Annotated in this window: 56 protein-coding genes (1 of these 56 only partly in view); 29 read left to right on the top strand and 27 right to left on the bottom strand. The window is 32.1% G+C overall.

Annotated features, from left to right (window positions below; genetic code table 11):
• The 8 genes from rplB to rpsL all read right to left on the bottom strand — a co-directional run.
• Positions 1-647, bottom strand: partial view of a 50S ribosomal protein L2 gene (rplB, locus tag ACU4C5_RS08970; protein ID WP_446843866.1) — the 5' portion only. It extends 181 nt beyond the left edge of the window; 647 of the gene's 828 nt are visible here — the first part of the coding sequence; its start codon is at positions 645-647; its stop codon lies off the left edge, out of view.
• Between the two features lie 11 nt (positions 648-658).
• Complete coding sequence (rplW, locus tag ACU4C5_RS08965; RefSeq protein ID WP_446843865.1) at positions 659-949, bottom strand: 50S ribosomal protein L23; 291 nt, start codon at positions 947-949, stop codon at positions 659-661.
• 6 nt (positions 950-955) lie between these two features.
• Entirely contained in the window at positions 956-1585 is a 630-nt protein-coding gene (gene rplD, locus ACU4C5_RS08960) for a 50S ribosomal protein L4 (protein ID WP_446843864.1), read from the bottom strand.
• Positions 1585-2202 (bottom strand): 50S ribosomal protein L3, encoded by a 618-nt coding sequence (rplC, locus tag ACU4C5_RS08955; protein WP_446843862.1) that lies wholly within the window; start codon positions 2200-2202, stop codon positions 1585-1587. The genes rplD and rplC overlap by 1 nt, the downstream gene beginning before the upstream one ends.
• Positions 2203-2354: 152 nt before the next feature.
• On the bottom strand, positions 2355-2660 hold the full coding sequence (gene rpsJ / locus ACU4C5_RS08950; RefSeq protein ID WP_007650482.1) for a 30S ribosomal protein S10: 306 nt from the start codon (positions 2658-2660) through the stop codon (positions 2355-2357).
• Between the two features lie 10 nt (positions 2661-2670).
• Positions 2671-4797 (bottom strand): elongation factor G, encoded by a 2127-nt coding sequence (gene fusA, locus ACU4C5_RS08945; protein WP_446843861.1) that lies wholly within the window; start codon positions 4795-4797, stop codon positions 2671-2673.
• 3 nt (positions 4798-4800) lie between these two features.
• Positions 4801-5277 (bottom strand): 30S ribosomal protein S7, encoded by a 477-nt coding sequence (rpsG, locus tag ACU4C5_RS08940; RefSeq protein WP_446843860.1) that lies wholly within the window; start codon positions 5275-5277, stop codon positions 4801-4803.
• A gap of 22 nt (positions 5278-5299) precedes the next feature.
• Positions 5300-5674 (bottom strand): 30S ribosomal protein S12, encoded by a 375-nt coding sequence (rpsL, locus tag ACU4C5_RS08935; RefSeq protein ID WP_019386263.1) that lies wholly within the window; start codon positions 5672-5674, stop codon positions 5300-5302.
• Positions 5675-5847: 173 nt separating this feature from the next.
• Here rpsL and ACU4C5_RS08930 point away from each other — a divergent pair, with 173 nt between their 5' ends.
• The 5 genes from ACU4C5_RS08930 (at position 5848) to rlmB (ending at position 9581) form a co-directional block, all read left to right on the top strand.
• Entirely contained in the window at positions 5848-7536 is a 1689-nt protein-coding gene (locus ACU4C5_RS08930) for a POTRA domain-containing protein (protein ID WP_446843859.1), read from the top strand.
• Positions 7537-7631: 95 nt separating this feature from the next.
• Positions 7632-7865, top strand: coding sequence for a carboxypeptidase-like regulatory domain-containing protein (locus tag ACU4C5_RS08925; RefSeq protein WP_446843858.1), 234 nt, complete (start codon positions 7632-7634; stop codon positions 7863-7865).
• A gap of 218 nt (positions 7866-8083) precedes the next feature.
• The gene (locus ACU4C5_RS08920) at positions 8084-8365 is read left to right on the top strand and encodes a TonB-dependent receptor plug domain-containing protein (RefSeq protein WP_446846443.1); all 282 of its coding nucleotides are present in this window, start codon (positions 8084-8086) and stop codon (positions 8363-8365) included.
• 122 nt (positions 8366-8487) lie between these two features.
• Positions 8488-8781 carry a SusD/RagB family nutrient-binding outer membrane lipoprotein gene (locus ACU4C5_RS08915; RefSeq protein ID WP_446843857.1) on the top strand — a complete coding sequence of 98 codons (294 nt, stop codon included), beginning with the start codon at positions 8488-8490 and terminating at the stop codon, positions 8779-8781.
• A gap of 65 nt (positions 8782-8846) precedes the next feature.
• Positions 8847-9581, top strand: a complete 735-nt coding sequence (gene rlmB, locus ACU4C5_RS08910; RefSeq protein WP_446843856.1) for a 23S rRNA (guanosine(2251)-2'-O)-methyltransferase RlmB — start codon at positions 8847-8849, stop codon at positions 9579-9581.
• On the opposite strand, the gene ACU4C5_RS08905 is transcribed toward rlmB, so the two are convergent.
• Entirely contained in the window at positions 9578-10345 is a 768-nt protein-coding gene (locus ACU4C5_RS08905) for a rhomboid family intramembrane serine protease (RefSeq protein ID WP_446843854.1), read from the bottom strand. The two genes, rlmB and ACU4C5_RS08905, sit on opposite strands and share 4 nt — an antisense overlap.
• A gap of 87 nt (positions 10346-10432) precedes the next feature.
• On the opposite strand from ACU4C5_RS08905, the gene ACU4C5_RS08900 reads away from it, so the two are divergent.
• Positions 10433-11713, top strand: a complete 1281-nt coding sequence (locus ACU4C5_RS08900) for a replication-associated recombination protein A (RefSeq protein WP_446843853.1) — start codon at positions 10433-10435, stop codon at positions 11711-11713.
• On the opposite strand, the gene ACU4C5_RS08895 is transcribed toward ACU4C5_RS08900, so the two are convergent.
• The 4 genes from ACU4C5_RS08895 to radC form a co-directional block, all read right to left on the bottom strand.
• Positions 11710-12573: a hypothetical protein gene (locus ACU4C5_RS08895; RefSeq protein WP_446843852.1), complete on the bottom strand. Its 864-nt coding sequence runs from the start codon at positions 12571-12573 to the stop codon at positions 11710-11712. The two genes, ACU4C5_RS08900 and ACU4C5_RS08895, sit on opposite strands and share 4 nt — an antisense overlap.
• 32 nt (positions 12574-12605) lie before the next feature.
• A complete protein-coding gene (locus ACU4C5_RS08890) occupies positions 12606-13295 on the bottom strand; it encodes a YjjG family noncanonical pyrimidine nucleotidase (RefSeq protein ID WP_446843851.1) in 690 nt (229 codons plus the stop codon).
• Positions 13285-14586 carry a polysaccharide deacetylase family protein gene (locus tag ACU4C5_RS08885; protein WP_446843850.1) on the bottom strand — a complete coding sequence of 434 codons (1302 nt, stop codon included), beginning with the start codon at positions 14584-14586 and terminating at the stop codon, positions 13285-13287. Before ACU4C5_RS08885 ends, ACU4C5_RS08890 begins: the two co-directional genes overlap by 11 nt.
• A gap of 80 nt (positions 14587-14666) precedes the next feature.
• On the bottom strand, positions 14667-15365 hold the full coding sequence (gene radC / locus ACU4C5_RS08880; RefSeq protein WP_446843849.1) for a RadC family protein: 699 nt from the start codon (positions 15363-15365) through the stop codon (positions 14667-14669).
• 52 nt (positions 15366-15417) lie between these two features.
• On the opposite strand from radC, the gene ACU4C5_RS08875 reads away from it, so the two are divergent.
• A complete protein-coding gene (locus ACU4C5_RS08875; protein WP_446843848.1) occupies positions 15418-16008 on the top strand; it encodes an FMN-binding negative transcriptional regulator in 591 nt (196 codons plus the stop codon).
• Here ACU4C5_RS08875 and ACU4C5_RS08870 read toward each other — a convergent pair whose 3' ends face one another.
• From ACU4C5_RS08870 to ACU4C5_RS08860, 3 genes are all read right to left on the bottom strand, one after another.
• Positions 16009-16644, bottom strand: a complete 636-nt coding sequence (locus tag ACU4C5_RS08870) for a hypothetical protein (RefSeq protein WP_446843847.1) — start codon at positions 16642-16644, stop codon at positions 16009-16011. It lies immediately after the preceding gene.
• A 144-nt stretch (positions 16645-16788) separates the two neighbouring features.
• A complete protein-coding gene (locus ACU4C5_RS08865; RefSeq protein ID WP_446843846.1) occupies positions 16789-18144 on the bottom strand; it encodes a UDP-N-acetylmuramate--L-alanine ligase in 1356 nt (451 codons plus the stop codon).
• Positions 18145-18240: 96 nt separating this feature from the next.
• On the bottom strand, positions 18241-18969 hold the full coding sequence (locus ACU4C5_RS08860; RefSeq protein ID WP_446843845.1) for a tetratricopeptide repeat protein: 729 nt from the start codon (positions 18967-18969) through the stop codon (positions 18241-18243).
• A 164-nt stretch (positions 18970-19133) separates the two neighbouring features.
• Here ACU4C5_RS08860 and ACU4C5_RS08855 point away from each other — a divergent pair, with 164 nt between their 5' ends.
• The 3 genes from ACU4C5_RS08855 (at position 19134) to ACU4C5_RS08845 (ending at position 27328) form a co-directional block, all read left to right on the top strand.
• A complete protein-coding gene (locus ACU4C5_RS08855) occupies positions 19134-25325 on the top strand; it encodes an alpha-2-macroglobulin family protein (protein ID WP_446843844.1) in 6192 nt (2063 codons plus the stop codon).
• Between the two features lie 135 nt (positions 25326-25460).
• Positions 25461-25940, top strand: coding sequence for a hypothetical protein (locus tag ACU4C5_RS08850; protein WP_446843843.1), 480 nt, complete (start codon positions 25461-25463; stop codon positions 25938-25940).
• A gap of 2 nt (positions 25941-25942) precedes the next feature.
• Positions 25943-27328: a T9SS type A sorting domain-containing protein gene (locus ACU4C5_RS08845; RefSeq protein WP_446843842.1), complete on the top strand. Its 1386-nt coding sequence runs from the start codon at positions 25943-25945 to the stop codon at positions 27326-27328.
• A gap of 20 nt (positions 27329-27348) precedes the next feature.
• On the opposite strand, the gene ACU4C5_RS08840 is transcribed toward ACU4C5_RS08845, so the two are convergent.
• The 3 genes from ACU4C5_RS08840 to ACU4C5_RS08830 form a co-directional block, all read right to left on the bottom strand.
• Entirely contained in the window at positions 27349-28401 is a 1053-nt protein-coding gene (locus tag ACU4C5_RS08840) for a glycosyltransferase family 9 protein (protein ID WP_446843841.1), read from the bottom strand.
• 219 nt (positions 28402-28620) lie between these two features.
• The gene (obgE, locus tag ACU4C5_RS08835; RefSeq protein WP_446843840.1) at positions 28621-29616 is read right to left on the bottom strand and encodes a GTPase ObgE; all 996 of its coding nucleotides are present in this window, start codon (positions 29614-29616) and stop codon (positions 28621-28623) included.
• 54 nt (positions 29617-29670) lie between these two features.
• Positions 29671-30780 (bottom strand): adenylate kinase, encoded by a 1110-nt coding sequence (locus ACU4C5_RS08830; protein ID WP_446843839.1) that lies wholly within the window; start codon positions 30778-30780, stop codon positions 29671-29673.
• Between the two features lie 126 nt (positions 30781-30906).
• Between ACU4C5_RS08830 and ACU4C5_RS08825 the strand changes: the two genes are divergently transcribed.
• The 10 genes from ACU4C5_RS08825 (at position 30907) to ACU4C5_RS08780 (ending at position 38638) form a co-directional block, all read left to right on the top strand.
• Positions 30907-32061: a 5-(carboxyamino)imidazole ribonucleotide synthase gene (locus tag ACU4C5_RS08825; protein WP_446843838.1), complete on the top strand. Its 1155-nt coding sequence runs from the start codon at positions 30907-30909 to the stop codon at positions 32059-32061.
• A gap of 23 nt (positions 32062-32084) precedes the next feature.
• The gene (gene purE / locus ACU4C5_RS08820) at positions 32085-32567 is read left to right on the top strand and encodes a 5-(carboxyamino)imidazole ribonucleotide mutase (RefSeq protein WP_446843837.1); all 483 of its coding nucleotides are present in this window, start codon (positions 32085-32087) and stop codon (positions 32565-32567) included.
• 189 nt (positions 32568-32756) lie between these two features.
• A complete protein-coding gene (locus tag ACU4C5_RS08815) occupies positions 32757-34787 on the top strand; it encodes a M3 family metallopeptidase (protein ID WP_446843836.1) in 2031 nt (676 codons plus the stop codon).
• A gap of 143 nt (positions 34788-34930) precedes the next feature.
• Entirely contained in the window at positions 34931-35434 is a 504-nt protein-coding gene (locus ACU4C5_RS08810; protein WP_446843835.1) for a GbsR/MarR family transcriptional regulator, read from the top strand.
• 53 nt (positions 35435-35487) lie between these two features.
• Positions 35488-35877, top strand: coding sequence for a DoxX-like family protein (locus tag ACU4C5_RS08805; protein ID WP_446843834.1), 390 nt, complete (start codon positions 35488-35490; stop codon positions 35875-35877).
• Complete coding sequence (locus tag ACU4C5_RS08800) at positions 35861-36601, top strand: DUF2071 domain-containing protein (RefSeq protein ID WP_446843833.1); 741 nt, start codon at positions 35861-35863, stop codon at positions 36599-36601. The genes ACU4C5_RS08805 and ACU4C5_RS08800 overlap by 17 nt, the downstream gene beginning before the upstream one ends.
• Positions 36592-37344, top strand: coding sequence for a class I SAM-dependent methyltransferase (locus ACU4C5_RS08795; protein ID WP_446843832.1), 753 nt, complete (start codon positions 36592-36594; stop codon positions 37342-37344). Before ACU4C5_RS08800 ends, ACU4C5_RS08795 begins: the two co-directional genes overlap by 10 nt.
• An 11-nt stretch (positions 37345-37355) precedes the next feature.
• Positions 37356-37751: a hypothetical protein gene (locus tag ACU4C5_RS08790; protein WP_446843831.1), complete on the top strand. Its 396-nt coding sequence runs from the start codon at positions 37356-37358 to the stop codon at positions 37749-37751.
• 68 nt (positions 37752-37819) lie between these two features.
• Positions 37820-38371, top strand: a complete 552-nt coding sequence (locus ACU4C5_RS08785) for a sigma-70 family RNA polymerase sigma factor (RefSeq protein ID WP_446843830.1) — start codon at positions 37820-37822, stop codon at positions 38369-38371.
• A gap of 9 nt (positions 38372-38380) precedes the next feature.
• Positions 38381-38638 carry a hypothetical protein gene (locus tag ACU4C5_RS08780; RefSeq protein ID WP_446843829.1) on the top strand — a complete coding sequence of 86 codons (258 nt, stop codon included), beginning with the start codon at positions 38381-38383 and terminating at the stop codon, positions 38636-38638.
• Here the strand turns inward: ACU4C5_RS08780 and ACU4C5_RS08775 are convergent.
• On the bottom strand, positions 38621-39451 hold the full coding sequence (locus ACU4C5_RS08775) for a UbiA prenyltransferase family protein (RefSeq protein WP_446843828.1): 831 nt from the start codon (positions 39449-39451) through the stop codon (positions 38621-38623). The genes ACU4C5_RS08780 and ACU4C5_RS08775 overlap by 18 nt on opposite strands.
• Positions 39452-39573: 122 nt before the next feature.
• Here ACU4C5_RS08775 and gcvP point away from each other — a divergent pair, with 122 nt between their 5' ends.
• From gcvP to ACU4C5_RS08755, 4 genes are all read left to right on the top strand, one after another.
• Positions 39574-42417, top strand: a complete 2844-nt coding sequence (gcvP, locus tag ACU4C5_RS08770) for an aminomethyl-transferring glycine dehydrogenase (protein WP_446843827.1) — start codon at positions 39574-39576, stop codon at positions 42415-42417.
• Positions 42418-42530: 113 nt separating this feature from the next.
• Complete coding sequence (locus ACU4C5_RS08765; protein ID WP_446843826.1) at positions 42531-43589, top strand: 3-oxoacyl-ACP synthase III family protein; 1059 nt, start codon at positions 42531-42533, stop codon at positions 43587-43589.
• A 225-nt stretch (positions 43590-43814) separates the two neighbouring features.
• Complete coding sequence (locus ACU4C5_RS08760) at positions 43815-44726, top strand: FkbM family methyltransferase (protein ID WP_446843824.1); 912 nt, start codon at positions 43815-43817, stop codon at positions 44724-44726.
• 4 nt (positions 44727-44730) lie between these two features.
• Positions 44731-45579 carry a glycosyltransferase family 2 protein gene (locus tag ACU4C5_RS08755; protein ID WP_446843823.1) on the top strand — a complete coding sequence of 283 codons (849 nt, stop codon included), beginning with the start codon at positions 44731-44733 and terminating at the stop codon, positions 45577-45579.
• Here ACU4C5_RS08755 and ACU4C5_RS08750 read toward each other — a convergent pair.
• Together ACU4C5_RS08750 and pafA are read right to left on the bottom strand one after the other, a co-directional pair.
• Positions 45572-46381, bottom strand: a complete 810-nt coding sequence (locus ACU4C5_RS08750) for a DNA/RNA non-specific endonuclease (protein ID WP_446843822.1) — start codon at positions 46379-46381, stop codon at positions 45572-45574. The two genes, ACU4C5_RS08755 and ACU4C5_RS08750, sit on opposite strands and share 8 nt — an antisense overlap.
• Entirely contained in the window at positions 46374-48044 is a 1671-nt protein-coding gene (gene pafA, locus ACU4C5_RS08745; protein WP_446843821.1) for an alkaline phosphatase PafA, read from the bottom strand. Before pafA ends, ACU4C5_RS08750 begins: the two co-directional genes overlap by 8 nt.
• A gap of 111 nt (positions 48045-48155) precedes the next feature.
• Between pafA and ACU4C5_RS08740 the strand changes: the two genes are divergently transcribed.
• Both ACU4C5_RS08740 and ACU4C5_RS08735 read left to right on the top strand, forming a co-directional pair.
• The gene (locus ACU4C5_RS08740; protein ID WP_446843820.1) at positions 48156-48896 is read left to right on the top strand and encodes an MlaE family ABC transporter permease; all 741 of its coding nucleotides are present in this window, start codon (positions 48156-48158) and stop codon (positions 48894-48896) included.
• Positions 48893-49660, top strand: coding sequence for an ABC transporter ATP-binding protein (locus ACU4C5_RS08735; protein ID WP_446843819.1), 768 nt, complete (start codon positions 48893-48895; stop codon positions 49658-49660). Before ACU4C5_RS08740 ends, ACU4C5_RS08735 begins: the two co-directional genes overlap by 4 nt.
• 106 nt (positions 49661-49766) lie before the next feature.
• Here the strand turns inward: ACU4C5_RS08735 and ACU4C5_RS08730 are convergent, their stop codons facing one another.
• The 4 genes from ACU4C5_RS08730 to ACU4C5_RS08715 all read right to left on the bottom strand — a co-directional run bounded on the left by ACU4C5_RS08730 (position 49767) and on the right by ACU4C5_RS08715 (position 53470).
• On the bottom strand, positions 49767-51236 hold the full coding sequence (locus ACU4C5_RS08730) for a DUF389 domain-containing protein (protein WP_446843818.1): 1470 nt from the start codon (positions 51234-51236) through the stop codon (positions 49767-49769).
• A 65-nt stretch (positions 51237-51301) separates the two neighbouring features.
• Positions 51302-52381: a mannose-1-phosphate guanylyltransferase gene (locus ACU4C5_RS08725; protein WP_446843817.1), complete on the bottom strand. Its 1080-nt coding sequence runs from the start codon at positions 52379-52381 to the stop codon at positions 51302-51304.
• Between the two features lie 2 nt (positions 52382-52383).
• The gene (locus tag ACU4C5_RS08720; protein WP_446843816.1) at positions 52384-52983 is read right to left on the bottom strand and encodes a SprT-like domain-containing protein; all 600 of its coding nucleotides are present in this window, start codon (positions 52981-52983) and stop codon (positions 52384-52386) included.
• A 100-nt stretch (positions 52984-53083) separates the two neighbouring features.
• Positions 53084-53470 (bottom strand): hypothetical protein, encoded by a 387-nt coding sequence (locus tag ACU4C5_RS08715; protein ID WP_446843814.1) that lies wholly within the window; start codon positions 53468-53470, stop codon positions 53084-53086.
• Positions 53471-53680: 210 nt separating this feature from the next.
• Here ACU4C5_RS08715 and ACU4C5_RS08710 point away from each other — a divergent pair, with 210 nt between their 5' ends.
• The 3 genes from ACU4C5_RS08710 (at position 53681) to ACU4C5_RS08700 (ending at position 56391) form a co-directional block, all read left to right on the top strand.
• Positions 53681-54364, top strand: coding sequence for a hypothetical protein (locus ACU4C5_RS08710; protein WP_446843813.1), 684 nt, complete (start codon positions 53681-53683; stop codon positions 54362-54364).
• Between the two features lie 328 nt (positions 54365-54692).
• Entirely contained in the window at positions 54693-55775 is a 1083-nt protein-coding gene (locus ACU4C5_RS08705; RefSeq protein ID WP_446843812.1) for a YHYH protein, read from the top strand.
• Positions 55765-56391 (top strand): hypothetical protein, encoded by a 627-nt coding sequence (locus ACU4C5_RS08700; protein WP_446843811.1) that lies wholly within the window; start codon positions 55765-55767, stop codon positions 56389-56391. The genes ACU4C5_RS08705 and ACU4C5_RS08700 overlap by 11 nt, the downstream gene beginning before the upstream one ends.
• Before the next feature lie 158 nt (positions 56392-56549).
• Here ACU4C5_RS08700 and ACU4C5_RS08695 read toward each other — a convergent pair whose 3' ends face one another.
• A complete protein-coding gene (locus ACU4C5_RS08695) occupies positions 56550-57620 on the bottom strand; it encodes a methyltransferase (protein WP_446843810.1) in 1071 nt (356 codons plus the stop codon).
• Positions 57621-57671 lie beyond the last annotated feature (51 nt).

The following is a 57671-nucleotide window of genomic DNA, read 5'->3' as shown; positions in this document are numbered from 1 at the left end:
CCTAACCATCTACTTCTACCTGCTTTACCAGATACTAGTAATTGATGATCAGAATTAGAAACTACACCAATTGTAGCCATACATTCTACAAGTATAAGTCTTGTTTCTCCAGACGGTAATTTCACTGTTGCGAACTTACCATCTCTTGCCATTAATTGAGCAAATGCTCCAGCACTTCTTGCCATTACCGCTCCTTGTCCAGGACGTAATTCAATACAAGAAATTATTGTTCCTAAAGGAATTTGGCTTAAAGGCATTGCATTACCAATTTCTGGGGCAACATCTGATGCTCCTGAAACTAATGATTGCCCTACTTGTAAACCATTCTGTGCAATAATGTATCTTTTTTCGCCATCTTGATAATTCAATAATGCAATAAAAGCTGTTCTGTTTGGATCATACTCGATAGACTTAACTTCTGCAGGAACTCCTACTTTGTTACGCTTGAAATCGATAATACGATACTTTCTTTTGTGACCTCCACCAATATGGCGCATGGTCATCTTTCCTTGACTGTTTCTACCACCAGATCTTTTGTTCGGAACGAGTAAACTCTTTTCCGGCTTATCAGTAGTTATGGCGTCAAATCCATTTACTACTCTAAATCGCTGAGCTGATGTGATTGGTTTTAATTTTCTTACTGACATTTTTTGTCTAATTACATGTTAGTGTATAAATCAATTACTTCACCTTCCGCCAGTTGTACTAATGCCTTCTTAACAGCATTAGTTTTACCATGTTGAATACCAGTTTTTGTAAACTTAGTACTACGATCTGGACGGACATTTATAGTACGAACTTTTTCAACAGAAACTCCATAAGCAGCTTCCACTGCTTTTTTGATTTCTACCTTGTTCGCCTTTTTGTTCACTTGAAAGCTAAAGCAGTTGTTTAACTCGCTATTTGTTGTTGCTTTTTCAGTGATTATCGGTTTAATTAAGATATTCATGGCTTCCTATTTACTTAAATTCGTTTCAATTCCTTCTAAAGAACTCTCTAAAAGAATTAATTTATTTGCGTTTAAAATCTTATAAGTATTTAATTCTGAAGTAGTTATTACATCAGACCCTTTAAAATTACGTGAAGACAAATATACATTTTTATTTGAATTACCCAAGACAAATAATGATTTTTTATCCTGAATATCAAGTGCTTTCAAAATTGCAGTGAAATTCTTTGTCTTTGGAGATTCAAAATTAAAGTCTTCCAGTACAACGATAGATTGTTCACCTGCTTTAATACTTAATGCAGATTTACGCGCTAAACGCTTAAGGTTTTTATTTAATTTTATGCTATAATTTCTTGGTCTTGGTCCGAACATACGTCCTCCACCTCTAAATACACCAGATTTGATACTTCCTGCACGTGCAGTACCTGTACCTTTTTGTTTTTTAATCTTACGTGTACTACCAGAAATCTCTGCTCTTTCTTTAGCCTTATGCGTTCCTTGACGTTGGTTAGCAAGATATTGCTTAACGTCTAGGTATACTGCATGATTATTTGGCTCAATAGCGAACACACCTTGAGAAAGCTCTGCTTGTCTACCTGTGTCTTTTCCGTTTATATCTAAAACTGCTACTTTCATTATTTCTGAATAATTACATAAGAGTTTTTGTGTCCTGGAACACATCCTTTAACTACGATTAAGTTCTTTTCTGGAACTACTTTGTAGACTCTTAAATTTTCAACATTCACTCTTTCGCCACCCATTCTTCCGGCCATTTTCATTCCTTTGAATACTCTCGCTGGATATGAAGCTGCACCAATTGAACCTGGAGCTCTTAATCGGTTGTGTTGACCGTGGGTCGCTTGACCTACACCAGCAAAACCATGACGTTTTACAACTCCTTGGAAACCTTTTCCTTTTGAAGTTCCTGCAATATCAACGTATTCACCTTCTAAAAAGTGTTCTACGGTGATTGCATCACCTAATTTGTAACCTTCTTCAAATCCTTGGAATTCTACGACTTTTCTCTTAACAGAAGTACCAGCTTTTTTGGCGTGACCCATTTCAGCTTTTGTAGCACTTTTCTCTGTCTTGTCATCGAAACCAAGTTGAAGAGCACTGTACCCGTCTACCTCTTCGGTTCTGACTTGGGTAACGATACATGGTCCAGCTTCGATTACTGTACATGGAATATTTTTTCCATTTTCATCGAAAATGCTGGTCATACCGATCTTCTTTCCTATTAACCCAGACATAATTTTAATTATTAATTATTAATATTTGTTTTCAAAAAAAATTCAGGGTCAAAATACGTTTCAACCCTGAATTGTATTTTTAACCGTTTTTCCTTCGCTCGCAGCTTAGGACATGTTACACATTAACTTAGTTAATGTGATGTTTGTTGTAATTATACTTTAATTTCAACTTCAACTCCACTTGGTAATTCAAGTTTCATTAAGGCATCAATTGTTTTTGATGAAGAAGAGTATATATCTAATAAACGCTTATAAGAGCTTAATTGAAATTGTTCTCTTGACTTCTTGTTTACGTGTGGTGAACGTAATACAGTGAAAATCTTTTTGTGAGTTGGTAAAGGAATTGGTCCTGTTACTACTGCACCTGTACTTTTTACTGTTTTTACAATCTTATCAGCAGACTTGTCTACTAAGTTATGATCGTAAGATTTTAATTTAATTCTGATTTTTTGACTCATATTCTTAGTTTTAAGCGTCTGTTCCTTTAGCTGCTTTGATAACCTCTTCAGATATATTTGAAGGTGTTTCAGCATAATGTGAAAATTCCATTGTTGACGTTGCACGACCTGAAGATAATGTTCTTAATGTTGTTACATATCCAAACATTTCTGATAATGGTACGGTTGCTTTTACAGTTTTTGCTCCTGCTCTATCACCCATATCACTAACTTGACCTCTTCTTCTGTTTAAATCTCCAACAATATCACCCATGTTTTCTTCAGGAGTAATTACCTCAAGTTTCATGATTGGTTCCATTATTACAGCTTTTGCAGCTTTAGCACAGTTTTTGAATCCTAATTTAGCAGCTAATTCAAAAGATAGTTGATCTGAATCCACATCGTGGTAAGAACCATCTCTTAATGTTACTTTCATAGCATCTACTTCAAAACCTGCTAAAGGTCCGTTTACCATTGCTTGTTTAAATCCTTTTTCAATAGAAGGTATAAATTCTTTAGGAACGTTACCACCTTTAATTACAGATTCAAACTGAAGACCTACAACACCTTCGTCTGCTGGTTCAACCGTAAATACGATATCAGCAAATTTTCCACGACCACCTGATTGTTTTTTGTAAACTTCTCTATGATCTGCAGATTGTGTAATAGCTTCTTTATACTCTACTTGTGGTTGTCCTTGGTTTACTTCAACCTTAAACTCACGTTTTAAACGGTCAACAATTACATCTAAGTGTAATTCTCCCATTCCAGAGATAATAGTTTGTCCTGAAGCTTCATCAGAACGCACTGTAAATGTAGGATCTTCTTCAGCTAATTTAGCTAAACCTAAACCTAATTTATCAACATCTGCTTTAGTTTTTGGTTCAACCGCGATTCCAATTACTGGGTCTGGGAAGTCCATTGATTCTAAAACAATAGGATGATCTTGAGATGATAATGTATCTCCTGTTTTGATAGATTTAAATCCAACAGCAGCTCCAATATCTCCTGCTTCGATATAATCAATTGCATTTTGCTTGTTAGCATGCATTTGATAGATACGAGAGATACGTTCTTTTTTACCTGAACGGTTATTTAACACATAAGAACCTGCATCTAAACGACCAGAGTAAGCTCTAAAGAATGCTAAACGTCCTACGAAAGGATCTGTAGCAATTTTAAATGCTAATGCTGCGAAAGGTTCGTCAACACTAGGCTTACGTAATTCTTCTAATTCTGTATCAGGATTCATTCCTCTAATTCCTTCCTTATCCATTGGAGAAGGCAGGTAACGACATACAGCATCTAATAAGAACTGAACACCTTTATTTTTGAAGGCTGAACCACAAATCATTGGAATAATTGCCATATCCATTACAGCTGCTCTAAGTGCTTTGTGCACTTCTTCTTCTGTAATTGAATCTTCATCTTCCATGAATTTCTCTAAAAGATTCTCATCATATCCTGCTACTTCTTCAATTAAAAGCGCACGATATTTACGAGCTTCTTCCTTCATATCCTCAGGGATTTCGATAACATCGAAAGTTGCTCCTTGAGTTTCATCGTGCCATACTATAGCACGGTTTTTTACTAAATCGATAATACCTTTAAAATCTTCTTCGTCACCAATGTTTAAAACGATTGGCACCGCGTTTGATTTTAACATATCTTTTACTTGTTGACAAACTCCTAAAAAGTCAGATCCTTGACGGTCCATTTTATTAACGAAACCTATTCTTGGCACTTTATAGTTATCTGCTAATCTCCAGTTAGTTTCAGATTGTGGCTCAACACCATCAACTGCACTAAATAAAAATACTAATCCATCTAATACACGTAAAGATCTATTTACTTCTACAGTAAAATCAACGTGACCAGGAGTATCAATGATATTGAAATGATAATCCATTGTATCTGGAGTAGGCTCAGCATTTTCTAATGGAAACTTCCATGTACAAGTTGTAGCTGCAGACGTAATAGTAATACCACGTTCTTGCTCTTGCTCCATCCAGTCCATTGTTGCAGCACCATCATGTACTTCACCAATTTTGTGTGAAACTCCTGTATAATAAAGAACACGCTCAGTTGTTGTTGTTTTACCAGCATCAATATGAGCTGCGATTCCAATATTTCTTGTGAATTTTAAATCTCTTGCCATGTCTTAAAATCTAAAGTGAGAGAATGCTTTATTAGCTTCTGCCATTTTGTGAGTATCAACTCTTTTCTTAACAGCTGCTCCTTCTTCTTTAGCTGCTGCTAAGATTTCTGAAGCTAATTTTTGTGCCATTGATTTTTCGTTTCTCTTACGAGAGTAACCGATAAGCCATTTCATTGCTGTTGAAACTTTACGGTCTGGACGAATTTGCATTGGAATTTGAAATGTTGCTCCACCTACTCTACGACTACGCACTTCTACGTGAGGCATAACGTTAGATAAGGCATCTTTCCATGTTTCTAATCCTGTTTTTTCTTCATCAGTTTTCTTAGACTCTACAATATCAATTGCGTCATAGAATACTTTAAAAGCTACTGACTTCTTACCGTCCCACATCATCATGTTAACAAAACGAGTTACTAACTGGTCGTTAAAACGTGGATCTGGTAAAAGCGGTCTCTTTTTTGCTGCTCTTTTTCTCATGTCTTCTTCTTAAAGTTGTTAATTACTTTTTAGGGCGTTTTGCACCGTATTTAGATCTACGTTGTGTTCTTCCTGATACACCTGCTGTATCTAAAGCACCACGAACGATGTGATATCTAACTCCTGGCAAATCTTTTACCCTTCCACCTCTAACCAATACTATCGAGTGCTCTTGTAAATTGTGTCCTTCACCACCGATGTATGCATTAACCTCGTTACCGTTTGTTAAACGAACCCTTGCTACCTTACGCATTGCTGAGTTTGGTTTCTTAGGTGTAGTTGTATAAACACGAGTACACACACCACGTCTTTGTGGACACGAATCTAAAGCAGCCGATTTACTCTTCTTGGTTATTTTGGCTCTTCCTTTTCGTACTAATTGTGAAATTGTTGGCATATATTCCTATATAAATTTATTAATTCCTCTCTTTAGAGGGGGTGCAAATGTACTAATAAAAATTAATTTTTCAAATCTTAATTGATTAATTTTAAAAAGTTTGCTGTTTTTTTTTAGTACTACATATTTTTAATTCATAATTTCCGTTAGTTTTGAAAAATATATTCTTTTTAATGCGCAAACTTATTTTTTGGTCTTTTTTAGCATTTGGATTGCTGTTTTCGGCAAGCCTATTTTCGCAATCTCTAGTTTTAAATATTATTGGAACTTCGGATGAGGACACTAAAATTATAGACTCTTTTAACCCGCAGAAAGAATTTAAAGATTATCAATCCTTAAAAAAAGAAGTCGATTTTATTTCATCTAAACTTCAAAAATCAGGATATTTAGAAAGCGAACTTCTATCTATATATAAGGAGAATGATTCTACACACGTGGCACAATTCAATTTAAATTCTAAATATGCAACTATTCGTATTTCTTATGGTACATTTTTCTCTCCAAAAATTTTAGAATCTATTTCTGATAAAATAAACAAAGATACGTTTGAGATTACTTTTGAAACATTAGAAGAAACGCTTACTTACTTAAATACACAGTTATCAAATGAAGGTGATCCTTTTTCTTCTCTTCAATTAAAAAATATAATAAAAAAAAACACCACAACTCTTACAGCTGAATTAGAAATAGTAAGCAACACTCCTAGAACTATTGATAAGATAATTGTGAAAGGTTATGAAAAATTTCCGAAGTCATACTTAAAACGATTTTTAAAACTAAAAACCAACTCCCCATTTAATTTAAACAGTATAAAGGAAAAAACAGCTATATTAAATGATTTACAATTTGCTAGCCAAATAAAAGATCCTGAAGTTTTATTCACCAAAGATTCTACAACACTATATATATATGTAGAAAAAACAAAAAGTAATGCTTTTGATGGTTTTTTAGGTTTTGGAACTAGTGAAGAGAGTAACAAATTAGAATTTGATGGGTATTTAAATTTAAACCTTGTTAACAACCTTAATTATGGTGAATCACTAAAACTATATTATAAAAGCGATGAAAGTGAACAGAAAACTTTTGATGTAAACGTAAAGCTTCCTTATTTGTTTAGCTCTCCGATAGGAATGGATTTGTCCTTAAATATTTTTAAGAAAGACTCGTCATTTATAACAGCAACACAAACGGCAAAATTATTTTATCAAATTAATTCAAAAAATCAAGTTTCCTTAGGAACCAGTTCTACAACTTCTAGTAATTTATTAGATGCCGAGACCACTACAATTACAGATTACACATCAAACTATTACAGCTTAAATTTTACACACAACACCCAACAATTATACGATATACTTTTTCCTACAAATTTTTTATTCAATCTTTCTGGAGGTATTGGAAATAGAGAAACTTCACTAGAATCTCTACAGCAGAAAAAACTAGAACTTGACACGTATAAAATTTTTAATTTCAATCCTTACAATAGTATTTATTTAAGATTGAATGGTGCCTACCTACAATCTAACGATTATCTTGAAAATGAATTATTCCGTTTTGGAGGAATTAATTCTATAAGAGGATTTGAAGAAAACACTTTAACCGCCAATTTATACAGTGTTTTTAATACCGAATATCGTTACCGCGTAAACAACTCACTATACGTACACACCGTATTTGATGCTGCTTATTTTGAGAATCAATTTAATAATACAAAAGGCAAATTACTTGGGTTTGGGTTTGGGTTTGGATTACTCACCAAAAGCGGTTTATTCAAACTAAATTATTCGAGTGGGAAAACCGAAAACCAAAACTTCAAGCTATCAAACTCTAAACTACATATTAGTTTATCTACAGTTTTTTAACTCTTTTTACAAGAATTACATAAAGCTTTCAACTAAATCATTGTTTTTTTTAAAAAAAACTTTTTATTAGCATTTTGAGATAGGCTAATTTAAATATGAAAACAAAGTTTAGTGGAATTCTTACGCTACTACTAGCGTTTGTTGTGCAATTAAGTTATGCGCAAGAAAAGAAAGTTTCAAGAACAGTGACAGACCAATCTGGTATACTCATTCCTGGAGTAAATATTGTCATAAAAGGAACAAGTAATGGAACCCAAACGGATTTTGATGGAAATTACGCTATCAAATCCAATACCGGTGATATTATAATTTTAGTTATGTCGGTTTAAAATCCCAAGAGATTACAATTGCAGCTTCTAACGAAATAAACATTGTAATGAAAGAAGATGCAGCTGTATTAGACGAGGTTGTTGTAACCGCATTGGGAATAAAAAGAGACAAAAAAAGCTTAGGATATGCCACTCAAAAAGTTGATGGTGAATCGGTTTAAAAAGTAAAAAATTCTAATTTTGTAAACTCCTTATCAGGTAAAGTTGCTGGTTTAGACATTAAATCATCAAGAACACTTGGAGGATCAACTAATGTGGTTATTAGAGGTAGTAACTCTATCTCAGGAAACAATCAAGCCCTTTTTGTAATTGATGGCGTTCCAATAAGTAACGAAAACACAAATACTAGCAATCAAACTCTAGATCGTGGTGGTTATGATTACGGAAACGCATCATCAGATATTAATCCTGATGACATTGGAATCTATAAACATTTTAAAAGACGCTGCTGCAACTGCGCTTTATGGATCTGGAGGAATTCGCGGAGCGGTAATTATTAACTAAAAAAGGAATTGGGGTTACATTAAGCTCAAGTCTTATGGTTGGAACTGCCGACACATTTTACACTAATGGAATTACAGCTTCTATTGAATACTAGGGAAGAACACCTACAGAAATCTCAATGTATTTAGCAGATTCTGAAGTTATTTATAGTACTGCCACAGGAACATGTAGACAAAAAATTGGAACACAATTTTGGTTAGCAATGTACAACAGAGGATTTGAAGGTTGGACCGTATGGAGAAAATACGATTTCCCTGCAATGAATATTGCCTTTGACACAGGAGATCCTGTACCGTACAGATACACTTACCTTGTTGATGAACAAAACTTAAATGTAACCAATTGGGATGCCGCTGCAACTGCCATTGGTGGTGATGAACAGGCAACAAAAATATTTTGGGATACCATGTAAATAGTTTTTAAATAATTAAAAGCCTCATAAGTTAACTTATGAGGCTTTTTTTATACCTTTGCAGCATGGAAAAAGAAACCACTATTTTTGGAATAAGAGCAATAATTGAAGCTATAAAATCTGGAGAGAATATTGATAAAATATTTCTTCAAAAAGGATTAAAAGGTGAATTATTTACAGAGCTAGAACAACTCTTAAAAAAAGAGCGTCTAAACTCATCTTATGTACCTGTTGAAAAATTAAACAGATTAACCAAAAAGAACCATCAAGGTGCGGTAGCACAAATTGCGCCTATCACCTTTCATGATATTGAAGATTTAGTCTTAAATGCTATTGAATCTGGTAAACCACCGTTATTTCTTTTATTAGATCAATTAAGTGATGTAAGAAATTTTGGTGCAATTATTAGAACTGCAGAATGTACAGGTGTTTCTGGAATTATAATTCAGAAAAAAGGTGGAGCTCCAGTAAATGGTGATGCTATAAAAACTAGTGCTGGTGCAATTTTTAAAATTCCAATATGTAAGGTAGATCACATTAAAGATGCCGTATTCCATATGCAAGCATCAGGAATTAAAGTGATTGCTGCTACAGAAAAAACAGACAATACAGTATACGATGTTTCTTTTAAAGAACCATGTGCTATCATTATGGGATCTGAAGGAAGAGGAATTAACCCTTCGGTACTTTCTATTGCAGATGAAAAAGCAAAACTACCAATTCTTGGAGAGATAGAATCCCTTAATGTATCTGTAGCTTGTGGTGCTTTCTTATACGAAGCCGTAAGACAACGTCGTTAATTTTCAGAATTTTCTTCCGAAGAACTCTTTTTAAACACATAAGTAAATTTTTGTTCCGTAGGAGGAACAACATCTAAACTAGGTGTAATTTCCTCCTCTGGTTCAATCTCTATAAAATTTCCGTCGGTATCAAAATGCTTTAAAAACGGATCATTTTCTTCGTCATACTCAGGTTGTTCCCACACATATTTTTTTGGTTTCGCTATGGTTTTTCTAAAAATTAAAGCAAAAACTAAACCTGTAATTAGTCCGCCTAAATGCCCTTCCCAAGACATACCTTCTTTTACAGGAAACACATACCAAATCATACTTCCGTATAAAAATATTACTAAAAGCGATAATGCAATAAGTCTAAAATGTTTTGCAAACACGCCTTTAAAAAATATAAAACTCACTAACACATAAATTAGTCCACTTGCTCCAATATGGTTTGCAGGCCTACCAATTGCCCAGGTAATTAACCCTGAACATATAATCCCAAAGAATAAGATTTTCCAGGATATTTTTCGATAGAAATAAAATAAAGCTACAGAAAGCACGAAAAGCGGAATGGTATTATGATACAGATGTTCTATATCCGAATGAATAAAAGGACTAAAAATAACACCTCTTAAACCCTTAAAAGTTTGAGGATATACACCAAAAGTTTTTATTACTGAAAAAAAACGAACTTGCATCCAAAACACCACCCAAATTACGAGTACAAAAAACACAGGGTATGCGATCACACCCGTTGAATATTTAAAATGCTGTTGCTGATTCATAGTTCCATTTTTAAAAATATAGTCAAAATCTTTACCATTTATTTGTTTTATGAAATATTGTCACGCACAATTTTGTAATTTTACATTATGAATGAACCGTTAGCAGAACGTTTAAGACCAAAACACTTAAAAGATTATTTAAGTCAGACTCATTTAATTGGACCAAAAGGTGTGTTGACACAACACATAAAACGTGGTATAATTCCGTCGATAATTTTTTGGGGACCTCCAGGAACCGGAAAAACAACTTTGGCAAATATTATTGCTAACGAGTCTGACCGTCCGTTTTACACATTAAGTGCCATAAATTCTGGCGTAAAAGATATTAGAGAAGTTATTGATAAGGCAAAACAAAGCGGTGGTCTATTCACTACAAAAAACCCTATTTTATTTATTGATGAAATACACCGATTTAGCAAATCGCAACAAGACTCTTTACTCCAAGCTGTTGAAAAAGGCTGGGTAACTCTTATTGGTGCAACTACAGAAAACCCAAGTTTTGAAGTGATTCCTGCATTAATTTCGCGGTCACAAGTTTATGTTTTAAAGTCGTTTAGCAAAAGTGATTTAGAAGCCTTACTTAATCGTGCAATTACTGATGACGAAATTTTATCTAAACGCAATATCATCATTAAAGAAACTGAATTTTTAATTCGGTTATCCGGTGGAGACGCTAGAAAACTTCTAAATATTTTTGAACTAATTGTCACATCTTTTGGCCCGGAAGAAGACATTATTATTACCAACGATATTGTATCAGAAAAAGTACAGAATAACACAGTACGTTATGACAAAACTGGTGAACAACATTACGATATTATTTCGGCGTTTATAAAATCGATAAGAGGAAGCGATCCAAATGCTGCCGTTTATTGGTTAGCACGAATGATCGAAGGTGGCGAAGATGTAAAATTTATTGCGCGACGTTTACTCATTTTAGCAAGTGAAGATATTGGTAATGCAAATCCTACAGCTTTAGTGATTGCAAATAATGCATTTCAGGCGGTATCTGTAATTGGTTTTCCTGAATCTCGTATCATTTTAAGTCAGTGCACCACATATTTAGCAACATCACCAAAAAGCAACGCGGCTTACGAAGCCATTGGTAGAGCTCAACAAGTAGTTAGAGAAACTGGGGATTTATCGGTACCACTTTCGGTTAGAAATGCACCAACAAAATTAATGAAAGAGTTAGGTTATGGTGACAATTACCAATACGCACATAACTACGAAAACAATTTTGCTACGCATGAATTTTTACCTGATGAAATAAAAAACACCACATTTTATCAACCCGGAAATAACGCTAGAGAAAATGCACAACGTGAATTTTTAAAACAACGTTGGAAAGATAAGTACAATTATTAAAATTTAATATTCAGTACGTTTACAGAAACTGTTGCACCATCATTTTTTGAGTAATACCAAACACCTGCTTCATTATATATAATAGCCGTATCATTTTTTACAACATATACATTGGTTTTTGCTGTTTTTAAAATCACATAAACAACTTTTGGAGAACGATCAACAAGCTGAAAACCATTAACAATAGCTTGTGCATATAATACATTTTCAGTTTGTTTCGTTACAACTTTAGCAACTACATTTTCAGTATTATGAGGAGTTTTATGTTCTGAAACAACAGCTTTAGTAATTGCTTTAGTCTTTTCAACTTTTAAAGCTTCAAGTTCTTTTTTAAGTGCAATTATTTCACTGTTAGAACTTTCTTTAATATCATCTGTTTTTGAATTCTCAATGGATAAAGCTAAAATATGAGCATTTGGTTTATACACATAATTTAATTGTTGATAACTCTCAAAAGCATCACGTATCGCTTCTTTATAAGCTTTATCAAAAGATTTATCTCGAGACTCACCTACTTTTGAGGTATACACTAATGTGCCTTTACAGTCTTTTAAACTCATTGTCAATTTGGTTTTAAAAACACCACCTCTTTCATCTTTTACATCTACGTAAAGTGCTAAACATTTATTAAGTGCTAAATCTTCAGGAACATCTTCGTCTTCTAAAAAAGCAACATATCCGTATTTATTGAATAAAAATTCGGTTAAAGAATTTAATTGATATTTGTCTTTTTCCTTTAAAAATTCATATTGATTTGGCACCACAATGTATTTATAATCATTAACACTTTCTTGCGAAAACATTTGAGTTGGTGCTGCTAATAAAAAGGTGATAACGGTAAGTATATATTGAAATTTCATAATGTAAAATGAATTTTTATAATTGATAAAAGTTAAAGGTGATTTTTTAATTCAATTAAATCATCAACAACTGTAATATGCGGATCGAAATCATGCTTATGGTAATTAAAAAAGACAGCATCAATCCCATAATCTAAAGCACCAATAATATCTGCTTCATAATTGTCGCCAATCATAATACTTTCTTCTACTGAAGCATTAGCAGCGTTTAAAGCATATTCAAAAATTAAAGGATTTGGTTTTTTTACACCAGCCATTTCAGAATTAGTTACGGTTTCAAAATAATTAGAAATATTTGAACGTTCCAACTTCTTTTGCTGCGCTTCTTTAAAGCCGTTAGTAATAATATGTAATTTATATTTAGGTTTTAAATATTCCAAAACAGCCATTGTATTTTCAAACACATGATTAAAAGTGGTAAGATATGTAATATAATCATCGGCTATTTCAAAAATCACAGTATCTAAAACCTTACAGTTTACGGCATCAAAACTTTCTTTTAATCTACCATAGCGTAATTGTTCTTTATCTACTTTTTCATCTCTATAAAGTTTCCAGTATTTTAAATTTATAGGTTGATAAGCTGCTAAAAAATCATTTATAGTAATATCAATATGATGCATTTTAAAAATTTTCTGAAATGTTAATTCTGAATTCTTATCAAAATCCCAAAGTGTGTGATCCAAATCGAAAAACACATGTTTTATAACCTTACTCTTCATTTACTGAGTCTAAAATAATATTGAATAATTCTCTAAATCCTGTCCAACGGACATCATAACTAAACGTATAATTATGAAAAACAGGCGTAAACGTCCCGTTTACATTTTTCACTTGACGAATGAGTCGTAGTAACTCTTCTTTCTTATCTAAAAGTGAGTGTTTTTTTAATAATGCATAATCAATACAATGAAACCCATTAACTTGTAATGGAGTTTGTATTTCGTAATCTAAATCATAAAACTGAAAAGGCGTGCAAGTTCCTGCTCTAAAACCTAAGGCATCAATATATCCCATGGTAAAATCTTGAGCAATTTCTAATTCTATTAAATTTCTGTAAGATTCTGGTAATTGTAATTTTGAAAATGAATATCTAGAAGCTACTAAATTATAGTTCACTACAGATTCCATTTTAAGTTTTTCTTTTTTTAGAATACGAATGTCTTCTAAAGCAAAATAAGAAGCTTTAAGTCCTACTCTACAATAATCAGACACCGATTTTATAAGTGACACAAACGCTTTCTTATTGATATTAATATTTTTATCATACGTAGAATAATCACCAATTAAAAAGAGAACAAGTATTTTATGTTTGGTTTGTTTCTGTTTGGTAATAATCCATTTAAACGTATCATAAGGATCGCGTTTAAAACCCGAAATCACTAAATAACGTTCATAAACTTGCTTTAAACGCAATCTATAAATATCAGTTAATGTTCCTCCAACAGTACGCATTAATCCTTTGTGTTTATAAAAATAGGCCATTGGCACATCTATAACTGGTTGGATATTGTATTTTTTTTCGGGAAACTGAAAATCTGGAAATTGTGCTTCAAGAAGACTTTTAAATTTATACGCCCAAATATCTACAACTGGCTGTTGTAAAAAATCATTATTAAAAGCTAGACTTTCTTTAGCAGGAAACCGGCCATATTCATCTTTTACATGTGGTAAATATTCTTCGTATCGACTTAATAAATAAAAAGCAGCCGCAAAAATATCAAATGGCAGACTACTCTTTTCTCCTGCTGTAAAAAAACACTTGGTATTTTCCCATTTCTGAACAAAAATTTCAACATCCGAGAAACCTTGTTCATATAACAAACTATGAGAACGCACAAAAACCTCATTACTTAAAGGCTGTTTGGCATAAGACATTTTTAAGCTATCATGCGCTATAAAATCTTCAATAGTTGTGGTAAAACTTACCGGAATACCAAGTATGCGTGTACAAATATGTTTGAACACGTAAGATAATCTTGGCGTAATTTTATGAGTGAAAACTAATAGCATAAATAGCGTCTTACAAAGGGTTAAATTTACAAATTACAAATTAGTCAACAGATAATTTAGCTGGTGATTTTTATAATATTTTACAAGATACTTTCGTCTGCAAAACTAAAATAACTGGTTTCTGTTACAATAAGATGATCTAACACTTTTATATCTAAACTTTGTGCTGCTAATTTTAATTTCTGAGTAATTTGTTTATCGGCTTCACTAGGAATTAATGTTCCTGAGGGATGATTATGAGCTAAAATTAACCCAATAGCACCAACTTGCAAAGCCGTTTTTAATACCAAACGCACATCAACCAAAGTCCCAGTGATACCTCCTTTGCTTAATTGGTTTTTCTGAATCACTTTATTGGAGTTATTTAAATAGATAATCCAAAATTCTTCGTGAGGTAATTCGCCAATAATGGGTTGCATAATTTCGTACACAGATTTACTAGATGTAATTTTATTAAGCTTTAGCGCTTCTTCTCCTCGCCTTCTTCGTCCTAACTCTAAAGCTGCAGTAATGGTAATTGCTTTAGCCTCTCCAATCCCTTTAAATTGCATTAATTCTTTTAAAGACAACTTTCCAAGCGCATTAAGATTATGGTTCACACTTGCCATAATACGCTTACTTAAATCTACTGCACTTTCTTCTCTATTTCCTGAGCCAATTAATATCGCAACTAATTCAGCATCACTTAATACTGCTTTTCCTTTGTCGCGAAGTTTCTCACGAGGTTGATCATCTTGCGACCAATTTTTTATAGAAAATGAATCTGGTTTCTGTTCCATATGTAGTAAATATAATTATTGTAAATTTCAGACGCAAAAAATACATCATATTTTGAACTACCCACCAAAACATCATCAAAATGAGAACGTTAACCAAATGATTAGCGTTATTGAAACTTATCCACTAGCTATGGTGATTTCAGTGAAAGATAACGTGCCATATATTTCTCATTTACCTTTAATTTATAAAGACGGAAAACTTATTGGACATTTAGATAAAAATAATCCACAAGCTAATTTACTTAATAATAATGCTGAAGTTACTGTGATTTTTAACGGTCCGCAAAGCTATATTTCGCCTAGTATTTTTGACAAAGGACATTTACCAACATGGAATTATATTGCAGTTCACTTAAAAGGAAAGGTTTCAGAAATTAAAAATACTGAACATATAAAAGCCAGTTTAGTTCACATGACGCAACACCTTGAAGCTCCAGATCACAAATATCAACTAGATATAAACGATCCAAAATTAGAACAATTTGTAAGCTATGTAAAAGGTTTTGAAATTACGATTACCGATTGGGAAGGTAAATTTAAACTCTCAAAAGATAAGACTCCAGAAGATATTGAAAACGCTCGAAATGAATTATTACGTGCGAATAAAGAAAGTATTAAAAAGTTTTTAAATAGTGTCTTTTAATTATTGAATCGAATAAGAATTAAGCACTGTTTTATATAAAATCTGACCTCCAGATACTAAAGATACAGAACTAGAAACTAAACCTATCCCTTCTGCGTAATAATAATTGTCTAAACCTAATAATTGTTCTCCTTCTGGAGTTTTTGCATATACTAACATTTGGTTACAAGTAAACTCTCCTGCTTCAACTGTTACTGTAGCTAACTCTTCTAAATTTTGATTATAAATACTCCCCCAACTTTCTTCAGACATTAACCGTTCGGAAAAATCATTATTTACAAAAAGCGCTCTATTATATTCATCAAATAAAGTTCCATCTTCTATTCTTCGGTATTGAAATGTTTCACCATTGCCAGGTAAAAAACTATTATTCTCTACTCCAGAAGTAACAATTTTTAGCTTGTAAAAGCTATTACCTTCAATAGTCTCCATACTTACCACAAAAACATCTTGATCTGCTCCATAGTATTCTAATGTTTGAGTTTGAGAATTATGTTGATAAATATTGTAACTCCAAGAGTTACCTACTTGTAATCCATAAAAATTAGATTGCGGTTCTGGTGTACTTTCTTCGTCGTCTGAAGTACAAGAAAAAGCGAAAGCAATAATGCATAATGAGAGAATAATACGTTTCATTTTGATGTAAGTTTAATTAGTTTGTGAAATTCAAAAACGTAGTTGTGTTGTATACGTTTGGTTTATAACAATTATAACGAAGAAATATATTCTTTATTATTGTAATCAATAAAATAATTAAAGCTCCTTTTTTCAAGGAATTTATTACCCAACTAAATCTTTTACAGCTTCAAAATCTAGTCCGCCATAATTACCAGAACTCATTAACAACAATGCTTTATCAGTGAAGTTTTGAGCAAAAAGATAGTTTTTAAATGCTTCTGGATTGGTGTAAATAATTAAGTCATCACGCTCAAAAGCCGTAGCTATTTGTTGATGAGACACTTCATCTAATTTTTTAATTTCAACAGCACTTGGCGAATAAAATACCACTGCAACATCTGCTGCATCAAGTGCACCTTTATATTCTTTTAAAAATTCGGCATTTAAACTACTGTAAGTATGCAATTCTAAACAAGCTACCAAAGTGCGGTTTTCGTATTGTTCTTTCACTGCTTTTGTAGTAGCTTCCACCTTACTTGGCGAGTGTGCAAAATCTTTATAAGCGACACTATTTTTACTTTCAGCTATTTTTTCTAAACGTTTACTTGCGCCTTTAAAAGTAGCAATAGCTTCATAAAAATCATCTTCGTCAATTCCCATATGTTGACAAATCCATTTTGCACCCGAAAGATTATTAAGATTATGTTTTCCAAAGATTTCAATAGGTAACGGACCTTCTGGTGTTTCTAAAAATGTTTCGCCATTCTCCACCGTATATTCAGCAGTTTGATAAGGTAATTTTCTAATTGGATTTTCGCTAGCTTCAACAACACGTTTCACTTCAGCATCTTCTTCATTGTAAGTAATACTTCCACCATTTACAATAGAATCTACAAAAATACTGAACTGCTCTACATAGTTTTCATACGTTGGAAACACGTTAATATGATCCCAAGCAATACCGCTTAATAAAGCAATATTTGGTTTGTATAAATGAAATTTTGGACGTCTATCAATTGGAGAACTCAAGTATTCGTCACCTTCCAAAACAATAAAATCATTATCATCAGTAAGTTTCACCATCACATCAAAACCTTCCAACTGCGCACCAACCATATAATCTACATCGCGATCATGGTAATGCATTACATGCAAAATCATTGATGTTATTGTGGTTTTCCCATGGCTTCCTCCAATAACAACGCGTGTTTTATTTTTAGATTGTTCGTACAAAAACTCAGGATAGCTGTATATTTTAACACCTAACTCTTGAGCTTTTAACAACTCTGGATTATCTGCTTTAGCGTGCATACCTAAAACAACAGCATCTAAATTATTACTGATTTTTTCGGGAAACCAACCAAACGTTTCTGGTAATAATCCTTTAGCTTCTAATCTTGATTTTGAAGGATCAAAAATAGTATCATCACTTCCTGTTACTTGATATCCTTTGTTGTGTAGTGCTATGGCAAGATTGTGCATTGCTGCGCCACCAATAGCTATAAAATGTACGTTCATAAAGTTAATTTGTAGACTTCAAATATAATTATTTTCACGCTTAATTACAGTGTCTTTTTACAATAAGGTGAATTGAGATTTAGTAAACCTCCCCTATTACTCTTTTAAAGTTTTTATTTGTTGAAGAAACGCCTCGTTTTTATGAGTATCATAACCTTCTGTAAGCGTTTTAATGGCTTTGTCTGTGTTATTTTGAGCGATATAAAATGTAGATAATTCTTTATAACAAGTTACTGAACCTCCAACTTCTACTGCTTTTCTATAATAATTTTCGGCATCATCAAAATCTTCCTCATAATTATACACATAACCCTTGGCGAGGTAACCGTCAACTTCAGATAACACTACTAATTCTTCAGCATATTTTAAAGCTTTATTTGTGCTACCTCCAATAATTCCTGGCAATTCTGTATATAATTTCACTAAAGCCCAACGCGCATCAATATGTTTAGTATCTAATTCCGCTGCAGCATGAAACTCTTTTTTTATATCGCTAATCAGTACTAATGCTTTCATTTTACTAACTGATAAAGCTTTCATACCTAAAACACCACCATATTTATAATGAGAATTTGCGTTTTGTGGAGTTAAACTTACTAGTTTTTTATAGTGAACAATAGCATTATCCCATAATTTCTGAGCACCATAAACATCGCCTAAAAGCTCAATAACTTCTGCATTATTTGGTGTTTTCTCTACCTCAATAAGTAATATTTTTTCGGCCTTATCATAAGCCTTATTTTTAACTAATTGTTGTGCATTCTCAAACTCTGTTTGTCCAAAAAACAACGCGGGGAATAAAAATAAAAGTAAGATTTTATACATAAGAATTATAAAAATTAAGCGTGGTATTATTTTTGATTATTTACAGAGTATTAACCTGTTTACTTAAAATTTGGTTACTTTCACTCAATCAAACAACAGGTTAACATATTGGTTATTTTATAACACAAATTTGAAGTTTATATTGCTTAAAAATACTATAATAGATGAAACAATTTGCTACTATACTCATAATGATTTTATTTTCTAATAGCACAAACGCGCAATCTAACGATTATAATACGCTTTGGAAAAAAGTAGAAGCATATGATACTGAACAACTCCCAAAATCTGCCATTAAAGTTCTTAAAATCATTGCAAAAAAAGCAAAAAACGAACAAAATACGCCACAATATATAAAAACACTTTTTTACAAAAGTAAATACTCTCAAATTCTTGAAGAAGATGCACTATCACTTATTGTAGCTGATTTTAAGTCTGAAATTGAAACCAGCCAAACACCTGTAAAAAACGTGCTTCAAAACACGCTAGCCACTATGTATTGGCAATATTACCAAAGTAATCGTTATAAATTTAGAAATAGAAGCCATACTGAAAACAACGTTGATAGTACAGATTTTAGAACTTGGGATTTACAAACTTTATTCAGCGAAATTGACCTACACTATAAAAACTCTTTACAGAATGGTTTAATTCTTCAACAAGAAAAACTAGAAGACTATAAAGTAATTTTAACTTCCATAGAAAACTCTAAAAACTATCGTCCTACGCTATTTGATTTACTAAATCATAACGCATTATCTTTTTATCAAACTTCAGAAAACAGTATTCATAAACCAGCTTATAAATTTGAACTTGATAATCCTGAATTATTAAGTGATGCCAAAACTTTTGCCTCTTTAAATATCACATCAAAAGACAGTACGTCTTTGCAATTACAGGCTTTAAAAATTTATCAAGATTTAATTCAGTTTCATTTAAAAGATGACAATCCTGAAGCGTTGGTAGATTTAGATATTATAAGATTGAAATATGTAAAACAGAATGCCACTTTTAGTAATAAAAATGAAATTTATAAAAATACTTTAGCAATTTCAAAAACGTATTATAAAAACACCGTTTTCGCTAGTTTATATAATTATGAAATAGCTGAACTTTTACAACAAGAAGGCGATTATAAAGCTGCAAATCAAATTTGCGAAGACATTATAGCACAATTTCCTAAAAGTAGTGCAGCACAAAAAAGTAGTGTTTTATCTGAACAAATTACAAAACCAAACATTTATATTGAAGCCGAACGTAATTATCTAATTGACAGTTACGGACTCTTAAAAATCAACTATAAAAATATAAATCAATTAGAATTTGAAGTTTATAAATTATCACATTCTAAAGCTGAAGAATTTAATAAAACATATGATAATTCTGAACAATTAAAGTTTATAAAGACGTTAAATACTCCAGTAGAAACATGGGTTTCAGAATTAAAAAATGAAAAGGATTTTAAAAATCATACCACCGAAATAATAGTCCCAAAATTAGATAATGGAGAATATCTTATTGTTGCTAAAACTAAAGATAAAAATACGTTAACTTCTGCGCAAACACTACAAGTTACCAATATTGCTATTATTGAAAAAGAAGGTCTTAGCGGACTTAATTACCAAATAATAAACAGGTATAATGGCGCGCCTTTATCTAACGTTACGGCAACTGTAACGTATCGTCATGATTACAATTCAAAATACAAAACCATCATGCTACTTTCTAATAAAAACGGAGAAATTAGTCGTGATGACCACACGCGTTATTACAGAGATATTTCAATTAAAATAAAGCATAACCAAGACATTGCACACTTTAGGAAATACAACTCTTATAATTACAATAGAACTAATCTTGAAAATAAAAAAAACACATACAAAGGCTTTTTGTTTACCGACAGAAGTATTTACAGACCCGGACAAACGGTATATTTTAAAGGAATTGCCACAGAAATAAGTCCGGATAATACAACTAAAGTTTTTGCAAATCAAACTGCAAAAATCAAACTTAAAAATGCAAACCATGAAGTAATAAGTGAGCTGACTTTAAAAACTAACGAATTTGGCTCGGTACAAGGCGAATTCATTTTACCAAAAGGCGGATTAACCGGAAATTTTCAAATTGAAATGGTGTGCGGATCTAACACGCTCCATACTTTTTCGGTAGAAGAATATAAGCGACCTAAGTTTGAAACCCAAATGCTTCCTGTTACAAAAACGTACAAAGTAAACGATTCGGTTACCGTAAAAGGAACTGCTTTAGCTTACGCTGGAAGTAAAATTACAAACGGAAAAGTGGTTTATAAAGTAACACGAGAAGTACAATACCCAAGTTGGTATTGGCGTTATCATCCATCATTTTATAGTGAATCGCAAGAAATTACACACGGCGAAACTACTACAAATGAAAACGGCGAATTTAACATCACTTTTAAAGCGCAACCAGACACGAGCGTAGATGAAAAAACATTGCCAATTTTCACTTATAAAATTGAAGCAGATGTTACCGATATTAATGGAGAAACCAGAAGCGCATCATCAATAGTAAAAGTAGGATACCATGCCTTAACGGCGGAAATTATAGTCGCTAATTACATTGATAAAACTAAAAAAAACCAAGAGATTATTCTTGAAACAAAAAACCTAAATGGTGAATTTGTTTCTGCAGAAGGTGTGCTTAAAATATATAAGCTAAAAGCCCCACAAAACACATTAAGATCAAGACCTTGGGAAGCTCCAGATTATCAAATGATATCTAAAGAAGCGTTTAAAAATAAATTTCCTAACGAAGCTTATACTAATGAACATTTAGCTGAAAACTGGACAAAAGGAGAATTAGTTTTTGAGACAAAATTTAACACTGAAAACTCAAAAACGATAACATTAAAATCTATTAAAAAATGGCTTTCAGGACAGTATATTATTACGCTAGAAAGTAAAGATAAATTTGGGCAATTAGTAAAAAGTGAAGCAAATACCACTTTATTTAGTACGAAAGACAAAAATTTAGCAGATCATCAATTATTTAATATTTCGTTAGATAAAAACAATTATAAAACAGGTAATTCTGCTATGGTGACCTTAGCAACTTCTGCCAAAAATTTAACGGTAACAATTAACGTTGAGAAAAATCACAAGATTGTAAACACCTATATTATTCCGTTACAAAACGAGAAAAAAACCATAAGTATTCCCGTTACAAAAGAGGATATAGGCGGTTTTGCAATTCATTATAGTTATGCATATTATAATAGTTTTGAAAGCTCAAAAATCACGGTAAATGTACCGTATCCAAAAAGTGATTTAGAGATTGAAACCCTAACATTTAGAGATAAATTACAACCAGGAACTAACGAAACTTGGAGTTTTAAAATAAAAGGACCGAAAGGCGATAAAGTTACTGCCGAAATTTTAGCGAGTATGTATGATACCTCGTTAGATCAATTTAAATCTCACCAATGGCAGTTTTCTCCTGTTGCAACACCCCAATATTATTCGTCTTTTTACAGCTCTACTAATGGCGATTTTTCTACAACTCATTTTGAAAACCTACACAGAATAAATTACACAAACACTTACAAAACGCAACGCTACGACCACATTAATTGGTTTGGTTTTAATTTTGGAAATAGACATTTAAATAGAAGATATGATGCAATATCAACTTCGCATATGGTTTCTGATGATGCAGAAATTGTTTCTTTTAAAGAAGTCCTAGCTGAAAGCCCTCCTGGTTTACAAGTTATAAGTGGATCAGGACAACCTGGAGCTGCGGCTAAAGTAAAAATCCGTGGGGCAAATTCTACAACAGGAGACGGAAATCCGTTATATCTTTTAGATGGAAAAATTATTTCAGCAGAAGAGTTTGCAACGTTAAACCCAAATACATTTGCCTCCGTTTCTGTATTAAAAGACGCAGCTTCACTTTCCATCTACGGAAGTAGAGGTCAAAACGGTGTTATTTTAATTACCTCAAATGGCGTTGAAGATTTTACGGAAGTTAGTATTCGTAAAAATCTTCAAGAAACTGCTTTTTTCTTTCCTCAATTACAAACAGATGCTGATGGAAATGTGAGTTTTAATTTTACAAGTCCGGAAGCCTTAACCTCATGGAAGCTACAATTATTAGCACATACCAAAACTTTAGAAAGCGGTGTAAAATCATTACAAACCGTAACACAAAAAGAACTTATGGTAGTGCCTAACTTTCCGCGTTTTTTCCGCGAAAGCGATACTATTACGGTGAGTAGTAAAATTTCAAATTTATCTTCTCAAACCTTAACAGGAGATGCCATTTTACAATTATTTGATGCTGTTTCGGGAGTTATTATTGATGCCGAATTACAAAATAATAACGCAAGACTACCTTTTACAGTAGATGCAAAAGGAAATACGCAAGTATCTTGGACCTTACAAATCCCTAAACACATACAAGCGGTAGAATATAAAGTGATTGCAAAATCAGGGAATTTTAGCGACGGTGAGCAAAATGCATTACCGGTATTATCTAACCGCATGTTGGTGACCGAAACTTTACCAATGTGGGTAAAAAGTAACGAAACAAGAACGTTTACCTTAGATAAGCTGAAAAACAATACATCAAGCACATTAACGCATCATAAATTGAGTTTAGAAATCACTTCAAACCCTGCGTGGTATGCGATACAAGCGCTTCCGTATTTAATGGAATATCCTTACGAATGTAACGAACAAACTTTTTCTCGCTATTATGCTAATGCTTTAGCGAGCCATATTGCAAATAGTAATCCTAGAATTAAAGCCGTTTTTGAGCAGTGGAAATCTAGTGATGCGCTACTTTCTAACTTAGAAAAAAATGAAGAATTAAAGTCTATTCTTATTCAAGAAACACCTTGGTTACGAGATGCACAAAGTGAAACAGAACAGAAAAAACGTATTGCTTTATTATTTGATTTGAATAAAATGACATCGGAATTACAATCTGCAAAACGAAAATTATCGGAAAATCAGATGGATAATGGTGCGTGGTCTTGGTTTGCTGGCGGAAGAGAAAATCGTTTTATCACACAACATATTGTGAGTGGTTTTGGACATTTAAAACAATTGAATGTTGTGATTTCCGAAGATGAAATGGATATGATTGAAGACGCCGTAAATTATCTAGATGAAGCGTTTATTGAGGAGTACAAAAACTTAAAAAAATATAATTCTGAAATCGATTTAACTAAAGATCATTTAAGTTATTCTCAATTACAATATCTATACATGAGAAGCTTTTTTAGTGACATTGATAAATCTAAAGAAACACAAAAAGTAACCGATTACTATAACAATCAAATTAAAAAATATTGGACATCACGTTCGCTTTATGCTAAAGGATTAATGACATTAATTTCTAGCCGAAATGGAGATACTAAAACATCTAAAAAAATATTAACATCGCTAAAAGAAAACAGTATTACAAACAATGAATTAGGGATGTATTGGAAAGCAAATACGAGTTCTTGGTATTGGTACCAAGCGCCTATTGAAACCCAAGCATTATTAATTGAAGCTTTTGCAGAAGCTGGAACTTTAATTGAAAATAAAGACAAAAACACAGCTACAATTGACAACCTAAAAACGTGGTTATTAAAACACAAACAAACCAACAAATGGGAAACTACAAAAGCAACTTCGGAAGCTGTGTACGCCTTACTTTTACAAGGAAGTGATTGGTTGAGTGTTACTGAAATGGTAGATGTAACTATTGGAGGAAAAACTATTGATCCTAAAAAATTAGAAAACGTAAAAACTGAAGCTGGAACAGGGTATTATAAAACGTCTTGGAATGCAAGTGAAATTACACCTGAAATGGCAGAAGTTACACTAAGCAAAAAAGGGAACGGTATTGCTTGGGGTGGTTTATACTGGCAATATTTTGAGGATTTAGATAAAATTACTTCGGCAGAAACACCATTAAAACTAAGTAAAAAACTGTTCTTAAAAACAAATACAGATTACGGAGAACAACTTAAAGAAATCACAACAAATACCGCATTACAAGTTGGTGATTTGGTACGTGTACGTATTGAATTGAAAAATGACAGACCCATGGAATTTGTACATATGAAAGATATGAGAGCTGCCGGATTAGAGCCTATAAATGTTTTATCGCAATACAAATGGCAAGATGGTTTAGGTTATTATGAATCCACAAAAGATGCGGCTACAAACTTCTTTTTTGATAATTTACCTAAAGGTGTTTTTGTTTTTGAATATGATTTGAGGGTAACCAATAAAGGACAAATGAGCAACGGAATTACAACCATACAAAGTATGTATGCTCCAGAATTCAGTAATCATAGTGAAGGTCTAAAAATTACTGTGGAGTAAGTTAAATAACAAAAACGTGAAGAAATATACTATTTGATTATGCCGATTAAGCATTAAAATTTTATATAAATTTTAATTCAGTTTATATTTGCTAACTTTATAAATTAAACACCTAATAAACCTGATACAAACACTTTGAAAATTAAAAACATTCTCTATTTTATAATTCTATGTTTAACAATCTCATGCGGCACAAAGCAGCAAGTTATTAGTGAGCAGAAAGAAATAGCACCTTCAACTGAAATTTTATTTCTTAATTACGAATTGGTAAAAGGGATGTATAATCAAAAAGATATCCGATTTATTAATCAAATTACAGCCGATGGTAAATTAAAAGAAAAACCTAAAGAGATTAACAATCCTGATAATGGCGATTTAAAATATACGATCTTAGATAAAGACTATCAGAAGATTGAATCGTATTTTATAAAAAATCCATTACGAAAAACTGTTGAATTTGTAAATGATTTCGGTAATTTTGAAAAAAAAATAATAGATCTAAATAGCGTTCAGTTTTCTATTAGAATTCAGCGACCAGTTAATGCTAAATATATTACAATTACAGAGGTTACAACTCCAAAATCTATACACTCTCTTATCACCGAACTCAATTAAATATGAAAAAACTACTACTCTCAATACTCGTTATATTTAATCTTCAATTTGCTTTTTCTCAAGTTTTTGATGTTCAAACTATAAAAAATTCTGGTGATGATGATAAACGTATAAATTTAGTTATTTTGGGTGACGGATATCAAGAAAGTGAACTTTCACTTTTTGAAACCGATGCTATAGCTTTTATGAACGATTTGTTTAGTCAAGAACCTTTTGCGAGTTACGAAAACTACTTTAATGTACATATTATAAAAGTGATTTCAACCGAAAGTGGCGCATCCCATCCCGGAACAGCTTCAGATGAAGCTTCATATACTGTACCAACTCAAACTGTAGATAATTATTTTGGAACAACTTACGATAGCTACGGCATACATCGTTTGCTTTTTACTCCAAATCAATCTACAATAAGTACTGTTTTAGCTAATAATTTTCCAATGTTTGACCAAGCTCTTATCTTGGTAAATTCGTCTTATTATGGCGGAAGCGGTGGTACATACCCAATAACCTCAACAGGAAACAACGCACAAGAAATTGCAATTCATGAGTTGGGACATTCGTTTTCAGATTTAAAAGATGAATATTATCCAGGTGATGCTTTAGCCGCAGAAGCTATAAATATGACTCAAGAAACAGACGCAACATTAGTAAAATGGAAAAATTGGGTAGGCACAAACAATATTGGAGTTTACCCTTATGCAAGTTCTGGAACCGCTGCAACATGGAACAGACCTCATCAAGCTTGTAAAATGCGTTATTTAGGTTATGATTTTTGTTCGGTTTGTAAGGAAGGAATTATTGAGAAAATTCACGATTTAGTATCTCCTTTAGATAGTTATTCGCCTACACAAACTACTTTTAGCGCTAATACATATCCTATAAATTTTGAAATAACAACCATACAAACTTTACCTACAAACACTTTAGAAAGCACTTGGACACTTAACAACGTTAGTTTTAGCACCAACGTTAACTCTGTTAACTTACAAGAAAGTGATTTAAATAATGGCACTAATAATTTAACCGCTGTAATACACGATGCTACTACACAACTTAATATTGATGGCCATGAAACAATTCATGTTGCAACAGTAACCTGGACAATTGATAAAACTTTAGGTCTTCAAGATGTAATTGCTAACGACTTTAATATAAGTATGTTTCCAAATCCTTCTAGTAATGTGGTAAATTTTAAATTAGAAAATCTATTAAATAAAAATATTACTATAAAAATAACAAGTATAGATGGTAAACAAGTTAAAACCATAAATCTTAATAACAGCCAAAACACGCAAATAGATATTAGCGCGTTAAGTGCAGGAATATACATTACTAATTTTTACGACAACAATGTTTTAATTGCAAGTAAAAAGCTAATTAAAAACTAATTTAAGTACGCCTAATCAATTTACTTATTCTTTTGAAGCATATTATTAATTAGTATCATTGAGGCGTCTAAATCTGTAATTCTAGTATCTAAAGGCACACCATTACAATAAGGCTTATACTTACCAACTTTAGTAACCGAAAATAAACCAACTGTTGGCGCTCCCGATGCACAAGATAAATGCATAATTCCAGAATCTGCTCCTATAAAAACTTTTGTATTTGCAATTACCGCAGCAATTTCTCTAATATCTCTACTATAAAAAGATGGCGCTTTAAACTGAATTTGCGATACATTTTCCTTCGGAAGAATTTCAATAATATTATAATTTGGATATTCTTTTTTCAAACGTTCATAAAAAGCACCCCACCAACATTCTAAAAAACATTTAGCTCCAGTAGCGAAAGTAAAAATACAAATCGTTTCTTTATCGTTATCAACAAGGTTATCAACATTTTTTTTTCCTGCTAACAATTCGGTTTCAGATAATTTAAGATCTAAAGCAGCAACAGGACGTGTAATTTGAGGATATCCTAATTTATAAACATATTCTCTTAAACCATAAACTTGCTGTTTTGCAATATGATTATAATCTGAATATTTTTCGCTAAAAAATTGATCGTCTTCTTCTCCAAAAATTTTATATTTTGAATTTGAAAACAAGGTAAACAAACGTCCTGAAGAAGATCCTTTTACCGCATTTATGGCAATATCATATCTGTTTTTTTTAATTGACAAAACACCTTTTGCATATTGCAAGGGAAATTTGAATGCTCGTTTAGGAAGAGATATTATTTTATCTACATTTTTATATTCTTGAAATAAGATAGGGGCTAAACCTCCTTGAACCACAACGTCTATTTTTGCGTTTGGAAATAAGATGTTAATTTCTTGTATTAAAGGAGTTGTTAGTAATAAGTTACCTAACCTATGGTTGGGTCTGCAAACCAAAACACGTTTGATATCATGTTTTTTTGAAACATCTATATTTTTTAAACTAGCCTGACCAATACGCTTGGTAAGCCGGTTCATTAAACGCCTTCTGTACTTATTAATTTTTTTCTTGAAACCCATACCTGTTTTTAAATTATTGGAGGTTTTTGCATATTTTTTGTGCAATATAACCTAAAATTTAACAATATATACTAGCTTGGTAGGGAGGATGCGTTAAGGATTGAAATGTCATCCTTTTTTATCCTTTTTACGATTACAAAAAGGACAAATAAATATATAATGTAAAACGTTACACTACACCGCTTTAGCTATGTAGTGTAACGTTTTAATAGTTATTATTTAATTAAGCATTTTCCAAAGATCGTCCTTAAGTTCAGTAAGACCTTGTTGTGCTACAGATGAGATAAATACGTAATGAATTGGTAATGCCTCATCTAATTCTTCTTTTAATTCAGCTTTAAGTTCGTCATCCAACATATCTGATTTAGAGATGGCAATCATACGATCTTTATCTAACATTTCTGGGTTATAACGTCTTAATTCATCTAATAAAATCTCATATTGTTTAAGAATATCATCAGCATCTGCTGGGATTAAAAACAATAGAATTGAGTTACGTTCAATATGTCTTAAAAAGTAATGACCTAAACCTTTACCTTCAGCAGCACCTTCAATAATACCAGGAATATCCGCCATTACAAAAGTTTGAAAATCGCGATACTCAACAATTCCTAAGTTAGGTTTTAATGTTGTAAACTCGTAATCTGCTATTTTAGGCTTTGCAGAACTTACTACAGAAAGTAATGTAGATTTACCAGCATTAGGAAATCCTACCAAACCAACATCGGCAAGTACTTTAAGTTCTAAAGTAATATCTTTTTCCTCTAATGGAATACCTGGTTGTGAGTAACGTGGTGTTTGGTTTGTTGACGTTTTAAAATGCCAGTTTCCTCGTCCACCTTTACCACCTTCGGCAACAATAAGTTCTTCACCTTCGTCGGTAACTTCAAAAATTATCTCGTTAGTTTCTGTATCTCTAACAACAGTTCCTAAAGGTACTTCTAGATATACGTCTTCTCCGTCTGCACCGGTACTTCTACCGCTACTTCCGTTTCCACCATGTCCTGCTCTAATATGGCGTTTAAATTTTAAGTGTAAAAGCGTCCAAAGGTTAGCATTTCCTCTTAAAATTACGTGACCTCCACGACCTCCATCTCCTCCATCGGGTCCTCCCTTTGCAATATATTTTTCACGGTGCAAGTGAGATGATCCCTGTCCTCCCTTTCCAGAAGACACGTGCATTTTCACGTAGTCTACAAAATTTCCTTCAGTCATAAATTAAGTTTAATTTTTTATAGTTTAAAACATAGGGTTTAAACTCTCAGTGATTTATAATTTATCAATCACTGTATTTAGGCGATTTGTAATATCTTCAATACTACCTTCTCCATCCACACCAAAATATTTATCTTGTGCCGTGTAAAAGTTTTTCAAAATCGCTGTTTTATTATAATATTCTTTTATTCTATTTCTAATAATAGTTTCATCAGCATCATCTGCTCTTCCGCTAGTTTTACCACGTTCTAACAAACGTTGTACTAACACCTCATCATCTACTTCTAGAGCAATCATTGCATTAATTTGAGAATCTTTAGCGGTCATTAATACGTCTAAAGCTTCTGCTTGTGCTTCTGTTCTTGGAAACCCATCAAAGATAAATCCATTAGCATCGGCATTTTTTTCTACCTCAGCACTTAACATATCAATAGTTACTTGGTCTGGTACTAATTCTCCCTTATCAATAAAAGATTTAGCTAACATACCTAAAGCTGTTTCATTTTTTATATTAAAACGAAATACATCTCCTGTAGAGATATGTACTAAGTTGTATTTTTCTTTTAAAAAGTTTGCTTGCGTTCCTTTTCCAGCTCCTGGAGGTCCAAATAGCACTAAATTCGTCATGTGTTGTGTTGTTTTTAGTTGATAAACTTCTGGTAAATCGCGCCCTAATCCGTCATAATCTAATCCGTATCCTACTATGAACTCGTTAGAGATTTCTTTACCTATATAATGTATTTTAAAGTCTTTTTTATAAGCTTCAGGTTTATAAAACAATGAAGCTATTTTAAGCGTTTTTACGTTTTCGTTTTCAAAAATACGGTGTACTTCGTCTAAAGTGTTTCCAGATTCAATAATATCCTCCAAAATCACAACAGTACGTCCGGTTAAATCTTGAGTCAACCCAATTAAACGTTGAATATCTTCAGTAGACTTTACACCTTCATAAGACGCTAGTTTTATAAATGTTACCTCACAAGGTTTAGGATATTTTTTTACAAAATCACTAACCACCATGAACGAGCCATTTAGTATTCCTATAAAAACAGGTACTTCATCTCCAAGGTCATTAACCACCTCATCCACCATGTTTTGCACAATGTCTTGTATTCCTTGTTCAGAAATAAATGGCTTAAAGTATAAATCATGAAGTTTTATCACTTGTTTTCAATTTTAGAAACGCAAAGATAATCATTTGATTAACGTTTTACGAATTCTGCTTTAGATTGTTTACGTTTTAGTTTTATCACAGAGTTTTGATTTGTATTTTTGTACAAAATCAACACAATGAATTTTTTTTCTTCAGAATTTAAACTTGGTATCCTTGGAGGCGGACAACTAGGTAAAATGATGCTTTATAGCACACGAAAGTTTGACATCCATACACATGTTATGGATCCTAGCCCCGAAGCACCATCTAAACTAGCTTGTAATGAGTTTACCTTAGGTAATTTAATGGACTACGATGCCGTTTATAACTTTGGAAAACAAGTAGATGTATTAACTTTTGAAATAGAAAATGTCAATACAGATGCTTTAGAAGCATTAGAAAAAGAAGGCGTAAAAGTATATCCGTCATCAAAAACATTACGCGCTATACAAAATAAGGCGACTCAAAAATTATTTTATAGAGATCAAAATATCCCTACAGCAGATTTTTCACGTTTTGCTTTTACTTCGGAAATTAAAGCAGCAATTACAGATGGAAGTTTACAACTCCCTTTTGTTTGGAAAAGTGCTCAGTTTGGTTACGATGGTAATGGCGTAAAAGTAGTACGCAGTGTAAGCGATCTAAACGGTTTACCAAATGTAGAATGTATTACAGAAACTATGATTCCTTTTAAAAATGAATTAGCAGTTATTGTAGTAAGAACTCCAGATGGTGACGTAAAAACATATCCTGTAGTGGAAATGGAATTTCACCCAGAAGCCAACCAAGTAGAGTATGTAATTTGTCCTGCACGTATTGATAATGACGTAGCTAAAAAAGCACAAGACATAGCGTTAAAAGTTTCGGAAGCTTTTAATCATGTTGGAATTTTGGCTGTTGAAATGTTTCAAACACAAGACGACACTATTTTAGTAAATGAAGTTGCGCCAAGACCACATAACTCGGGTCACCAAACTATTGAAGCAAGTTACACCTCACAATTTGAACAACATATTCGTGCCATTTTAAATCTTCCGTTAGGAAAAACAGAAAATAAAGTTGCCGGAATAATGGTAAATCTTGTTGGAGCTGAAGGTTATACAGGTGATGTAGTATACAAAAACATTGCAGATATTATGAAATTAGATGGTGTTACCCCTCATATTTATGGGAAAAAGGAAACCAGACCGTTTCGTAAAATGGGGCACGTTACTATTGTAAATGAAGATATCAATGAAGCCAGACGTGTTGCACAGATAGTAAAAACAACAATTGAAGTGATTAGTAAATAATACAACAACCAACACAACATTTTATGAGTAAAGTAGGAATTATTATGGGAAGCAAAAGTGATTTGCCAGTAATGCAAGACGCTATTGATATCCTTACAGCATTTAATATAGAAATTGAAGTAGATATTGTTTCGGCACATCGTACACCCGAAAAATTATTTGACTACGGAAAAAACGCTCACACCAAAGGGTTCACAGTAATTATTGCTGGAGCTGGTGGTGCTGCACATTTACCAGGAATGATCGCTTCGTTATCACCTTTACCTGTTATTGGGGTTCCTGTAAAAAGTAGCAACTCAATTGATGGATGGGACTCTATACTTTCAATTTTACAAATGCCAGGTGGTGTACCAGTAGCAACAGTAGCTTTAAATGGTGCAAAAAACGCAGGTATTTTGGCTGCTCAAATTATTGGAAGTGCTGATAAAACTGTTTTAGCTAAAATAGTAGAATACAAAGAAAGCTTAAAAGCAAAAGTTATAGAGTCTGCCAAAGACTTAAACTAATATTCTTATACTAAAAAACCCCAGCTCTTCAGTTGGGGTTTTCTTGCTATTAATCAATTTTCAAAAAGAGTCTTTCCTAACTACTCTAGTTAAAACATATGCAAACTTAAGAGTTTTCTTTCCAGAAAAATCTTAACCAAAGGTTAATCCTTCTTAATAAAATGTTATTTTTTTATAAAACAAAAATATATGAACATCTTAAATACACCATTTCAAACTCCATATAATACGGCGCCATTTTCTAAAATAAATGAAGCCGATTACCTTCCTGCTTTTCAAAAAGGAATTGAAGTTGCCAGAACTGAGATTGATGCAATTGCAAATAATCCTGAAGCGGCTACTTTTGAAAACACCATTGTGGCTTTAGATTTTTCGGGAGAACAATTAGATAGAATTTCTAGTATTTTCTTCAATTTAAATTCTGCCGAAACTAATGATGCCATTCAAAAAATAGCACAAGAAGTTTCGCCCTTATTATCAGATTTCAGTAATGATGTTACTTTAAACGAAGAGTTATTTAAGCGTGTAAAAACTGTTTACGATCAAAAAGAAAGTTTAAATCTTACTATTGAACAAAGCACACTTTTAGATAAAAAATATAAAGGGTTTTCTAGAAATGGAGCTAATCTTTCCGAAGATAAAAAACAACAATTACGTGCTATTGATAAAGAATTAAGTGGATTAAAACTTAAGTTTGGTGAGAACGTACTTGCAGAAACTAATAGTTTTGAATTACTACTTACTAACGAAGCTGATTTAGCCGGACTTCCTGATGGTGCCAAAGAAGCCGCTAAACAATTAGCAGAAAGCAAAGACAAAGAAGGTTGGTTAATCACATTAGATTACCCTAGCTATATCCCATTTGTAACTTATGCAGATAATAGAGAATTACGTAAAGAATTAGCTATTGCTGCCGGAACAAAAGCTTTTAAAGACAATGAATTTAGTAATAAAGACATCGTTTTAAAAATTGCAGGATTAAGACATGATCGCGCTAATTTATTAGGTTATGCTACACATTCTCACTTTGTTTTAGAGGAACGTATGGCAAAAACACCAGAAACGGTTACTAATTTCTTAAACGAATTATTAGAGAAAGCTAAACCTGCAGCTCAACAAGAATTTGAAACGCTTAGTGATTTCGCAAAAGATTTAGACGGTATTGAAACCCTACAAAAATGGGATGCGTCTTATTATTCAGAGAAATTAAAACAAAAATTATTCAGTTTAGATGATGAGCAATTAAAACCATATTTTAAACTTGAAAATGTTATAAATGGCGCTTTTACTGTGGCTAACAAATTATTTGGTTTACAGTTTGAAACTATTGATACCATAGATACATATCACGAAGACGTATTAACTTATAAAGTGACTGATGATAAAGGAGATTTAGTCTCTATATTTTATGCAGATTTCTTTCCAAGAGCAGGAAAACGTAATGGTGCGTGGATGACGTCGTACAAATCGCAATCTATTAAAGACGGTATTAACAACAGACCACACGTATCAATTGTATGCAACTTTACAAAACCAACCAAAAGCAAACCTTCATTATTAACTTTTAACGAAGTCACTACACTTTTCCATGAATTTGGTCACGCATTACACGGTATGCTTGCCAATACCACCTACCCTAGCCTATCTGGAACTAGTGTATTTTGGGATTTTGTAGAATTACCAAGTCAGGTGTTAGAAAACTGGTGTTACGAAAAAGAAGCTTTAGAGTTATTTGCTACGCATTATGAAACGAGTGAAGTTATTCCAATGGAACTGGTTGAAAAAATCAAAGCATCGGCAACTTTTAACGAAGGAATGCAAACCCTACGTCAAATAAGTTTTGGTTTATTAGATATGAGTTGGCATGCACAAGATCCTTCAGCAATAAAAGATGTGAAAACACATGAAACTAAAGCTTTTTCAGACACAGCTTTATATCCTGATGTTGCAGAAAACTGTATGAGTACTGCGTTTTCTCATATTTTTCAAGGTGGATATTCTTCGGGATACTACTCTTACAAATGGGCTGAAGTTTTAGATGCAGATGCTTTTGAATACTTTAAATCTGAAGGAATTTTCAATAAAGAAGTTGCTACTAAATTTAAAGACAATGTACTTTCGCAAGGTGGAACACAAAACCCTATGACGTTATACAAACAATTTAGAGGTCATGAACCTCAACCAGAAGCATTATTAAAACGTGCAGGATTAATAAAATAATTGTAATCATATATTTTAAAATCAGGTTTCTAAGCGTTAAGTTTAGAAACCTTTTTTTATTCTGAAATGTAAAATAAAGAGATTAAAAAAAATAAACTTTCACAAATTACTGAAAGTTTAAAAAACTTATATATATTTGCAGTATGGAATATCAAGAAGCAAAAGATAAATTTATTAATACCTGGGGAAGTTTAGGTAGCCTTTGGGGTATTAATAAAGCTATGGCTCAAATACAAGCCTTACTTTTTATTTCAACACAACCTTTATCTATGGAAGATATCATGGAAGATCTTAAGATTTCTCGTGGTAATACAAGTATGAATTTACGCCAGCTTATGGATTGGGGAATTGTGAGTAAAACGTTAATTCCTGGAGAACGAAAAGAGTATTTTACTACCGAAAAAGATGTACAAGAATTAGCGAGAATTGTAGCTAAAGAACGTAGCCGCAGAGAAATTAAACCTGTAGTTAAAGTTTTAAAAGAAGTATCTAGCATTACTGATGATGGTACCGAAAAAACAAAAGAACTTATTAAACAAACAGCAGCTTTACACGAACTTACAGAAACGGCAGATATTATGATTAACAAACTTGTGAGCCAACAACAAAATTGGATTACTAAGTCGCTGTTAAAACTATTTAAATAAAAAAATTTAAATCATACTTTCAATAATTTCTGAAACTTTAAAATAATAGAAACATGAAAAAACGCACAACATATAAAATTAGCATATACGGCATCTCTATAGTTTGGGTTATAAATGGGTTATTCTGTAAAATATTAAACTTCACCCCTAGACATGAAGCTATAATAAAACGTATTACTGAAAGTGAGTTTTCAAGAGAGTTTGCTATAATTATTGGAGTTAGTGAAATTATAATGGCACTATGGATTATTAGTCAATACAAATCAAAAATAAACGCCATAACACAAATAGTTATAGTCGCTACAATGAATGTAATAGAATACATTTTGGCTCCCGATTTATTACTTTGGGGAGAATGGAATATTGTATTTGCTTTCTTATTTATCACGTTAGTTTATTTTACAAATTTTAATAACACACAAACAAATGTTCGCATTTCTTAAAAATCATCCGTTTGCTGTACAAGCAGATTTTGAAACGTCAATAGTATTAACATTTGCAGTTCCAAAAGAAGAATTACAAAGTATGATTCCAGAATGTTTAGAGTTAGATACTTTTAAAAACAAGTATGCTTTTATAGCGGTAGCTATGGTTAAAACAAAACATTTACGCCCTAAAGGAAGCCCTAAATTTATGGGAAATGATTTCTACTTAATAGGATTTAGAATATTTGTACGCTATACAACAAACAAAGGCAAGCGACTACGTGGATTATTCATTATAAAATCTGAAACCGATAAGCTAAAAATGGAGATTATGGGAAATATCTTCACACATTACAACTATACTACAACAGATATTAATGACACACAGACTAAAAATCTAAGAGTAATTCAATCCATAAAATCCAATTTTAAGATAGAATTAAACACCTCAAAAACAGACAAAACACCATTACCAAACAAGTCACCATTTTTAAATTGGAAAGAAGCGAGACGTTTTGCTGGTCCACTCCCATTTACTTTCACATATAATGAAGACACAAAAGAAGTTTTAATTATTGAAGGTGTAAGACAAAATTGGAAACCAAGACCTATAAACATTAACCATTTTCATATTGAATTTCTAAAAAATTTAGAACTAAAAAACGTAGTCTTAGCAAACGCTTTTATTATTAAAGACATTCCATATCAATGGAGAAAAGGAAGAAAAGAATTATGGAAATAGAAAGAAAAAAATTTCAAGGTGCCTTAAATATACTAAGTTTCAATAGACATTTTTATGTTTATGGAGGCATCCTTTTAGCTATAATAATTATAAGTTATATTCTATTAAAATGGCACTCTACGTTATTTTATTTTATTGTAGCAGCGTTTACTTACGGCTTAATAATGCCACTTATTGTATCGGCATATGTGTATGATTTTTCAAAATATTACAATTTTGAATGGTTAGAGAAACTACATCTAAAAGACAGTAAAACAACTAAAATAGTTAACATAAATGCTGGATTTGATGAAACAAGTTTTCTATTAAAAAAACATTTCCCAAGATCTACGTTAAACGTTTTTGATTTTTACAATAAAAAAGAGCATACCGAACCTGCGATAGTAAGAGCAAGGAAAGTGAGTTTAACATATCCAAACACAAAAAAAATAAAGATTAAAAAAGTACCAATGGAAGACAAAAGTGTTGATGTTGTTTTTTTACTTTCAGCAGCACATGAAATACGTTCTCAAGAAGAGAAAATTATATTTTTAAAAGAATGTTATAGAATATGTAAACCTAATGGAAGCGTAATTATGATTGAACATTTACGAGATTTACCAAATTTCTTAGCTTTCTCAATAGGCTTCACACATTTCTTCTCAAAAAACACATGGAGTGATGCTTATAAAAAAGCAGGATTCTCAACAATCAATGATATAAAATTCACACCTTTCATGTCAATTTTCAACAGCAAACCTTAAGCCATAGCGTTATGTATATACATCTAAAAATAATAGGAACTTTTTTAATTCTCTTAGCTTGTATTCATATATTTTTTCCTAAATATTTTAATTGGAAAAAAGAATTGCAGCCATTAAGTTTAATTAACAAACAGATGATGACAACTCATACCTTTTTCATAGCTTTTACTGTTTTTTTAATGGGCATATTATGTTTAACTGAAACAAAAGAGTTGATAGAAAATAATTTAGGACAAAAAATTTCTTTTGGTTTTGGAATCTTCTGGAGTGTGCGTTTATTTTTTCAAATCTTTATATACTCAAAACAATTATGGACAGGAAAAAAATTTGAAACCTCAATGCATGTCTTATTTACAATTTTATGGCTATATTTGAGTATTACCTTTTTAACAATATCCATCAATTAATTAACAATTAACCTTTTAAACCATTCATTTAATTAGTCTATTTTTGCCAACATCACTTAAAATCAAATATGCCTAAACACCTATTAGATCCCAACAAATGGATTGATTTATATTCCGATTACCTCTTCAATTACACCATTACGCGTGTAAATGATAGAGAGATTGCAAAAGATTTGGTACAAGAAACTTTTTTTTCTGGTTTAAAATCTATGAAAAATTTTAAAGGAGAAGCAAGCGAACGTACTTGGTTAGTATCTATTTTAAAACGAAAGGTTATTGATCATTACCGTAAAATAAATTCAAACAAAGGTAAAGCCGAGGTTAGAATCAACTATAATACCGATGAAAACGAAGGTGATTGGTTAGAAGAACGAGTTGCTGATCCTTATGATAAATCTGCTGAAGCCACTTTAGAAAACGAAGAATTAGGTGATGCTATCCATAGCTGTTTATCAAAATTACCAGAAAAACAAGCATCGGTTTTTAGATTAAAAACTATTGAAGGTTTAGATACCGAAACTATTTGTAATGAATTAAACATTACTGCGTCTAATCTATGGGTAATTATACATAGAGCTCGTGTTACTATGGCTGAATGCCTTGAAAAAAATTGGTTTTAAGATCACAAAATGAAAAAGAATAAATTATTTATAAACTGCGAAGAAGCAAAAGAAATTTGCGACAAAGCTCAATACGGAGAAGCTACTTTTTGGGAAAAAATAAAGCTTACAATTCGTCTATCTTGGTGTAAGGTTTCTAAGTCTTATTCTAAAAAGAACAAGCAATTAACTAAAGTAATAAACACATCGGAAGTTGATTGTTTAAAACAAGCTGAACGGGATGCTTTAAAAGCTGAATTTAACCAGCAGTTACATCAACAAAAATAAAAATAACCACATTACAGGTATTGCTTCTACCAAGAAGGCTGTATAATAGCGTCCTATATTTTTTTTAGAAAATACTAATAACGTCATAGTTATTAAAGCCACAATTAATGTTGTTATTATCTTTTTAACACTTAATTCGTCTTTTAAAAATTCTAACAAGACAAATATCAACAGTAATAAAACACCTATTATTTTAGTCCGCTTCACTCCTATTTGTTGCGGTATTGTAGCTAGTTTTAAACTATCATACTGCAAATCTCTAATTTCAAAAGGAAACATTAATACCAATACAAACAAAAAGCGTTGTATTACAGTAACTAGCACATCATAACTTAGGTGTGCATCTTCATTAAACAGTGGTAAAAACACCGTTACACCCGCCCAAACTAAAGCAATTACATACACTTTTACACCGCTAATGCTTCGTAAGTTTTTATGCTTATCAAGTAATACTTTTTCGGGCAACATTGGTATAGCATACAAAAAAGTTATCGCTCCTAAAATAGCAATAATCAACAGTACTTCAGGATGTAATTGTAATGCAAAATAGCACATCATTATAAAGCATAACATCGAAAATATTTGTACAGCTTTCAACCAACTCGTAAGACTACGGTGATGAAACTTTGCTAGCCCAAAATATTTCACAAAATTATAGCCCGTAATACTCCCGAAGAAAATAAAAAACAACACGTTTTCATCATAAGGCAAGTCAAACTCAAATAAAGTAACCCAAGACAACGCATACACAGACAAAGCCACATGAATACTACTATTGAGATAAAAATTAAAGACTTTCTGTAATAAATTCATAATGCAAAAATAAGTAAAGTGTTAATAACACATTGCAATTGGTTAAAAACTTTAAGTTTAGATTAGCAAAAAAACTCCATTAATTCCTTATTTTCGCGCCTTAAAACACAACTACTTTTAGAATGAATACAACTGATTTCTCACTACGTCATATTGGTCCTAGAGAAGAGGATCAAAAGCAGATGTTAAAAACCATTGGTGTTGACTCACTAGATCAACTTATTTACGAAACGTTACCTGACGATATTCGTTTAAAAAAAGATTTAGAGCTAGATGCTCCAATGTCGGAATACGACTATCTTAATCATCTTGATAAGTTAGCCAATAAAAACAAAATTTATAAAACATACATTGGTTTAGGATATCACCCAACCATTTTACCTCCTGTTATTCAACGTAACATTTTAGAAAACCCAGGATGGTATACCGCTTACACACCTTACCAAGCTGAAATTGCTCAAGGTCGTCTAGAAGCTTTGTTAAATTTCCAAACCATGATCACCGATCTTACAGGAATGGAATTAGCAAATGCGTCTCTTTTAGATGAAAGTACTGCTGCTGCCGAAGCCATGAGTTTATTATTTGCAGTAAGAGAACGTGCTCAGAAAAAAGCAAACACTAATAAGTTTTTTGTTTCTGAAAACATCTTACCACAAACCCTTTCACTTTTACAAACAAGAGCATTGCCTATTGGTATAGAATTGGTTGTTGGAGAAGAAGCTACTTTTGATTTCTCTACTGAATTTTTTGGAGCTATTTTACAATACCCAGGAAAAGACGGACAAGTTACAGACATAAAATCTTTTATAGAAAAAGCTAAAGCTGCTGAAATAAAAGTAGCCGTTGCTGCCGATATTTTAAGCTTAGTAAAACTTGAAGCTCCAGGTAAATTTGGTGCCGATGTTGTTGTTGGAACCACACAACGTTTTGGAATCCCAATGGGATACGGTGGACCTCATGCAGCATATTTTGCAACTAGAGCTTGCTACAAAAGAGATATTCCGGGTCGTATTATTGGAGTTACCAAAGATACCGATGGCAATAGAGCTTTACGTATGGCCTTACAAACACGTGAGCAACATATAAAAAGAGATCGTGCAACATCAAATATTTGTACTGCTCAGGTATTACTTGCTGTTATGGCAGGAATGTACGCTGTATATCACGGACCAAAAGGATTAGAGTTTATTGCTAATAAAGTACACACTAGTGCTGTTACTTTAGCAAATGCTTTAGCAGAGTTAGGTTACGAGCAAACAAACACCTCTTATTTTGATACCCTTCAAATTAAAGCGAAGGCTAAAAAAATAAAAACGATTGCTAACGATAAGAAAATAAACTTCTTTTATCCAAGTTCAAATACCGTTACAATTTCTATTAATGAAACAACGTCTATAGAAGATCTTAACGCCATTATTGCCGTATTTGCAAAAGCATCTAAGAAAAAAACAATCAAACTTTCTGAACTTACAGAAAATAATACAATTGCTAAAGACTTACAAAGAACTACTGAGTTTTTAACTTTAGATGTATTTAATAGCCATCATTCTGAAACTGAATTGATGCGTTATATAAAAATGTTGGAACGTAAAGATTTATCATTAAATCAATCTATGATTTCGTTAGGATCTTGTACAATGAAATTAAATGCAGCAGCAGAAATGTTGCCATTAAGTTCTCCTAAATGGGGAAGCATTCACCCATTTGTTCCTACAAAACAAGCTAAAGGATATCTTACAGTTTTAAAAGATTTAGAAGATCAATTAACAGAGATCACAGGTTTTGCTGCAACATCTTTACAACCAAATTCTGGTGCGCAAGGAGAATTTGCCGGATTAATGGTAATTAAAGCATATCACGAATCTCGTAATGATCATCACAGAAATATTTGTTTAATCCCTTCTTCTGCTCACGGAACAAATCCAGCGAGTGCAGTTATGGCAGGAATGAAAGTAGTTGTTACAAAATCTACTGCAGAAGGAAATATTGATGTAGACGATTTACGTGAAAAAGCAGAGTTGCATAAAGATAACTTATCATGTTTAATGGTAACTTACCCATCAACTCACGGAGTTTACGAAGCTTCAATTAAAGAGATTACTAAACTTATTCATGATAACGGCGGACAAGTTTATATGGATGGTGCAAATATGAATGCTCAAGTAGGATTAACAAATCCTGGAAATATTGGCGCAGACGTTTGTCACCTTAACTTACACAAAACATTTGCTATTCCTCATGGAGGTGGTGGACCAGGTGTAGGACCAATTTGTGTTGCCAAACAACTTGTACCATTTTTACCAGGAAATCCAATAATTAAAACAGGAGGAAAACAAGCTATAACAGCTATTTCATCAGCGCCATTTGGCTCTGCTTTAGTATGCTTAATCTCTTACGGATATATTAAAATGCTTGGAGCAAAAGGTGTTACAGATGCTACTAAAACAGCCATTTTAAATGCCAACTATATTAAACAACGTTTACAAGGAAATTTTGATACACTTTACTCAGGAGAACGTGGTAGAGCTGCACATGAAATGATTGTAGATTGCCGTGCATTTAAAGCTAACGGAATTGAGGTAACAGATATCGCAAAACGTTTAATGGATTATGGTTTTCATGCACCAACAGTATCTTTCCCGGTTGCAGGAACTTTAATGATTGAACCTACCGAAAGTGAAAGTAAACAAGAAATGGATCGCTTTTGTGATGCTATGATTTCAATTAAAAAAGAGATTGACAATACCACAAAAGAAGACACTAATAATGTCTTAAAAAACGCACCACATACACAAGCAATGGTAACTAGTGATGAGTGGAATTTCCCTTATTCTCGCGCTACAGCTGCCTTCCCTCTTGATTACGTGAAGACTAACAAGTTTTGGCCAACCGTAAGACGTGTGGACGATGCTTATGGAGATAGAAACTTAATTTGCACATGTGCGCCTATTGAAGACTACATGTAGGAGTAAAATTACGTCTTGAACGTCGTAATTTCAATTAAAAAAAAATGCTTTTTAAAACCGTTACTTGTATCTTTGTTTACTAGTAACATTTTAAAAGGCATTTTTTGTTTAATATGAGTATTAAAATAACAGGAACAGGAAGCTATATCCCTAGCAATATTGAAAAAAACGAAGATTTTCAAGAACACCATTTCTTAAACGCAGACGGCACATCTTTCAATAGCACAAATGATGTAATTATTGAGAAATTTAAATCGATAACTGGTATTGAAGAAAGGCGCTATATTAGCAATCATCTAACCTCTTCTGACATGGCTTTTTATGCAGCAGAAAAAGCAATAACAGACGCCCAAGTTGATCCAGAAACTATTGATTACATTATTGTAGCTCATAATTTTGGAGATATCACCAATAATTCTAATCAAAGTGACTTAGTACCATCTTTAGCTGCTAGAGTAAAACACAAATTGCGTATAAAAAACCCAAAATGTGTAGCATATGATGTTGTATTTGGATGTCCTGGATGGATTGAAGGTACTATACAAGCTCATGCATTTATAAAAGCAGGAATAGCTAACAAATGTTTAGTTATTGGATCTGAAACACTTTCTCGTGTAGTTGATAAACATGACAGAGATGCTATGATTTATAGTGATGGAGCAGGCGCAACAATTCTAGAAGCAACCAATGAAGAAGGTGGAATTTTAGCTCACGAAACAGCGAGTTACACATACGAAGAAGCTCATTTTTTACACTACGGAAAAACTTATGATATAACATCAGATTCAGATACGCGTTATATAAAAATGGACGGTCGTAAAATTTATGAATTTGCACTAACTAACGTTCCTAAAGCAATGAAAGTTTGCTTAGACAAAAGTGGTATTGCTATTTCAGAAGTGAAAAAAATCTTTATTCACCAAGCAAATGAAAAAATGGATGAAGCGATATTAAAACGCTTTTACCGTTTATATAAAACAGAAATCCCTGAAGGCATTATGCCAATGAGTATCCAGAAATTAGGAAACAGCTCAGTAGCAACAGTACCTACATTATTTGATTTAGTGAGACATGACAAACTAAAAGATCACAGTCTTAACAAAGGAGATATTATCTTATTTGCAAGTGTTGGTGCCGGAATGAATCTTAACACAATTGTTTATAAGTATTAATATATCGCTTTCGCGGAAATACTAACTGCATAATACATTTTTTATAATATCTACAAACGCATGAGGCTACTAAGCTTCATGTGTTTTTTTGTTAACAGCTATTATGGTCTAAATGTAAAAAAGTGAAACAGTAATAAGTCTATGTTCTACATAAATAATAGTAACATTAACATTTAAAAATCATAACTTCGTCAGCAGTATTTTTTTTACATATAAAGCAGATTCATGAGCGTTATTCAGCAATTATACAAGATTATATATCACAAGAATATAAATTACATCCTTAGAAATATTAACTATGTTGTAAGTCCTATATTTTTAGGCAAAATTAAAATCCCACCATCTGGTTTACTAAAATTAAAAACAGATTCTGGACTATTAAATATTAAAACAAATCAAACAAGTTATTTAACGCAACTCCTGTTTTGGAATGGCTATAAATCTTTTGAATATTCTGCACTTTTTGAAACACTTTCTAAAAACATTGACGTTTTTTTAGATATTGGATCTAATATTGGTTACTACTCGCTATTAGCCGCCAACGCTAACCCACAAATTAAAGCCTATGCTTTTGAGCCTGCAATGGGACCAAAACATTATTTAAAAGCAAATATTGAAGTTAATAATTTCAACAAAAACATTAAACATTTAGATGTAGCACTTTCTGAAAATGTAGGGAAAATTGATTTTTATGAAGTTGAAAACATAAAATACAAATACCTAAAATATAACTTAGCTGGCGAAGGAAATGCGGGTACAAAAACAACCTCAAGAAACTTTGTGAAAAATACGGTAAACTCTAAAACATTACATCAATTTATTGAAGAAGAATCACTTTCAAAAATAGATTTAATTAAGATGGATACCGAAGGAACAGAAGTGAATATTTTAAAATCTGGGAAAGATAGTATCATAAAACATCAGCCAATTATTATCTGTGAAACTTTATTTAATAATATAGAATCTGAATTAGAAGATTTCTTCAAATCATTAAATTACACCTTTTATAACCACACACCTCAAGGTTTAAAAAAAGTATCAACCATTACTCGTGATATAGATAATGGTATCAGAAATTGTTTTTTTGTTCCTGATTCAAAATTCAATTTAATTTCTAAATTTGTTGTAAAATCTTAATTTATTGAACTTTTCAATCATCATACCCGCTCATAATGAGCAAGATTTAATTAGCTTAACCATCAACTCTTTGGTTAATCAAACTTTACTACCCAAACAATTGGTTATTGTTAACGACAACTCTACAGATAATACGCAGCAAATTGTTGAAGAATTTGCAAAAAAACACGATTGGATTACGCTAGTAAATTCTACCTCATCAAACAAACATCTTCCGGGAAGTAAAATTATTAATGCCTTTTATAAAGGTTTTCAAACATTAAATCTTGATTATGATGTGATTTGTAAGTTTGATGCCGATTTAATTTTTCCGAAAAACTACCTTGAGCAATTAGCCATTCATTTTAATGAAAATAAACAATTAGGAATGGTTTCTGGTTTTTGTTATATAGAAAAAAACAACCAGTGGGTTTTAGAGAATCTCACCAGAAAAGATCATATAAGAGGCGCATTAAAAGCTTATAGAAAAGCCTGTTTTACACAAATTGGACAACTAAAAACCTCTATGGGTTGGGATACTGTTGATGAATTGCTGGCAAAATTTTATAACTGGGATATTTTAACCGATGAGAGTTTACATGTTAAACACTTAAAACCTACAGGTCAAAGCTATAATAAAGCGTCAAAACACTTGCAAGGAGAAGCTATGTACAAAATGAGGTATGGTTTCACTATCACGCTAATTTCTGCTTTAAAACTGGCTTATAAGAAAAAAAGTTTTCTACTCTTTAATGATTATGTGGCAGGCTTTTTTAAAGCTAAACACAATAACATTGACTATTTAGTTAGCGAAGAACAAGGTAAATTTATACGTAAATTACGTTGGGACGGAATGCGTAATAAATTTAATTAAAACTCCACCCTTTATAACTACTTGATGCTTCTAATTTATTTTCGATAGCATCATCTAATTCTGGAAAAAAGTCAATTCCAGTAAGTGCTTCAATTTCATCAACCGAAACTACAAACTTATACAAAGGTTCACTTGAATTTTCATGAGGCATTAAAAAAGCTAACATTTTTGGCGCACCATTATTCGCATCAATTAAAACTTTATAAAACTGATTAGGAACCGCAATTTTTTCGTCTCCAATAGTTTTCATACGCCCTTTTAAAACACCACCTGTTACTACAAAAACGCCATCGTATTTTTGAGCCCAATAGCGCACTTTTTGCTCAAGCGTATTCCAAATTCCAGCATTAAACTTATGTTCTTGCGGACTGATATTACTTGTTAAAAAAGTTTCATCATGGGCAGATTTACTGTAACGTCTATCTGCTGCGGGACATAAATGCCCTTTATCATAACCTGAGTTTTTATAATTACGCCAGCTAGCAGCACCCGATTTTACAGCGTTATCAATTTCAAAATAAGGACGCTTAAAATTAGTTTTAGATAGCTGATTTCGTTTTAACTCATACGCTACCCATTCGGCTTGCTCATTAGCTTCACTATATGATAACGAATATCCGTTGTGATGTACAACTTGTCCCGTTGTACTTGTAGGCATAAACGAGACATTAGTATTGGTTTTTACAGTTTCGCCAGCTTCAACAACAGCATCGGCAACTGTTTTATCAAAGTAAGCCTCGTAACCGTAAACACCAATTACAATAACTATGGCAATCGCCGAATACAGATTACGTTTATTCATTCTCTAATACAAATTCTAAAGGTTGACCAGTTGCGCCATTAGGAAAATTAACACCTAACATCATTGACATAGTTGGAGCAATGTCTGTAACTATTGTTTTTTGTACTGTACTTCCTTTTGCGATACCATTACCAAAGAATAAAAGCGGTACATGTGTATCATAACTAAAAGAAGACCCGTGTGTAGATCCTGTTTTACTGTAAGAAATTACTGCTGGGTCGTAAACAAAAATCACATCTCCAGAACGTTTTTGGTTGTATCCATTCTGAATTAATTCTTCAATACCCGTAGTAAATGACGTAGAATACATAGTTGTACCAGTATATACTTTTGAAACATGCTCGTAAGCTATCATTTCATTAACAAGTGCTAATTGCACCTCTTGCAAATTCAGTTTTAAATCTTGTAATTTTGTTCTGTTGAAAAACACTTGATTATTACTGATACTTTCAACAAGATCTGAAGCTCCGTAAGTGTTTTCCATAAATGTATTTACTTTTGTTTTTAATTCAGAAGAATTTACATATCCTGCAGGAATTTTCACACTCTGTAAATATGAAGGGACGTTTACCGCAGCATGATCTGCAGTTAAAAACACGGTATACTCTCCTTTTCCTACTTGCTCATCTAATGCGTTAAATAAACGCTCAAGATCTTTATCTAAACGAATATAAGTATCTTCAATTTCTTTTGAATTTACGCCAAAATTATGTCCTACATAATCCGTACTAGAAAAACTAACTGCTAAAACATCGGTAATATTATCCACTCCTAATTGTTCTCCTTTAATAGATGCTATAGCTAAATCTGCAACAATACTGTTTCCGTAAGGAGTTGCTTTTATAATATCAAATCCTTTATTAGTTTCTTTTAAAGTTGCTAAATCGTAAGGAAACGTTGCCGTTTCTTTTCCTTTAAATCCGCCTTCAAAATTATTTAAATCACTTCCACTTTCTGTATATGTTGAAATATCATAATACGTATCCCAAGTTTTTAAATACGATTCTGCAATATTCGAATCATTAAAATCTTGTACCCATTTTGGTAATTCATTCATATAATATGAACTTGTAATAAAACGTCCTTCATCTTTTCCATGAAACCAAAATGCCCCATTTGCGGTATGACCTGCTGGTAAAATTGCACCTCTATCTTTTATTGAAATTCCTATTGTTTTACCTTTCATTTGCGTAAACAATCTGTTTTCATCAGTAAAAGTCGTTGTTAGCATACGATTTGGAGACATTTTCCCTGCATCATCTTTTGTTCCTACAGATGTTACATTATCATCTTCAGCACAATACACACTCTCTTTTACTTCTTTATCATACCAATAATTACTAATTATTCCGTGATATTTTGGCGTAGTTCCTGTATAAATAGAAGCATGACCTGGTGCGGTATAAGTTGGCACATAATTGTAATGATTATTTTTACAGTTAAAACCTTCATTCATCATACGTTTAAAACCTCCATCACCATATTTTGCTAAAAAACGGGTTAAATAATCGTATCGCATCTGATCAACTACAATACCAACCACTAATTTTGGCTGACTTGTTTGTAAATTTGTTGTAGATGTTTTTTTAGCGTTTACATTTTGTTGAGCGCTGCATGATGTAGATATAGCAAGGGCTAACAGAAGAGAAAATAAATTTTTCATTGTATGTTTTTATAAATGATGTTCAAAAATACAGAATTTAACGCATCATAATTTAAATTTAAAGTTAAATACCTATATCTTTTTTTTACTTTAGCAGTTACAAATTTATATATGAAATACCTTCATAACATTGGCGCCTATTTTTTAATGATTGCAGAAGTATTTCGCAAACCTACTAAGTGGTCTGTGATGCGTACCTTAATCTTAAAAGATATTGACGACTTAATAATTGGCTCACTAGGAATTATAGCTTTTATCTCCTTTTTTGTAGGAGGTGTAGTTACAATACAAACAGCCTTAAATATTGATAATCCTTTAATACCTAAATATCTAATTGGTTTTGCCACTAGACAATCTGTTATTTTAGAATTTGCTCCTACATTTATCTCCGTAATTATGGCAGGTAAAGTAGGCTCATTCATCACATCTAGTATTGGTACCATGCGTGTTACTGAGCAAATTGATGCACTTGAAGTTATGGGATTAAACTCTTTAAATTATTTAGTTTTCCCAAAAATAATTGCTTTACTTTTATATCCTTTTGCAATTTCAATAGCAATGTTTTTAGGGATTTTAGGAGGGATGGCTGCTTGTGTTTATGGTGGATTTGGTTCGCTAGACGATTATATTACAGGGATACAAATGGATTTTATTCCGTTTCATCTTGCCTATGCTTTTATAAAAACATTTGTTTTTGCTTTTGTTTTAGCAACCATACCTTCTTATCATGGTTATTATATGAAAGGTGGCGCACTAGAAGTTGGAAAAGCAAGTACAACATCATTTGTTTGGACTAGTGTTGTTATTATTCTTTTAAACTATTTATTAACTCAAATGTTACTAAGTCAATGATAGAAGTTAAAGATTTACATAAATCATTTGGAGAGAATCACATTTTAAAAGGTGTGACTACTAGTTTTGAAAAAGGAAAAACAAACCTTATTATTGGGCAAAGTGGTTCTGGTAAAACAGTATTCTTAAAATGCTTATTAGGTTTATTTCCTTATGAGAAAGGAAGTATCGCTTATGATGGTCAAGTTTTTGGATCATTATCTGATGCCGATAAAAGAAACTTACGTGCCAAAATAGGAATGGTATTTCAAGGTAGTGCTTTATTTGATTCCATGACCATTGCCGAAAACGTGATGTTTCCTTTAAAAATGTTTACAAAACAGAGCAAGAGTGAAATGCAAGATCGTGTAGATTTTGTACTAAAACGTGTTAACTTAGAAGATGCTCACAATAAAATGCCAAGTGAAGCTTCTGGAGGAATGCAAAAACGTGTAGCAATTGCACGTGCTATTGTTAACAATCCAAAATACTTATTTTGTGACGAGCCTAACTCTGGTTTAGATCCAAGAACGTCGATTGTGATTGATAATCTTATTCAGGAAATTACCGAAGAATATAATATAACTACCGTAATTAACTCACATGACATGAATTCTGTGATGGAAATTGGTCAGAAAATTGTATTTTTAAAAGATGGTTATAAAGAATGGGAAGGTTCAAAAGACACCATTTTTAGAACCGATAATGAAGCCGTTACTAACTTTGTATATTCTTCTAACTTATTTAAAAAAGTACGTAAAATGTACATTGAAGAGCATGAGTAGCTACGCTTAAAATATTATATTAATTTCACATCATCTGTTAGAAAAAACAAAAACCTATTCTAGTTACTAGAATAGGTTTCAACTTTACTTATTTATTTTACTACATCTACTTTATAATTTTCACTTGTAAAGTATCTAGTTTCAGTTTTAATTTCAACCAGCGTTCTAACTTATTAACGTCTTTAGCTACATTCTCAGGATCTGAAGTATCATCTTTCCATTTTACCGTAAAAACAGCTAAAGTATCAACAGTTATAAAATCACTAGTTATCTGTTTTGCGTAAGCTATTGACTCTAGGTTATCATAATTAATTTGTGCTTCATCTACTACTTCTTTAAAAGGTATCTGATCGCGTTCTAATCGCGATAATGCTCTCACTTTGTCTTCTAAATATACAATTTTTTGAGATTGAGATAATAAATCTAGAGAGTCTCTAGAACGCAATTCTTCCATATACTCCAAGTTGTTTATCGAACGATTTTCAACTTGATTCACATACAGTTTTGTGTTTTTTAAAGATTTATAATTCGCAAAACGCGACTCTAACAAGTCTATTGTGGTTTGCGGAATTTCTTCAGCTCCAAACGGTATTAATTCAATTACAGATTCGCCTTCGTCATTATATGTTGCTGTTGCATATTTTTCAATATAACTTGCGTTTGGTAATGTTTTGGTTTCATTTTTAATAAAAGCTGCAGCATCGGTTTCAAAATTACTTTTCTTTAACACGCTTAAGAACGTTAAAATAGCAGGAATCATAACAAGAACAGCTAAAACAGAAGCAATACGTGCAGTACGTTTTCGTTTTGCAGAATTCGCATATTTTAGCATTGGAAATTTTAAAATTTTCAGTACTAAAAAGGTTGCCATTGCAATAAAGATAGTATTAATGGTAAACAAATACATGGCTCCTGTAAAGTAATCCCAATTCCCAATAGCTAGTCCATAACCGGCGGTACATAAAGGTGGCATTAATGCGGTTGCAATAGCAACACCAAAAATAACTGAGGCAATAGTTCCTTTTTTTGTACGTGCAATAATTAAGGCTAAACCTCCAAAAAAAGCTATGAGTACATCACGAATATCTGGTTGTACACGTCCTAAAAGCTCAGAAGTATCTTTACTTAGCGGAAAGAATTTAAAAAATAAAAAGGCGGTTAATAAACTTAAAACAATCATAGTTGCTAAGTTGATTAATGCTTTTTTTAAGGTATCAATATCATTAATTGCTACAGATAAACCTATTCCTAAAATAGGCCCCATTAACGGCGAAATTAACATGGCACCAATAACTACTGCAGTAGAACTGGCATTAAGCCCAATAGAAGCGACAAATATTGAACAAATTAAAATCCACGCTGTTGCTCCTTTAAAAGGAATATCGGCTTTAATTGCTGCAATAGTTGCATCTCTATCTGTGTCTTCTCTAAAGTCTAATAGTTCTCCTAAAAACTGTTTAATACTCATAAAAAGACCATGAGCGTCTTCTTGTACAGCTTTTTTAGATTCATTTACTGTTTGTTCTTTTTTAGCTTCTTTTTCGGCCTCAGAGAAATTAAATTTATGCTCGTCCATATTCTTAAAATACTATAATTTCAATATGCTTTATTATTATTAAAAATGTAAGAAAAACAAAAAAATTAACCGTGCTTTTTACCAAATTTTGTTTTTACATCATTGAGCACACGCTTTATATCTTGTTCTTTTGCTTTAGGAAAGATAAGCAAAACTTCATCTTTATCAACAATAATATAATCTTTTAAACCATCAACAATTACAATTTTGTCTTTTTCAGTTCTAATCATATTTCCTGTCGCGTCTTCTAATAAAGTTTTAGAGTTTACGATGGCATTATTATTTTCATCCTTATCAAGTTCTTGGTATAAGTTTCCCCAAGTTCCTAAATCATTCCAATCAAAAGTTGCTGGTAACACATAAATATGTTTACTCTTTTCCATGATAGCATAATCTACCGAGATGTTTTCGGCTTTAGGATAATTTTCTAAGATAAACGCTTCTTCATGTTCTGTATTATATACAGGAAGTCCTTTTTCAAACAAACCAAATAATTCAGGTTGATCGTTTTTAAATGCATTAATTACGGTTTTGGCGCTCCAGATAAAAATTCCGGCATTCCATAAAAAATTCCCCTGATTAATAAAGGTTTTAGCGGTATTATAATCTGGTTTTTCACGAAATTGTTGTACAGATTTAATAGCTGTATTGTTCGTTTTATCATATTCAATATAACCGTAACCCGTATTTGGAAACGTTGGCTTAATACCTAAAGTTACCAAGCTGTTTTCTTTTTCGCAAAAATTGAAGGCTTGCTGTACATTTTTGGTAAAAGCGGCTTCATCTTCAATCCAGTGATCACTAGGTGCAACAATCATCATTGCCTCTGGATTTTCTTTCTGAATTTTCAACGAAGCATACAAAATACAAGGTGCGGTATTTCTCATTTCAGGTTCCAAAATAACTTGTCTTTGAGAGACTTCTGGAAGTTGTTCTAACACTAAATCATTATAATTTTCGTGTGTTAAAATAAATATATTTTCTTTTGGTATAAGTCGACTTAATCTACTGAATGTTTTTTGAATAAGGGTATCTCCTGTTCCTAATAAATCGTGAAATTGTTTAGGAAATTGGCTTGTACTTACAGGCCAAAAACGAGACCCAATGCCTCCTGCCATTAAAATAGCATAATAATTTTTATTCATAGTTATTTATTTAAAAGCTCAACTTCTGCATTTGGATTAAAAAGATACAATTTTTCTGACAAAACTTCAACACATTCATAACGTTTAGTGCGTTTTTTCCCTTTTATAAACACACGATCGTTGTGTAATTTAAAAGATTGGCCTTCCGGAACTTCAAAAACATAGGTCTTATCATTAGGAGTATCAAATTGTTTTAGCGCAAATGCTAATTTCACATCCGTATCACTACTTGCTTTTGGATTTTTAAAATGAAGTGCTAAAAGAGGTAATAAATCGTTAGGAAAAACTAACGGATTAATTAGCGGTAACATTAAAAGCTTAAATGTTAACTTCCACTCATGTCCGTGAGGTTTTATATATTTTCCTTCCGTTTTATAAACTTTTAAATGCGCTATTTCATGTACAAGCGTAATTAAAAATTTATATTTATTAAGATTAGCATTAATTGTAATTACATGCGAACCATTTGGTAATTGCCTATAATCACCATGCCTGGTTTTACGCTCCTTTTTTATTTTTACTACTAAATCCTCCTCCTCTATGAGTTTTAAAATATATGTATAGGAAGTTGGTGGAATATAATCCTGGAGAATATGATGCATAACACAAAAATAACATTTTTATACAATTTTAAACATCAAAATTACACGAGTGTTGTTACGAACAAAAAAGTATAATAATTCTTTTAATTAATGATTATCACTAATCCATTTTAGCTTGTATTACATCTCTAAATGTTGGAGGATGTTCGGTAATTTTTCCAGCACCTTTTTTATTCACTTTAAAAGTGACATCTTTTGTTGTTGTAAATAATAATACAGAGCTAAAAGATTTCACTAAATGAGGTTTAAGCATCATATAAGCTTCATCTAAAGATAATGTTTCCTCTTCATCTTCGGTTTCTTTTGAGCGGTAACGTAACTTCACAATTACTTTAAAATCGTCTTCAGAAGCTAAAGGTCTTACAAATATGTTTCGCAAGTTAGGTTTCCCTATTGTTTTTGCCATTGTTAATTTGGCAAAACGCCCTTCTTTGACACTTTCTTCTACTTGTTCCCAAAAAAGAACAAACTCTTCTTGATATGACATAAATTAAGGATTTGGTGATATAAAATTTCAGACATCAAAAATACTATTAATAATTCAATTATCGGGTTTGATATCCTTCTAAACGTATTTAAACTAAAACTATTTTATTCAATTTACTGAGCGATTTAAAACACTTAAAACCTTATAATTCATATTTTTTCAGTACATTAGAAACTCAATCATCTATCAATTTCATAATCCCATTTTTCTATGAAAAGATTCAATCTTTTAATCACCTTTTTAGTCTTTACAGTTTTAACTAACGCACAAGAAAACACTAATAGGTATCCTAATTTTATAGGTAAAAATTTAAGTACTATTGAAAACAATCTGGATTGGAAAATACTACAGAAAGCATCGGGAGATTTAAACAATGATAATCGCAGTGATATGGTTTTAATATTAGAATCTACAGACTCTATTCTAACCAAAAGAAATGAAGTCTCTAAAGTTCTAAAAAACAAACCTCGAATTATTGTTGTGCTTTTAAATGAAAACACTACCCAAAGCGCGATTATTCAAAATAACAAATTTATACCTTTAGGTGATGAAGGCGGCATGTTACCTTACCTAGAACCTGAACTAACAATTAAAAACGGGCTATTATCTATTTTCTATCAATACACACGTAGTGAAAAATCTTATACGTTTGCCTATAAAAACAAACAGATGATGATTACCGCTGCAAACTTTTCGGGTGTTACACAAGCTGCTATTGGGACTTTTGAAAATAACAGTTATGATTTTAAAAAAGGAATTATTGTTCATGAAATTGGAAATATATCGGAAGAAGCATCTACTTCCCAAACCCTAAAATTAAACGTTACAGCTAAATCACTTTCAGATTTTAATGAAATTAACGAATGGGAAGTTGCTAAAGGCATGTTTCTATAAACATAAAATCAATAATTAAAAGCCTATAAATGGATACGATCTTTTGGATTTGCGTAAAAATCATGCAAGTAATGAGCGGTATGTTAGGTATTACTTACCAACAGTTAAACGTTATTTTATTTGTTATGCTTCATCCCGCAATAACAATTTATATATATTTTAAATATCGAAAATATAAAAAGCAATCAAAAAACTTGCAAGCCAAGATAGACGGTGTTTAATAAATTAAAAAAAACAGTAACTTAACACAAGTTTCTTCAACAAAAAACATCTAATACATAAAGTAATATAGTTTCACAAAACATTATAGATTACACATCATCACATTATGATAAAATCATCATTTAAAATTCTTATAGCAAGTCTACTTTTAGTAGGATTTTCAGCATGTAAAGACAAAACAGCCGATACTAAAAACATCACCCAAGATAAAGTGACTATTGCTGTAAAGAGCGAGAATTTTTTACCGGGAGGTTTAGCTGAACCCATTACTATTGAAAGCAGAACACTTTCAGACGGCACCACTTCAGATTGCTACAAAATAGTTGTTACCTCAACACCTACAGATCATGAAATGGGACCTTGGTGTCCTGATAATATTGCTGATGATGCTTCTGCCGGAGGAATTTGGCTAGAAGATGGAAAAGCGTATGATGTAGATGGTGAATTTGTAAAAAACTTAGCTACGTTTTACAAAGATGATACTTGGATGTTATATGATAAAGACACAGGAAAAATCACAAAAACAAGTACAAAACAAGAATGTGAAGAAGCTGCCAACCCAAATGTAGGTGAAGAGTATCAAAATTACTGCGTAGAATGTTTACCCTCTTATGTGGCCGATGTGACACATACTTATTACATTCCGGTAACACCTAAAAAAGCAGCTACTGCTTACTCTTTTTCTAGAGGCCCAAGAGGTGGCGGAGGTCCAGGTGGACCAGAAGGACACAAAAGACCAGAACATCCAGAAGATGATGGCACACATAAAAGACCTGAAGGGCAAGGACCACCTCCAGAAAACCAAAATGGAATGCCTTCTAGTAGAGGTTTAGCTTTTAATGGTGTTGTTTTTGATGCGCCAGCTCCTACAGATAATATTTTGGCGGCTTATACCCTAGCGCCTTTTGATGATGCTGGTGGACATATTAATTTAGCTGCCGGATATCATTATCACGCAGCAACTGGTATCTCTAAAAAAATTAGCCAAAAAGATAATCACGCAGCAATGATTGGTTACGCTTTTGATGGTTATGGAATTTACGAAAACACTAATACTAACGGAAAAGAAGCTACAGATTTAGATGATTCTAGAGGTCATTATGATGACATTAGAGGTTATCATTATCATGTTGATAAAGCAGGAAACAATAACTTTATTAATGGATTAAGAGGAGAATATGCTTTATAAAAAAAATATAAAACCTTTATTAGTTTTAGGTGTAATACTAATAAGCCATATTACGTTTGCTCATCAACCTGATGTCTCAAATATTATTATTTCGAAAACTGAAAACGGACAAATTATTTTACAAATCAACAGTTCGTTAACTGCTTTTCAAGAGGAAGTGATTTATAAAAATGGTAAAGGTGCCTATAAAACTCCAGAAGAATTTGAAGCCTTAGCAATAGCTCACTTTAACACTAGTTTTTCATTTATAGTGAATGAAAACGATACTTTACAATTTAAAAACACGAAGTTATTTTTAGGTCACGAAACAAAGTTAGTTACCGAAATTATAGGACTTCCAAAAACGGTAAATATCATCCAACTGAAGAATGAATTATTTAAAGACATTCATAACAATCAATCTACAGTAATTTTTTTATTAGAAGGTTTCCCGAAGGAAAAACATGTTTTAAAACAAGATAACAATCACCAAATACATCTTGTACTCAATGATGAAACCTGGGAAAATACAGCAACTTTAAACGCAGGATTTAACCCGGTATATATAATTATTATACTAGGTATTGCTATTTTATTTTTCATCATAAAAAAGAAGCGTAAAACAATAAAATCATAAATATTAAACATCATAATTTTATAAAAAACAACTAAGTAATACTTATTACTAGTTGTTTTTTTGCTTTAAAAAGGAGTTAAAAAGTTACATTTAGACAAAAAAAATCAGATAAAAATCATTACGATTCTTATCTGATAATTTATTATAAACTAAAAAGTTTATATATGTTTTAAAACCCAAAGTTCAACCTCTTCTAGATCTCTCCAGTTTTGATCTCTTCTTGTTCTATCTGATGCAGATTTTACTGAACGTGTGTAACATTTTTCTAACTGAAAACGTCCACCTTCATCTAATTCTTTTTTTATAGGGTGTGCTTTTGTAACCTTTGTAATTTGTGCTAAATTAGAAAATATAATTACTAATTCGCCATCAGGTAATAAGCGTTTTTTAGCTTCTTCAAAAAACTCAGGAAATAGTTGTCTGTTATAATAAATAGCTTCGTCTATTTTATCTAAGTTATGAGATTGTGGTAACCAAGGCGGATTAAAAACAATCAATTCGGTTTGTTTTTCCCACTTCCCAAAAAGGTGTCCAAAATCTAATTCAATCTTTCTAGACATTTTAGTGCCTTTCATAGATTCGGTAAGTCCAAAAATAGCATTTGGATTGGTATCTGTTCCAAAAACTTTTTGAAAACCATGTTTTATAATTTGCAAAGCAAGTACACCACTTCCTATACCAACTTCAATTGCAGATTTTTTTGGTCCTTCATAACGTTTTAACCAGTTATCAAAAAGGATTAAATGATCAAATCTTGTTGGGAAATACGTGCCGTAAAAAGGGTGTAATTTATTACGAAGCACAGGTGTTAATATTCCGTTTGAATACCATTGCCAAGAACTATTTAAACCTTGAATTTGAGGAAAAGACAAAAAGAAATCTCTTGTTTCAGGATACAATTCTTTTAACCAGCCAATAGAAGGTGCTTTTTTAAGCGGTAATTGGTGGTCTTTAATTTCGGTTAAAATAAGGTTAGATAATTTATGGTAAGCAGCACGATACTCGCGTTGTTCTTTAAATGTATGTCCGGAATATTGTCTTTTTAGGTGATTTTTAAGTTCATTAAGAAGCATTAAACCATCACTATAATAATCGGTAATTAATAAATTTGTGCCTTCTTCTAGTTCAAAAATAGCGCGTTTAACACTACTTTTACTATCAAATCCTAGCAATTTTCCTTTATCTAATTGAAGCGCCTCTGGCTTATTTATAGTTAAATCTGTAATCATTTTTTTCAGTATAAAAGGGGTCGTGAGCAATTTTTCACATCTTTAATTAGC

The organism is Lacinutrix undariae (assembly GCF_052934785.1).
This window is presented reverse-complemented; position numbering and strand designations above follow the sequence as displayed.

Bases quoted from the DNA above. Each gene is read 5' to 3' on its own strand.
- pafA (WP_446843821.1), bottom strand. From the start codon at position 48,044: ATGAAAAATTTATTTTCTCTTCTGTTAGCCCTTGCTATATCTACATCA.
- ACU4C5_RS08815 (WP_446843836.1), top strand. From the start codon at position 32,757: ATGAACATCTTAAATACACCATTTCAAACTCCATATAATACGGCGCCA.
- ACU4C5_RS08705 (WP_446843812.1), top strand. From the start codon at position 54,693: ATGATAAAATCATCATTTAAAATTCTTATAGCAAGTCTACTTTTAGTA.
- rplD (WP_446843864.1), bottom strand. From the start codon at position 1,585: ATGAAAGTAGCAGTTTTAGATATAAACGGAAAAGACACAGGTAGACAA.
- ACU4C5_RS08780 (WP_446843829.1), top strand. From the start codon at position 38,381: ATGAAAAAGAATAAATTATTTATAAACTGCGAAGAAGCAAAAGAAATT.
- rplW (WP_446843865.1), bottom strand. From the start codon at position 949: ATGAATATCTTAATTAAACCGATAATCACTGAAAAAGCAACAACAAAT.
- fusA (WP_446843861.1), bottom strand. From the start codon at position 4,797: ATGGCAAGAGATTTAAAATTCACAAGAAATATTGGAATCGCAGCTCAT.
- rpsJ (WP_007650482.1), bottom strand. From the start codon at position 2,660: ATGAGTCAAAAAATCAGAATTAAATTAAAATCTTACGATCATAACTTA.
- ACU4C5_RS08900 (WP_446843853.1), top strand. From the start codon at position 10,433: ATGAATGAACCGTTAGCAGAACGTTTAAGACCAAAACACTTAAAAGAT.
- rlmB (WP_446843856.1), top strand. From the start codon at position 8,847: ATGGAAAAAGAAACCACTATTTTTGGAATAAGAGCAATAATTGAAGCT.
- rpsG (WP_446843860.1), bottom strand. From the start codon at position 5,277: ATGAGAAAAAGAGCAGCAAAAAAGAGACCGCTTTTACCAGATCCACGT.
- ACU4C5_RS08740 (WP_446843820.1), top strand. From the start codon at position 48,156: ATGAAATACCTTCATAACATTGGCGCCTATTTTTTAATGATTGCAGAA.
- ACU4C5_RS08925 (WP_446843858.1), top strand. From the start codon at position 7,632: ATGAAAACAAAGTTTAGTGGAATTCTTACGCTACTACTAGCGTTTGTT.
- rplC (WP_446843862.1), bottom strand. From the start codon at position 2,202: ATGTCTGGGTTAATAGGAAAGAAGATCGGTATGACCAGCATTTTCGAT.
- ACU4C5_RS08805 (WP_446843834.1), top strand. From the start codon at position 35,488: ATGAAAAAACGCACAACATATAAAATTAGCATATACGGCATCTCTATA.
- ACU4C5_RS08915 (WP_446843857.1), top strand. From the start codon at position 8,488: ATGTATTTAGCAGATTCTGAAGTTATTTATAGTACTGCCACAGGAACA.
- ACU4C5_RS08895 (WP_446843852.1), bottom strand. From the start codon at position 12,573: ATGAAATTTCAATATATACTTACCGTTATCACCTTTTTATTAGCAGCA.
- ACU4C5_RS08845 (WP_446843842.1), top strand. From the start codon at position 25,943: ATGAAAAAACTACTACTCTCAATACTCGTTATATTTAATCTTCAATTT.
- ACU4C5_RS08790 (WP_446843831.1), top strand. From the start codon at position 37,356: ATGTATATACATCTAAAAATAATAGGAACTTTTTTAATTCTCTTAGCT.
- purE (WP_446843837.1), top strand. From the start codon at position 32,085: ATGAGTAAAGTAGGAATTATTATGGGAAGCAAAAGTGATTTGCCAGTA.
- ACU4C5_RS08870 (WP_446843847.1), bottom strand. From the start codon at position 16,644: ATGAAACGTATTATTCTCTCATTATGCATTATTGCTTTCGCTTTTTCT.
- radC (WP_446843849.1), bottom strand. From the start codon at position 15,365: ATGGAACAGAAACCAGATTCATTTTCTATAAAAAATTGGTCGCAAGAT.
- ACU4C5_RS08750 (WP_446843822.1), bottom strand. From the start codon at position 46,381: ATGAATAAACGTAATCTGTATTCGGCGATTGCCATAGTTATTGTAATT.
- obgE (WP_446843840.1), bottom strand. From the start codon at position 29,616: ATGACTGAAGGAAATTTTGTAGACTACGTGAAAATGCACGTGTCTTCT.
- gcvP (WP_446843827.1), top strand. From the start codon at position 39,574: ATGAATACAACTGATTTCTCACTACGTCATATTGGTCCTAGAGAAGAG.
- ACU4C5_RS08775 (WP_446843828.1), bottom strand. From the start codon at position 39,451: ATGAATTTATTACAGAAAGTCTTTAATTTTTATCTCAATAGTAGTATT.
- ACU4C5_RS08720 (WP_446843816.1), bottom strand. From the start codon at position 52,983: ATGCATCATATTCTCCAGGATTATATTCCACCAACTTCCTATACATAT.
- ACU4C5_RS08765 (WP_446843826.1), top strand. From the start codon at position 42,531: ATGAGTATTAAAATAACAGGAACAGGAAGCTATATCCCTAGCAATATT.
- ACU4C5_RS08840 (WP_446843841.1), bottom strand. From the start codon at position 28,401: ATGGGTTTCAAGAAAAAAATTAATAAGTACAGAAGGCGTTTAATGAAC.
- ACU4C5_RS08700 (WP_446843811.1), top strand. From the start codon at position 55,765: ATGCTTTATAAAAAAAATATAAAACCTTTATTAGTTTTAGGTGTAATA.
- ACU4C5_RS08735 (WP_446843819.1), top strand. From the start codon at position 48,893: ATGATAGAAGTTAAAGATTTACATAAATCATTTGGAGAGAATCACATT.
- ACU4C5_RS08695 (WP_446843810.1), bottom strand. From the start codon at position 57,620: ATGATTACAGATTTAACTATAAATAAGCCAGAGGCGCTTCAATTAGAT.
- ACU4C5_RS08855 (WP_446843844.1), top strand. From the start codon at position 19,134: ATGAAACAATTTGCTACTATACTCATAATGATTTTATTTTCTAATAGC.
- rpsL (WP_019386263.1), bottom strand. From the start codon at position 5,674: ATGCCAACAATTTCACAATTAGTACGAAAAGGAAGAGCCAAAATAACC.
- ACU4C5_RS08860 (WP_446843845.1), bottom strand. From the start codon at position 18,969: ATGTATAAAATCTTACTTTTATTTTTATTCCCCGCGTTGTTTTTTGGA.
- ACU4C5_RS08730 (WP_446843818.1), bottom strand. From the start codon at position 51,236: ATGGACGAGCATAAATTTAATTTCTCTGAGGCCGAAAAAGAAGCTAAA.
- ACU4C5_RS08795 (WP_446843832.1), top strand. From the start codon at position 36,592: ATGGAAATAGAAAGAAAAAAATTTCAAGGTGCCTTAAATATACTAAGT.
- ACU4C5_RS08905 (WP_446843854.1), bottom strand. From the start codon at position 10,345: ATGAATCAGCAACAGCATTTTAAATATTCAACGGGTGTGATCGCATAC.
- ACU4C5_RS08800 (WP_446843833.1), top strand. From the start codon at position 35,861: ATGTTCGCATTTCTTAAAAATCATCCGTTTGCTGTACAAGCAGATTTT.
- ACU4C5_RS08710 (WP_446843813.1), top strand. From the start codon at position 53,681: ATGAAAAGATTCAATCTTTTAATCACCTTTTTAGTCTTTACAGTTTTA.
- ACU4C5_RS08810 (WP_446843835.1), top strand. From the start codon at position 34,931: ATGGAATATCAAGAAGCAAAAGATAAATTTATTAATACCTGGGGAAGT.
- ACU4C5_RS08760 (WP_446843824.1), top strand. From the start codon at position 43,815: ATGAGCGTTATTCAGCAATTATACAAGATTATATATCACAAGAATATA.
- ACU4C5_RS08885 (WP_446843850.1), bottom strand. From the start codon at position 14,586: ATGCTATTAGTTTTCACTCATAAAATTACGCCAAGATTATCTTACGTG.
- ACU4C5_RS08715 (WP_446843814.1), bottom strand. From the start codon at position 53,470: ATGTCATATCAAGAAGAGTTTGTTCTTTTTTGGGAACAAGTAGAAGAA.
- ACU4C5_RS08865 (WP_446843846.1), bottom strand. From the start codon at position 18,144: ATGAACGTACATTTTATAGCTATTGGTGGCGCAGCAATGCACAATCTT.
- ACU4C5_RS08725 (WP_446843817.1), bottom strand. From the start codon at position 52,381: ATGAATAAAAATTATTATGCTATTTTAATGGCAGGAGGCATTGGGTCT.
- ACU4C5_RS08785 (WP_446843830.1), top strand. From the start codon at position 37,820: ATGCCTAAACACCTATTAGATCCCAACAAATGGATTGATTTATATTCC.
- ACU4C5_RS08890 (WP_446843851.1), bottom strand. From the start codon at position 13,295: ATGAAGAGTAAGGTTATAAAACATGTGTTTTTCGATTTGGATCACACA.
- ACU4C5_RS08825 (WP_446843838.1), top strand. From the start codon at position 30,907: ATGAATTTTTTTTCTTCAGAATTTAAACTTGGTATCCTTGGAGGCGGA.
- ACU4C5_RS08930 (WP_446843859.1), top strand. From the start codon at position 5,848: ATGCGCAAACTTATTTTTTGGTCTTTTTTAGCATTTGGATTGCTGTTT.